At 61.2% G+C, this 57,671-nt stretch carries 49 protein-coding genes (1 of these 49 only partly in view); 17 read left to right on the forward strand and 32 right to left on the reverse strand.

Annotated features, from left to right (window positions below):
* Window positions 1-292 precede the first annotated feature (292 nt).
* The 5 genes from D886_RS0107335 to D886_RS0107355 all read right to left on the reverse strand — a co-directional run bounded on the left by D886_RS0107335 (window position 293) and on the right by D886_RS0107355 (window position 4,484).
* The gene (locus tag D886_RS0107335) at window positions 293-730 is read right to left on the reverse strand and encodes a heme-binding protein (protein ID WP_027593281.1); all 438 of its coding nucleotides are present in this window, start codon (window positions 728-730) and stop codon (window positions 293-295) included.
* Window positions 723-2,105 carry an amidohydrolase family protein gene (locus D886_RS26795; protein WP_050580730.1) on the reverse strand — a complete coding sequence of 461 codons (1,383 nt, stop codon included), beginning with the start codon at window positions 2,103-2,105 and terminating at the stop codon, window positions 723-725. Before D886_RS26795 ends, D886_RS0107335 begins: the two co-directional genes overlap by 8 nt.
* 108 nt (window positions 2,106-2,213) lie before the next feature.
* Entirely contained in the window at window positions 2,214-2,921 is a 708-nt protein-coding gene (locus tag D886_RS0107345; RefSeq protein ID WP_027593282.1) for a LysR family transcriptional regulator, read from the reverse strand.
* Window positions 2,903-3,292, reverse strand: a complete 390-nt coding sequence (locus tag D886_RS0107350) for a Rieske 2Fe-2S domain-containing protein (protein WP_027593283.1) — start codon at window positions 3,290-3,292, stop codon at window positions 2,903-2,905. The genes D886_RS0107345 and D886_RS0107350 overlap by 19 nt, the downstream gene beginning before the upstream one ends.
* Before the next feature lie 64 nt (window positions 3,293-3,356).
* Window positions 3,357-4,484, reverse strand: a complete 1,128-nt coding sequence (locus D886_RS0107355; RefSeq protein WP_027593284.1) for an FAD-dependent oxidoreductase — start codon at window positions 4,482-4,484, stop codon at window positions 3,357-3,359.
* A 218-nt stretch (window positions 4,485-4,702) separates the two neighbouring features.
* Between D886_RS0107355 and D886_RS0107360 the strand changes: the two genes are divergently transcribed.
* From D886_RS0107360 to D886_RS0107370, 3 genes are all read left to right on the forward strand, one after another.
* Window positions 4,703-5,626: a LysR family transcriptional regulator gene (locus tag D886_RS0107360; protein ID WP_027593285.1), complete on the forward strand. Its 924-nt coding sequence runs from the start codon at window positions 4,703-4,705 to the stop codon at window positions 5,624-5,626.
* Window positions 5,627-5,979: 353 nt separating this feature from the next.
* On the forward strand, window positions 5,980-7,137 hold the full coding sequence (locus tag D886_RS0107365) for a S9 family peptidase (protein WP_027593286.1): 1,158 nt from the start codon (window positions 5,980-5,982) through the stop codon (window positions 7,135-7,137).
* A gap of 22 nt (window positions 7,138-7,159) precedes the next feature.
* Window positions 7,160-8,095 (forward strand): VOC family protein, encoded by a 936-nt coding sequence (locus D886_RS0107370; RefSeq protein ID WP_027593287.1) that lies wholly within the window; start codon window positions 7,160-7,162, stop codon window positions 8,093-8,095.
* Between the two features lie 124 nt (window positions 8,096-8,219).
* On the opposite strand, the gene D886_RS26800 is transcribed toward D886_RS0107370, so the two are convergent.
* The 12 genes from D886_RS26800 to D886_RS0107430 form a co-directional block, all read right to left on the reverse strand.
* Window positions 8,220-9,227: a formylglycine-generating enzyme family protein gene (locus D886_RS26800; protein WP_033694015.1), complete on the reverse strand. Its 1,008-nt coding sequence runs from the start codon at window positions 9,225-9,227 to the stop codon at window positions 8,220-8,222.
* Window positions 9,224-10,861 (reverse strand): arylsulfatase, encoded by a 1,638-nt coding sequence (locus D886_RS0107380; RefSeq protein WP_027593288.1) that lies wholly within the window; start codon window positions 10,859-10,861, stop codon window positions 9,224-9,226. Before D886_RS0107380 ends, D886_RS26800 begins: the two co-directional genes overlap by 4 nt.
* 18 nt (window positions 10,862-10,879) lie before the next feature.
* Window positions 10,880-11,668: a cyclase family protein gene (locus tag D886_RS0107385; RefSeq protein ID WP_027593289.1), complete on the reverse strand. Its 789-nt coding sequence runs from the start codon at window positions 11,666-11,668 to the stop codon at window positions 10,880-10,882.
* A gap of 11 nt (window positions 11,669-11,679) precedes the next feature.
* Window positions 11,680-12,660 (reverse strand): NAD-dependent epimerase/dehydratase family protein, encoded by a 981-nt coding sequence (locus tag D886_RS0107390; RefSeq protein ID WP_027593290.1) that lies wholly within the window; start codon window positions 12,658-12,660, stop codon window positions 11,680-11,682.
* Complete coding sequence (locus tag D886_RS0107395) at window positions 12,651-13,643, reverse strand: fumarylacetoacetate hydrolase family protein (RefSeq protein ID WP_027593291.1); 993 nt, start codon at window positions 13,641-13,643, stop codon at window positions 12,651-12,653. Before D886_RS0107395 ends, D886_RS0107390 begins: the two co-directional genes overlap by 10 nt.
* The gene (locus tag D886_RS0107400) at window positions 13,640-14,212 is read right to left on the reverse strand and encodes a cupin domain-containing protein (RefSeq protein ID WP_027593292.1); all 573 of its coding nucleotides are present in this window, start codon (window positions 14,210-14,212) and stop codon (window positions 13,640-13,642) included. Before D886_RS0107400 ends, D886_RS0107395 begins: the two co-directional genes overlap by 4 nt.
* A 46-nt stretch (window positions 14,213-14,258) precedes the next feature.
* Window positions 14,259-15,464, reverse strand: coding sequence for an MFS transporter (locus tag D886_RS0107405; RefSeq protein ID WP_027593293.1), 1,206 nt, complete (start codon window positions 15,462-15,464; stop codon window positions 14,259-14,261).
* Between the two features lie 112 nt (window positions 15,465-15,576).
* Window positions 15,577-18,042 (reverse strand): RND family transporter, encoded by a 2,466-nt coding sequence (locus D886_RS0107410; RefSeq protein ID WP_027593294.1) that lies wholly within the window; start codon window positions 18,040-18,042, stop codon window positions 15,577-15,579.
* A 4-nt stretch (window positions 18,043-18,046) separates the two neighbouring features.
* On the reverse strand, window positions 18,047-19,135 hold the full coding sequence (locus tag D886_RS0107415) for a hypothetical protein (RefSeq protein WP_027593295.1): 1,089 nt from the start codon (window positions 19,133-19,135) through the stop codon (window positions 18,047-18,049).
* Between the two features lie 58 nt (window positions 19,136-19,193).
* Window positions 19,194-20,558 (reverse strand): DUF1329 domain-containing protein, encoded by a 1,365-nt coding sequence (locus tag D886_RS0107420; RefSeq protein WP_027593296.1) that lies wholly within the window; start codon window positions 20,556-20,558, stop codon window positions 19,194-19,196.
* 12 nt (window positions 20,559-20,570) lie between these two features.
* On the reverse strand, window positions 20,571-22,250 hold the full coding sequence (locus tag D886_RS0107425; protein WP_027593297.1) for a DUF1302 domain-containing protein: 1,680 nt from the start codon (window positions 22,248-22,250) through the stop codon (window positions 20,571-20,573).
* Between the two features lie 369 nt (window positions 22,251-22,619).
* Window positions 22,620-23,090 (reverse strand): MarR family winged helix-turn-helix transcriptional regulator, encoded by a 471-nt coding sequence (locus D886_RS0107430; protein ID WP_027593298.1) that lies wholly within the window; start codon window positions 23,088-23,090, stop codon window positions 22,620-22,622.
* A gap of 285 nt (window positions 23,091-23,375) precedes the next feature.
* On the opposite strand from D886_RS0107430, the gene D886_RS26805 reads away from it, so the two are divergent.
* Together D886_RS26805 and D886_RS0107440 are read left to right on the forward strand one after the other, a co-directional pair.
* Window positions 23,376-24,329: a PDR/VanB family oxidoreductase gene (locus tag D886_RS26805; protein ID WP_033694016.1), complete on the forward strand. Its 954-nt coding sequence runs from the start codon at window positions 23,376-23,378 to the stop codon at window positions 24,327-24,329.
* A gap of 36 nt (window positions 24,330-24,365) precedes the next feature.
* Window positions 24,366-25,442 (forward strand): aromatic ring-hydroxylating dioxygenase subunit alpha, encoded by a 1,077-nt coding sequence (locus tag D886_RS0107440; protein ID WP_027593300.1) that lies wholly within the window; start codon window positions 24,366-24,368, stop codon window positions 25,440-25,442.
* A gap of 343 nt (window positions 25,443-25,785) precedes the next feature.
* Here the strand turns inward: D886_RS0107440 and arfB are convergent, their stop codons facing one another.
* Window positions 25,786-26,199, reverse strand: a complete 414-nt coding sequence (gene arfB, locus D886_RS0107445) for an alternative ribosome rescue aminoacyl-tRNA hydrolase ArfB (RefSeq protein ID WP_027593301.1) — start codon at window positions 26,197-26,199, stop codon at window positions 25,786-25,788.
* Between the two features lie 27 nt (window positions 26,200-26,226).
* Window positions 26,227-27,420 (reverse strand): MFS transporter, encoded by a 1,194-nt coding sequence (locus D886_RS0107450; RefSeq protein ID WP_027593302.1) that lies wholly within the window; start codon window positions 27,418-27,420, stop codon window positions 26,227-26,229.
* Between the two features lie 192 nt (window positions 27,421-27,612).
* Between D886_RS0107450 and D886_RS0107455 the strand changes: the two genes are divergently transcribed.
* Window positions 27,613-28,560 carry an AraC family transcriptional regulator gene (locus D886_RS0107455; protein ID WP_027593303.1) on the forward strand — a complete coding sequence of 316 codons (948 nt, stop codon included), beginning with the start codon at window positions 27,613-27,615 and terminating at the stop codon, window positions 28,558-28,560.
* A gap of 47 nt (window positions 28,561-28,607) precedes the next feature.
* On the opposite strand, the gene D886_RS0107460 is transcribed toward D886_RS0107455, so the two are convergent.
* From D886_RS0107460 to D886_RS0107485, 6 genes are all read right to left on the reverse strand, one after another.
* Window positions 28,608-30,677, reverse strand: a complete 2,070-nt coding sequence (locus D886_RS0107460; RefSeq protein WP_027593304.1) for a PAS domain-containing sensor histidine kinase — start codon at window positions 30,675-30,677, stop codon at window positions 28,608-28,610.
* 257 nt (window positions 30,678-30,934) lie between these two features.
* Window positions 30,935-32,233, reverse strand: coding sequence for a C4-dicarboxylate transporter DctA (gene dctA, locus D886_RS0107465; protein ID WP_027593305.1), 1,299 nt, complete (start codon window positions 32,231-32,233; stop codon window positions 30,935-30,937).
* Between the two features lie 37 nt (window positions 32,234-32,270).
* Window positions 32,271-33,212 carry a D-2-hydroxyacid dehydrogenase gene (locus D886_RS0107470; RefSeq protein ID WP_027593306.1) on the reverse strand — a complete coding sequence of 314 codons (942 nt, stop codon included), beginning with the start codon at window positions 33,210-33,212 and terminating at the stop codon, window positions 32,271-32,273.
* A 38-nt stretch (window positions 33,213-33,250) separates the two neighbouring features.
* A complete protein-coding gene (locus tag D886_RS0107475; protein ID WP_027593307.1) occupies window positions 33,251-33,628 on the reverse strand; it encodes a VOC family protein in 378 nt (125 codons plus the stop codon).
* Complete coding sequence (locus D886_RS0107480; RefSeq protein ID WP_027593308.1) at window positions 33,625-34,590, reverse strand: hydroxymethylglutaryl-CoA lyase; 966 nt, start codon at window positions 34,588-34,590, stop codon at window positions 33,625-33,627. The genes D886_RS0107475 and D886_RS0107480 overlap by 4 nt, the downstream gene beginning before the upstream one ends.
* A gap of 16 nt (window positions 34,591-34,606) precedes the next feature.
* Window positions 34,607-35,797 (reverse strand): CaiB/BaiF CoA-transferase family protein, encoded by a 1,191-nt coding sequence (locus D886_RS0107485; RefSeq protein WP_027593309.1) that lies wholly within the window; start codon window positions 35,795-35,797, stop codon window positions 34,607-34,609.
* 114 nt (window positions 35,798-35,911) lie between these two features.
* On the opposite strand from D886_RS0107485, the gene D886_RS0107490 reads away from it, so the two are divergent.
* The 3 genes from D886_RS0107490 to D886_RS0107500 all read left to right on the forward strand — a co-directional run bounded on the left by D886_RS0107490 (window position 35,912) and on the right by D886_RS0107500 (window position 38,409).
* Complete coding sequence (locus D886_RS0107490) at window positions 35,912-36,817, forward strand: LysR family transcriptional regulator (RefSeq protein WP_371097316.1); 906 nt, start codon at window positions 35,912-35,914, stop codon at window positions 36,815-36,817.
* 246 nt (window positions 36,818-37,063) lie between these two features.
* Complete coding sequence (locus D886_RS0107495) at window positions 37,064-37,759, forward strand: 3-oxoacid CoA-transferase subunit A (RefSeq protein ID WP_027593311.1); 696 nt, start codon at window positions 37,064-37,066, stop codon at window positions 37,757-37,759.
* Window positions 37,760-37,767: 8 nt separating this feature from the next.
* Window positions 37,768-38,409 carry a 3-oxoacid CoA-transferase subunit B gene (locus D886_RS0107500; RefSeq protein ID WP_027593312.1) on the forward strand — a complete coding sequence of 214 codons (642 nt, stop codon included), beginning with the start codon at window positions 37,768-37,770 and terminating at the stop codon, window positions 38,407-38,409.
* Between the two features lie 109 nt (window positions 38,410-38,518).
* Here the strand turns inward: D886_RS0107500 and D886_RS0107505 are convergent, their stop codons facing one another.
* From D886_RS0107505 to D886_RS0107520, 4 genes are all read right to left on the reverse strand, one after another.
* A complete protein-coding gene (locus D886_RS0107505; RefSeq protein ID WP_027593313.1) occupies window positions 38,519-41,368 on the reverse strand; it encodes an HD domain-containing phosphohydrolase in 2,850 nt (949 codons plus the stop codon).
* A 320-nt stretch (window positions 41,369-41,688) separates the two neighbouring features.
* Window positions 41,689-42,306 carry a dTMP kinase gene (locus D886_RS0107510; protein WP_027593314.1) on the reverse strand — a complete coding sequence of 206 codons (618 nt, stop codon included), beginning with the start codon at window positions 42,304-42,306 and terminating at the stop codon, window positions 41,689-41,691.
* A 14-nt stretch (window positions 42,307-42,320) separates the two neighbouring features.
* Complete coding sequence (locus D886_RS0107515; protein WP_027593315.1) at window positions 42,321-42,743, reverse strand: hypothetical protein; 423 nt, start codon at window positions 42,741-42,743, stop codon at window positions 42,321-42,323.
* Window positions 42,744-42,828: 85 nt separating this feature from the next.
* A complete protein-coding gene (locus tag D886_RS0107520) occupies window positions 42,829-44,208 on the reverse strand; it encodes a PLP-dependent aminotransferase family protein (protein WP_027593316.1) in 1,380 nt (459 codons plus the stop codon).
* A 138-nt stretch (window positions 44,209-44,346) separates the two neighbouring features.
* Between D886_RS0107520 and D886_RS0107525 the strand changes: the two genes are divergently transcribed.
* The 4 genes from D886_RS0107525 (at window position 44,347) to D886_RS0107540 (ending at window position 49,346) form a co-directional block, all read left to right on the forward strand.
* Window positions 44,347-45,633: a hydroxymethylglutaryl-CoA reductase, degradative gene (locus D886_RS0107525; protein WP_027593317.1), complete on the forward strand. Its 1,287-nt coding sequence runs from the start codon at window positions 44,347-44,349 to the stop codon at window positions 45,631-45,633.
* A 143-nt stretch (window positions 45,634-45,776) separates the two neighbouring features.
* Window positions 45,777-46,253: a hypothetical protein gene (locus tag D886_RS0107530; RefSeq protein ID WP_027593318.1), complete on the forward strand. Its 477-nt coding sequence runs from the start codon at window positions 45,777-45,779 to the stop codon at window positions 46,251-46,253.
* Entirely contained in the window at window positions 46,250-47,638 is a 1,389-nt protein-coding gene (locus D886_RS0107535; protein ID WP_027593319.1) for a tripartite tricarboxylate transporter permease, read from the forward strand. The genes D886_RS0107530 and D886_RS0107535 overlap by 4 nt, the downstream gene beginning before the upstream one ends.
* 331 nt (window positions 47,639-47,969) lie before the next feature.
* Window positions 47,970-49,346 carry an amino acid permease gene (locus tag D886_RS0107540; protein WP_027593320.1) on the forward strand — a complete coding sequence of 459 codons (1,377 nt, stop codon included), beginning with the start codon at window positions 47,970-47,972 and terminating at the stop codon, window positions 49,344-49,346.
* A 392-nt stretch (window positions 49,347-49,738) separates the two neighbouring features.
* On the opposite strand, the gene D886_RS0107545 is transcribed toward D886_RS0107540, so the two are convergent.
* Window positions 49,739-50,683: a GlxA family transcriptional regulator gene (locus D886_RS0107545; RefSeq protein WP_027593321.1), complete on the reverse strand. Its 945-nt coding sequence runs from the start codon at window positions 50,681-50,683 to the stop codon at window positions 49,739-49,741.
* Window positions 50,684-50,917: 234 nt separating this feature from the next.
* On the opposite strand from D886_RS0107545, the gene D886_RS0107550 reads away from it, so the two are divergent.
* Both D886_RS0107550 and D886_RS0107555 read left to right on the forward strand, forming a co-directional pair.
* Window positions 50,918-51,925 (forward strand): zinc-binding alcohol dehydrogenase family protein, encoded by a 1,008-nt coding sequence (locus D886_RS0107550; RefSeq protein ID WP_027593322.1) that lies wholly within the window; start codon window positions 50,918-50,920, stop codon window positions 51,923-51,925.
* Between the two features lie 186 nt (window positions 51,926-52,111).
* Window positions 52,112-54,658, forward strand: coding sequence for an HWE histidine kinase domain-containing protein (locus D886_RS0107555; protein ID WP_027593323.1), 2,547 nt, complete (start codon window positions 52,112-52,114; stop codon window positions 54,656-54,658).
* A 50-nt stretch (window positions 54,659-54,708) separates the two neighbouring features.
* Here the strand turns inward: D886_RS0107555 and D886_RS0107560 are convergent, their stop codons facing one another.
* Window positions 54,709-55,461 carry an SDR family NAD(P)-dependent oxidoreductase gene (locus D886_RS0107560; protein ID WP_027593324.1) on the reverse strand — a complete coding sequence of 251 codons (753 nt, stop codon included), beginning with the start codon at window positions 55,459-55,461 and terminating at the stop codon, window positions 54,709-54,711.
* A 102-nt stretch (window positions 55,462-55,563) separates the two neighbouring features.
* On the opposite strand from D886_RS0107560, the gene D886_RS0107565 reads away from it, so the two are divergent.
* On the forward strand, window positions 55,564-56,487 hold the full coding sequence (locus D886_RS0107565) for a LysR family transcriptional regulator (protein ID WP_027593325.1): 924 nt from the start codon (window positions 55,564-55,566) through the stop codon (window positions 56,485-56,487).
* A gap of 7 nt (window positions 56,488-56,494) precedes the next feature.
* Here D886_RS0107565 and D886_RS0107570 read toward each other — a convergent pair whose 3' ends face one another.
* Window positions 56,495-56,767 carry a PepSY domain-containing protein gene (locus D886_RS0107570; RefSeq protein ID WP_027593326.1) on the reverse strand — a complete coding sequence of 91 codons (273 nt, stop codon included), beginning with the start codon at window positions 56,765-56,767 and terminating at the stop codon, window positions 56,495-56,497.
* Window positions 56,768-56,873: 106 nt separating this feature from the next.
* Between D886_RS0107570 and D886_RS0107575 the strand changes: the two genes are divergently transcribed.
* Window positions 56,874-57,671: the 5' portion of a LysR family transcriptional regulator gene (locus tag D886_RS0107575; RefSeq protein ID WP_027593327.1), read on the forward strand. The gene runs 138 nt beyond the window's last position; only the first 798 of its 936 coding nucleotides appear in the window; the start codon lies at window positions 56,874-56,876; its stop codon lies off the right edge, out of view.

Genomic DNA, 57,671 nt, shown 5'->3' on the forward strand with positions numbered 1-57,671 from the left:
GCTATCAGAGATCTTGACTTTGGTCGCTAGGGCTTCTTGTGTGACGCGGGCGTTCATCCCATTCCCGATCTTTCCTCCCTCTTGTACGCCGACCGGTTCATCAACTGGATCGCCCACAACTGCATCCGTTGAATTCCCAACGGCAATACAACACATGCATCTAGGGCTTGGATTGGCGCGGGCAGATTTGAGACTGAAACTTTTTCAGATATCCGAGGCTGAGCGCACCCAATAAGCGTATGAAATGAGAAAAGCCACCCAAGCCGCAGTGGCAAAAATGGCTTTTTTCCTATCAACATGCACCACTGTCGGGCATCAAGTTTGCCCCCAGCACGCCGGCAATCGCACAGCGTTCGTCGTTGTCGGAGCTGTCACCGCTGATACCGATAGCGCCGATCACTTCCCCTGCCCCATTACGCACCAGCACCCCGCCGGGCACCGGAACCATATTGCCGCCGGCCAGGGCACTCAATGCATTGAAGAATGCAGGAAGCGCGGCAGCACGATGGGCAAGTTCGCGGCCGCCAAAGCCCATGCCGAGCACTGAGGCGGCCTTGCCCGACGCGATTTGCGGTCGCAGCAGGCTGGCGCGCTCGTCGCGTTTGAGCGCCAGCAGGTGACCGCCGGCATCCAGTACCGCAACACAAAGTGGCTGCAAGGCTAACCGCCGGCCCTCTGCCAGCGCAGTGTCGACCATCTGCGACGCCAGTTCCAGGGTGAGCTTATTCATGCCGGCCTACCTCCTGCTCAGGTTCAGGTGCGCTGCGCTTGCCCATGTCCACGGCCCGTTGCCGGGTGTGAAGTTCGGCCCATTTCACCGTGTTGAAGTCACTGACCTTGTAGGGATCGTAGCCCGGTACCTGGGCCTCCACGCGATGCCCGCCTAGGTACACGTCACGTATGCGCTCGCGCTCCTGAAGAATCGAGACGTTCTGCAGGGGGGAGCCATCAACACAGATGAAGTCGGCGCGACGGCCAACCTCGATGGCGCCCACCTGCTGCGCCACGGGCATCATCCGCGCGGCAACCGAGGTTGCCGCGCGCAATGCCTGGGCAGGGCTGAAACCCAACCAGTCGACAAAAATCTCGATTTCACGGGCGTGCCATTCACCGTAGGGAGTGATGGCGAAACCGCTGTCACTGCCGGTCATGAACGGCACACCGGCTTCCCGGGCGCGGCGCAAGTTGCGACAACCCACCTCGATCACACGGCGCTGCATCGCAGCGTAACCACAGCGGGTCGAAGGCTCGTAATCCTCGGCAAATTCGACGTTGTTGGCGAGCATGGTGAAGGTCGGAGCGAGGTGACTACCCGATTCGAGTATTGCCTCGATACAGGCATCGTCTAGGAAAAACCCGTGGAAGATCACGTCCACCCCCGCCTTCGCCGCATACAGCACCGCTTCGCGGCCATAGGCATGCACGGCGACCTTTTTTCCAAGGCGGTGGATCTCCTCGACCATGGCGCGGGTCTCGTCCTGGGTGAACGCAGCGATATGTTCACCGTTGGGACGCATGTGCGGGCCGTCCATAGCGATCTTGATCAGGTCCACGCCGTCCTTGGCCTGACGACGGATTTCCGCAATCTGCTCGTCGCGGGTAGCGCACAGGCGGCCAGAGAAATACTCAGGCGTACCGACCCAACTGGGGAACCAATCGTTCAGGCTCTGCCGGTTGGCGATTACATTGCTGCTGGCGGCAATGCGTGGGCCAGTGAACATACCGGCATTGATAGCGTTGCGTACGGCAATGCTGCAATGCCCGGCGTCACCCGGCACTACCACCGAGGTGTAGCCGGCGGCCAGTACATGCTGGGTAAAAAACAGACCGCGCAGGGCGCGAAATTCCGGCGAGACGTGCAGGTCGATGTCTTCCTCGCTTTTGGCGTTGCCGAACACCAGATGGGTGTGGACATCCACCAGGCCGGGCATGACGAAGTGTCCGCCAGTGTCAATCACGCGTTCGCCAGGCAATGGCTGAGGAGCGGTCTGGCGAGGGCCGACATGGGTGAACACACCCTTTTCGATGATCAGCACCTGGTCGTGGCGAGCCTGGTCCTCAAGGCCAGTAAAGAGGGTTTGGCAGTGAACGTGGCGTCTGGGCATGGCGGTCTGTCCTGTTGTTGTCGTACCGACACGGTATTGGGCAGCCAATGCCTGAGGAAGTGAAGATTCCTGCTAGCCGGCCATGACAGAAATTGATAGCCGTCGTGGTCAGCCCGCCACCTCCGCCAACAACTGGCGCAGCCAGACCAGCGCCGGGTCACTGTCCTGGTAGGCGTGCCATTGCATCACCTGCAGAGTGGCGGGAATGGCGAGTGGTGGTGGCAGCAGGCGCAGAGGAAAGCGCTGCGCGTAGAGGTGCGCCAGGCGACTGTGCAGGGTCGATAGGCAGGGGCCGCCAACGATGAATTGCGGATGACGCGCCGAGCCATGGGCAAGCGGCAGGATCACCAGGTCGCAGTGCCGGTGCTCCAGGGCCTCATCCACCAGGCTGCCCGGCTCGGCACCGCGCAGCGGCACCAGCGTGAGAAGTTGCAAGTCGACCTGGGGCGCAAGGCTGGCCAACCGTCGCATCAGCGCCGGCATGAGCACCGCGATCACATAATCCGACGCAATGATGCGGAACTTGCGGCGCGCCGCTCCCGGGTCGAAGCGTGCATTGGCGAAGGCAATGCCCCGCGCGTTTTCCAGTACCTGGTCGATACGTGGGTGCAGCGACTGCATCAGCGCCGTGGGCAGCATGGCGCCGCCCACGAGGACGAACAGCGGATCGTTAAAGTGCTCCCGCAGGCGACCCAGGGCCACGCTGACCGCTGACTGGGTCAGGTGCAGGCGCACCGCGGCGCGCGTGACGTGCTGCTCGACAAACAAAGCGTCCAGCACCACCAGCAGGTTCAGGTCTAGTCCATGGAAGCGCACGCAATAGCCTCATCGTTTGCCCGAGGGCCACCCTCCTCCAGCCAAACATTTCCCGAAACGTCGACCTTTACCATCAGTGCTTGCAGCGACTGGCCCTGACAGGGGCCAAGCACGCAGAAGCCGTTGTCGGGCTGAAACAGCGCACCGTGAGCAAAGCAGACGATGTGCCGGCCATCGCCAGACATGAAGCGGTCCTTGCGGTACTGCATGGCCACGTCCAGGTGCGGGCACAGGTTTCGATAGACACGCACCTGGCCACGCCAGCGCAACGCAAGCACGGTGTCACGCCCCTGGGCCCAGGGGTCGAACCCACGTGCAAGGCCTTCCTGCAACTGGTCGTCGCGGCAGAGTAATGTCAAATCCTGGGACACAGAGACCTCGATAACTCAGGGGGTGAGCGCGTAATCACCGGAATAGCCGCCACGGCTAGCAGTTTCAGATCGGTTCGGCGGTCAGCTTGAGCATCGCCTTGGTCAGTCCGATGCGATCGAACGTCGCGTCACGGGCCATTTCCCTCTCCCCGGCCATGATCGAGTTCTCGCTGATGTACTTGCAGCGCTCAAAGCGGCGCGTCATGAAACGCTCAAGCCGCCGCTCCACCGAACCGCTGCCGCACAGCTCCAGGCTCAGAACCAGCGCGTCTTCGATTGCCATCCCTGCGCCCTGCCCCAAATGCGGCGTGGTTGCATGAGCCGCGTCGCCAATCAGCAGCACACGGCCTTTGAACCAAGGTTCGTTGACGAACACCACTTCCATGGGTTTGTAGACCACCTGGCTGCTGTCAGTAATCTGCTCGCGCAACTCGCCCACTAGGCCTGCGATCTTACTGATGCGGTCACGCATCAGTTCGGCCAACTGTGCCGGCTCATAGCGGGGGTTACCCGGTTCGTGGGAGGTGGAGAACATGTACATCAGGTCGTCGGACAGCGGTACCAGGCCGGCGTTGCCCTCAGCACCGACATAGCTCGCCAGATGATCAATGGAAGGATGTCGAGGAAAGTTGTAGCGCCACACGGCCTGCCCGGTGAAACGCGGCTTGTAGGTGTCGCCAAAGAGCATGCCGCGAATCTTCGAGTAAACGCCGTCGGCCCCCACAACCAAGTCGTAGCGAGCAGCGCTGCCATCGGTGAAGCTCACATCCACGCCGGCCGCGTCTTGTTGGAAGGATTCTACCGACAAGCCAAGGCGTACCTGGGTGCCAAGGTCGATCGCAGTGGTGCTCAGCACCTGGTGCAGAGACAGGCGCGAGATACCGACGTTGGCGGGATACTCCGGGCCGGCCAGGCGCTGGCCTGGGATACGTACCAGGGCATTGCCCTGCAGATCGTAGATGCCAACATCCTCGAAGGCATAAGCCGCTTCGAGGTAGCCTTCGAGCACGCCGAGGCGGGCCATCTCTCGCACCACGTTGCTCTGCTGAATGATACCGACACCATAGACGGTCCACTCGGACTTGATTTCCACCAGGTCCACCGCGATGCCCTGGCGGCGCAATGCGATGGCCGCGCAGAGGCCACCAATCCCGCCGCCGACTACGAGTACCTTGCTGATATCGCTGCTCATGGATGAATCCTTGTTCTTGTTGTGGGAGCGCAGGGTCGATCGCGAGCGTGACAACCCGAGCATTAACAGTGTTTTGACCGGGACCACGCCATCGCGGCTGGATAGCACGACATCAGAGAGGCCCTAGGAGCACAGGCTAGGAAGGCAGGAACAATTTGACTAATCGTTAGTCGGGATGCAGGGTATCGCGAAAATAAATACAACAAGAGATGCCCGTGATGCGCTTTAAACACCTGGATTTGAACCTCCTGGTGGCGCTGGATGTACTGCTGGAAGAGCAGAACATCACCCGTGCCGCCGCCCGCCTGCACATGACCCAATCGGCCACCAGCGGTGTGCTCGGACGCCTGCGGACCTACTTCGAAGATGACCTGCTAGTGCAGGTGGGCCGCAAGATGATGCCCACCCCACTGGCAAAGGAACTGGCATTACCGGTTCGCGACGTACTGCTGAAAATCCAGACCTCCATCACCGCCAAACCAGTGCACGACATCTCCGAGAGTAAACGTCACTTCCGCATCATGGCCTCGGACTACCTGATCAGCGTGCTGTTCGCCGAGGCGATTCGCGAGATCAACCATGAAGCCCCGAACATCACCTTCGAACTCATCAGCCCCGGCCAGACCGCGATGGAAATGCTCATGCGCGGCGAAGTGGACCTGATGATCGCGCCAGAGCACTTCATCGTTAAGGAGCACCCCTCACAGCTCTTGTTCGACGAACAGCACGTCTGCGTGGTGTGCGCCGAGAACCACAGCATCGGCGAGCGCCTGACACTGGAACGCTACCTTGAGCTGGGCCATGTCGGCGTCGCCTTCGGGCGCAGCCGTACGCCCGGCATAGAGGAGTGGTTCATGAGCCAATACGGTTGCAAACGCCGCGTGGAAGTCATCACCCACGACTTCAATACCTTGGCGCAACTGGTCATTGGGACCCAACGCATCGCCACCATGCACAGCCGCCTGGCACGGCTTTATGCACGCAACCTGCCGCTGCGCATCTTGCCGCCGCCGGTGGAGCTGCCGGCCATGCAGGAATACATGAGTTGGCACCGCAGCCTGGACCGTGACCCCATGCTGCGCTGGCTGCGCGAAAAGCTGACAGAGATGGTCAGCCGCCCAGAGTCTGCCGTTACCGCTTGAGCCCCTCGGCATTCGGGGTCCCGCTACGGCCCCATCCCGGATGCGCCAACCAATCGATACTGGCGATGCGTGCCCTCAGCGTTCGCCATGCCTGCCGTCACGGCGGCACGCCAGGTATCTCGCAATCCGATAGCTGGCATCCGAACAAGCGATTTGTCCAATCCTTTGGCCCATGCGAGCTTGCGCAAGCTGCCCCAAGGGGCGGCCGACGCCCGCGCCACTGCCTGATGCGGGAGCGTTCACACCGGGTTGCCCGACTTGAGCCCTGCCGATCTGCGAACAGCGCCTCGGGCGATAGCCCTCGCTATGCAGGGTCGATGGCGGCCAGGACCAGAAGAAGGAAAAACAACAATATGTTCCGCTATTTCCCCACCAACTACGTTTGGAACCTCTCGGTAAACCTCGCTATCGAGATGGGCGCGCGCATCGGTGAAATCGTCGAAATGTGCGAACCGCTTCAGGAAGCCGCCAAGCAACCTGACGCCGACGGAACCCGCGCCTTTCGAGAAGCCTGGTCGAAGACGGCCGACAAACTCTGCGACCTGGCCCGCGAGGACGAAGAGAAAGGCCGCCTGCTTTCGGCCGGCGAAAAGTACAACCGTGCCGCAACCTACTACCTCACAGGTGAACGCCTGCAAGCTCACGGCGCCCCAGGTCGCATGGAGCTTTACCAACGCTTCCTCGACACCTTCGCCCGCGGCATCGCGCTCTCCGGCGAGAACTGCGAGCGGGTCGAGATCCCCTATGAGGGCAAAGTCATTTCCGGGCTATTCATCCGTGCCGAAGGCGTACAGGGGCCGGCGCCTCTACTGCTGCAACTCAACGGCCTGGATTCCACGAAAGAAATGAAATACCGAGTTGGCCTGCCGGCCTGGCTCGCCAAGCGGGGCGTGTCATCGCTGGTGATCGACCAGCCGGGCACCGGCGAAGCGCTGCGCCTGCACGACCTGAAAGCCCGTTATGACGCCGAGCATTGGGGCAGCCGCGTGTTCGACTGGCTGGAAACCCGTGCGGATGTGGACCCCAAGCGCATCGGCTGCGAAGGCGTGTCGCTGGGCGGCTACTACTGCCCGCGTGTGGTGGCTTTCGAGCCGCGCTTTGCCTGTGGCGTGGTGTGGGGCGCCAACCACGACTGGCGCGACGTGCAAAAGCGCCGCCTGGAACGCGAAGGCAGCTTCCCGGTGCCGCATTACTGGGAGCATGTGCGCTGGGTCTGGGGCGGTAAGAACATCGACGAATTCATGACCATCGCCGAAAACGTCCACCTGGACGGCGTCGTGGAGCGGATCAAGGTGCCGTTCCTGGTCACCCATGGCGAGCAGGACTCACAGATCCCGCTCAAATGGGCCCACCGCACCTACGAACAACTGGTCAATAGCCCCAAGCGCGAACTGAAGATCTTCACCCCGCGCGAAGGCGGTGTGCAGCACTCCAGCTTCGATAACTCCATTAACGCCGGCCAGTACATCGCCGACTGGGTCGCCGAAAACCTCGGTGGTCGTACCGCCTGATAGACAAGAAGAGAAACCGACCATGAAGATCATCGGACCTGATTACCTTGTGTTCGGCGTCGACAACGTCGACGCCTGCGTGCAATACCTCACCGACTACGGTTTGAAGCCGGGCAAGCTGGACGAAGCCGGCGGCTACCTTGAGGCCCTGGACGGCACAGGCATTGAAATTCGCCACCGCGACGACCCACGCCTGCCCAAGGCCATGGAGACTGCGAACACCCTGCGCGAAACCGTTTACGGCGTAGCCGACGAAGCCACCCTGCAGGCCATCGAGGCCGAACTTTCCAAGGACCGCACCGTTGTGCGTGGGGAGGACGGCGTTTTGCGCGTCGTGGACGACATGGGTTTCGCCCTGGGTTTTCGCATCACCCTGCGCCGCCCGTTGGTGATGCCCGGCGAAATAAGCAACGCCCCCGGCGCACAGCTGGGCCGCGCCATCAACTCGCTGGGCGCCAGCGACGACATGCCGGCTTTGCCACGCAGCCTGTCGCATGTGGTCTATTTCGTGCCTGACCAGGCCAAGGCTGAAGCGTTCTACACCCGCCTGGGCTTTGTCTGCACCGACCGCTTCGTCGACACCGGCCCCTTCCTGCGCCCGGCTGGCACCCAGGACCACCACACCCTGTTCCTGATCCAGACGCCGCCGTTCATGAAAGGTATCGAACACTTTACCTTCCACATGGGTGGCCCAACCGAGGTAATGATTGCCGGTACCCGCTTCGTCGAGAAAGGCTATGAGTCGTTCTGGGGGCCAGGGCGTCACCAGCTGGGGTCCAACTGGTTCTGGTACTTCAACAGCCCCATGGGCTGCCACGTGGAATACGACGCCGACATGGACCTGCATGACGAGCGCTGGACCGCGCGGGTTGCAGCGCCCGGTGCCGATAACTCGCAGTACTTCCTCTTCCATTACCAGGAAAAATGGGCCCCTGGCGGCCCGCCACCCAAACATTGAGGGTGGGTGGCTCCACGAACGCTGACACGCCGTGAGCGGGTCGCCCCCTATACCCTGGGGCGACCCGCTCTTCGTTTCCCGGCAAACCGGTTGGCCAGGGGTCATTCAGACTGCTTGTACTACCCTACCACTCCGAGTGGGTCAAGGTTGTTGGCGGGATACGGCGAATGGTGCGAAAGCCCACATGAGAGGTCGCCAGGTCCGCATCCTGGCGCTCACGTGCCGCCGTGCGGTAGCGGGCGCAATAGGACGCGGCGCAAAGGTAGGAGCCACCCTTGATGACCTGAGGACGCGACGGTGCAAGCGCGCTACGCAATTGGCTCGGATCGCCATTGGCGTGACTGATCAGCGGCCCCCATTGGGCATCTGCCGTCCATTCCCAAACGTTGCCGATCATGTCGAACAGCCCAGCGGCGTTGGCGGCAAAACAGCCCACTGGGGCAACGCCAGCGAAACCGTCCTCGGCTGCGTCATGCACGGGGAACACGCCCTGCCAGTAATTTGCGGCGGGCTGGCCGTTGCTGTCGCGTGGTTCCTCGCCGAGACGTTGCGAGGGGTCAACGCCGCGCGCTGCATATTCCCATTCGGCCTCGCTGGGAAGGTCGTTGCCGCGCCACTGTGCGTAGGCCTGGGCGTCCGCCAGGGTGACCAAGGTCACTGGGTACTGGTCCAGGTTGGCCAACGGCCCGTCCGGGCCCGATGGGTGGCGCCAGTCAGCACCCCTTACGTAACGCCACCAAGGCAACGCCGACCCGTCGCTGGCCGTGTCCAGCGGTACGTGGAACAACGCGGCGCCACCGGAGCGCTCAGCCTCGGTGATGTAATGGGTAGCCTCGACAAAGGCGCCGAACTGCGCGCGGGTAACTTCGGTGCGATCGATCCAGAAGTCGCCCACGTGCACTGGGGCGAACGGTCGCTCATCCGGGTAACCCCCATCAGTGCCGGGGGTGAAGCGCCCGCCGCTGACGCGGACCATCCCGGCCAGCGGGTCGTTGCCCCAACCCGCCGGCAAGCCACCGTAGGCCTCGCAACCGGCGACATTGCCCAAGGGCAGGCTGGTGGGCGGCCGCGCAGCTACCGTCGCCAGGGCCAGCACACTCAAGCAACCGACAACGATCAGCTGGCGCCTCATGGGGCCTTGGCCAGAGGCGGTGCGACCACTCCGACACGGCGGGCGTAGTCCTGCCAGGCCTGCTGCAAGCGTTGCGTCGTTTCCGGCTGGCTGGCGGAGAGGTCGTGCTGCTCGCCGCGATCGTGCGACAAGTCGAACAACTGCCAACGCAACGGTGGCTGGGGCTGGCCCGGCATGCTCCAGGGCACCAGGCCAAGGAGTTTCAGGTTACCTTCACGGTAATAGCGGCTGCCAAACAGCTCACCGGCCATTACCGGCTCAGCCCGGCCTTTGCCTTCGAGCATCGGCAGCATGGAGCTGCCGGTGATGGGATGCTTGGGCTGGCCTTGGTACTGGTCACCCGGGTCCGGCAGACCCGCCAGAGCGAGGAAGGTCGGCGCTAGGTCATCCACCCGTGCCACGCCACGCTCCAGCCCCTGGCGACGCAGGCTGGCCGGCAATTGTACGATGGCCGGCACGCTGATACCGCCTTCGGCGGTGCTGCCTTTGAACAGCCGCAGTGGCGCCGCGCTCACCTCTGCCCAGCGCAGCCCGTAGTCGATCTGCGACCCGCGTCGGCCGAGATTCTCCAGGCGGTTGTCGGTATTCGGACCGGCGGGGTAGTACTGCTCGTGGCGTTCGCCAGCGGGGCCGTTGTCGGACATGAAAACGATCAAGGTGTTGTCCATCTGGCCGCTGGTCTGCAGGTATTCCAGCAGGCGACCGACGTTGTGGTCGAGGTTGTCCACCATCGCGGCGTAGATCTCCATCTTGCGCGCCTCGATGCGCTTGCGCTGGGGGTCCAGTTGGTCCCAGCCAGGCAACTGCGGGGTGACCGGGAGCGGCGCGGCGCTCTGGAAGTCGGCAGGCAGCAGGCCTTTTTCTTTCATGCGCTCGATTCGCGCCTGGCGAACCGCGTCGTAGCCGCCGTCGTAGCGACCGCGGTATTTATCCAGGTAAGCCTGCGGTGCTTGCAACGGCCAGTGTGGCGAGGTGTAAGCCGCATACGCGAAGAAGGGTTTGCCACTGCCCTGCCCCGCCTTCAGGTACGCCAGCAACTTGTCGGTATAGAAGTCCGTGGAATAGAAGTCATCCGGAAGCTCCACTGGCTTGCCATTCTCGCGGTAAGAGAGTTGTTCGATCTTCGCGGTCGAGCCAGGGGCGGGCTTGAAGTGCACCCCACCCCCTTCGAGCAGGGTGAAAGACTGCTCGAAGCCACGACGGTCCGGGCCCTGCTCCGGGGCCAGGCCCAAGTGCCACTTGCCGACCATGGCGGTACGGTAACCACCATCGCGCAACAGGCCGGCGATGGAGTGCGCCTGTTGGTTGAGGTAGCCCTCATAGCCTGGCTTGCCTCGCTGGAATGGCTGCATCCCTTCGGCCATGGTACCCAGCCCGGCCAGGTGGTTGTCGGTGCCGGACATCAGCATGGATCGGGTCGGCGAACAGGTCGGCGCAGCGTACATGCTGGTCAGCTGCAGACCACTGGCCGCCAGGTGATCGAGGCTCGGTGTGGCAATTTCACCACCGAAGGCGCCGAGGTCGGAGTAGCCCAGGTCATCGGCCACGATCAGCAGTATATTGGGGCGCTCGGCCGCATCGGCGAGCACTGGCGCAAGGCACGCTAAGGCCGCCAACAGTACGCGTAATCGCATGGGGAGTTGCTCCTGTTCTTATTCTTCGAAGATGGCCACGGCGCGGACGAAGCCGGCCGAGGCATGCTTGATCTTGTAAGGGAAGCAAGACACCAAAAAGCCGCTGGCCGGCAGGCTATCAAGGTTGGCCAGTTTCTCCATCTGGCCGTAGCCGATGTCGCGCCCAGCCTTGTGGCCTTCCCAGATGATCGACGCATCGCCACTCTCGGCGAAGCGTTCGCGGGTGTACTTGAAGGGTGCGTCCCAGCTCCAAGCGTCGGTACCCACGACCCGCACGCCGCGCTCCAGCAGGTAGAGGGTGGCTTCACGGCCCATGCCGACACCTGCTTCCAGATACCCCGGCTCGCCGAACAGGCTGCCGGCACGGGTGTTCACCAGCACGATGTCCAGCGGCTGCAACTCATGGCCGATACGCGAAAGCTCAGCGTGCACCTCGGCGCCAGTCACCACATGGCCATCGGGCAGGTGGCGAAAGTCCAGCTTCACTCCCGCTTGCAGGCACCACTCCAGCGGCAGCTCATCGATACCGAACGCCGGCTTGCCGCCGTCGGTGGTAGAGGCGTAGTGCCAAGGCGCATCCATGTGAGTGCCGCTGTGGGTGGTGATCGACAGGCGCTCTGCTGCCCACGACTCGTGCCCCGGCATCTGGTCCAGGGACAGGCCAGGGAACATCGCGGCCATTTCTGGCCAACCCTGCTGGTGGTCCATGTAGTCGATCTTGGGCAGCAGCGGCGGCGGGTCGGTGTAGGGGTTGTTGTCCAGCGTTACCGAGAGATCGACGAGGCGGCGTTTACGGGCAAGGGTCATGGCAGCAGGTCTCAAAGGGTTTGTAATGACGCGCGCGCATGGCGCGGGCGTTGGCTCAGGCTAAGGGCGTTACGCACCAGGGTTTGGGCAGAGCCATCGTGATGAAATCCCAGGGCTCGCGATTGCGGGGTACGCAAAGGCGGATAGCGGCCGAACAGGGCCTCCAGGTCCACGTTCGGCTGGTAGCTCACCAAGGCCCGACGGTCGTCGCCGAAGGCCTCGACCAGAGCCTCGACCACTTGGTCCATGGCCAGGTGCAGCACTGGCAACTGCCACACCCGCTGAGGGCCGGGGTTTTGCAGTTCGGCGGCATGCAGCAGGTTGTCGACGCAGCAACGCGCCGACATCCACCAGGCGGTGGCCTGCGGCGATACCGGGCAGCAATAGTTTTCTCCCGCGGCAAGGGCGTGCATCAGGTCGCTCATGAAGGCCGAACGCAAGCCATTCGGCTCGCGGGGCCTTGCGACGATGCCCGGTAGCCGCAATGCGCGGCCATCTACCTCGCCACGGCGGGCGAGGTCATTGAGCTGGGTTTCCACCATGACCTTGTGCGCGCCATAAGACAGCGCCGGACGCGGCATCCACTGCTCGTCCATGCGTGCCGGTAGTTGCGCGCCGTACACGGCCACGCTGCTGGCGTAGACCAGCACCGGTGGCCGCGCAGCGTTGCGCAACTGATCGAGCAGTTCCAGGGTCGCCAGCAGATTCACCTGCCGGCCCAATGCATAGTGCTCCTCGGCTGCGCCGCCGGGGACGCTCACCAGATGGAACACGACATCCACGCCATCGGCCAGGGCGCGGCGTAACAGGGTCGGTTCTGCGATACTGCCGGCGAGCAAGCGCAGGCGCGGGTCGGAAGGAAAACCCTCCAGTTGCCGATCCAGTAACACCAGCGCTTCCAACGGCTGGCCGCGCAGTTGGCCCTTGTCCAGCAGTCGTTGCACCAGCAAGCGTCCAAGGAAACCGGCAGCTCCGGTAATCATCACGCGCATGGCGGGGCTGCCTGGACTACCTGCTGGTCGATGGCACCGAACAACGGTGAACCATCCGTGTTGCGCGCCTCCATGCGAATGCGGTGACCGAATTGCAGAAAGCCGGTGCGCGGCGCACCGTGTTCAATCATTTCAATGGCGCGGCGCTCGGAAATACACGCCGACCCCACGCTGCGGTCGGCATTGGAAACGGTGCCAGAGCCAATCACGCTGCCGGCGCCAAGGCGACGGGTCAGTGCGGCATGGGCGATCAACTGATGGAAGCCGAAGTGCATGGCGCCGCCATGCGGGTGGCCAAACCACTGGCCGTTCCACTCCACGTTCAGCGGCAGGTGCACGCGACCGTCGCGCCAGGCACCTCCCAACTCGTCAGGGGTAACGGCCACCGGGGCGAAGCTGGAGGAGGATTTGGCCTGGACGAAGCCGAAGCCGGTCTTCATCTCCCGTGGTGCCAACGCCCGCAGGCTGACGTCGTTGACCTGCAGTACCAGGCGAATATGCTTCAGTGCCTGTTCGGCCGTGCAGCCCATGGGCACCTCGTCCACCAACACAGCGAACTCGCCTTCGAAGTCGATGCCGTGGGCCTCGCTGGGCAGTGCAATGTCTTGCTGCGGGCCAAGGAAGTCGTCGCCAGCGCCCTGGTACATCAGCGGCGTGGACTCTACGCCTTCGATGGGCGCAAGGTTGAACGCTCGCTGCATCAGTTCGCCATGGCTGAGGAAGCAAGAGCCGTCCAGCCATTGCCAGGCACGCGGCAGCGGCGCCATCACGCGGTTGGGGTCGAAGTCGAAGGCGCCGGCGAGTTCACCTTTGTTAAGGGCATCGTAGCGGCCGCGCAAGTCGGCCTCCACGTTCGGCCAGTCATCCACGGCCGCTTGCAACGTGGGGGCGATATCGGCGGCGTCCACCGCACGGCTCAAGTCACAGGAAACCAGTAGCAGGCGGCCGTCGCGGCTGCCGTCGTCGAGTGTGGCAAGCTTCATTGCAGCATCTCCTTGAGTTCGGGGGCGTAGCGGCCGTCAAGCAGGATGAAGACCATCCGCGCCATGTTCTCGGTGCGGTTGCTCCAGGCATGGTTGGTGCCGCGCTGGACCACGATGTCGCCGCGCTTGAGGTGGACTTCTTCGCCGTCGAGCACCAGCCATACCTCACCCTCGGTGACGAGGCCGTAGTCGAGGGTTTCGGTGCGGTGCATGAGCTTGTGCCTGGAGTCAGCCTTGCCAGTGCCTGCATGGGCTTGGCCGATCTCGGCGAAGGCCGCAGCGGCATCCTCGGCGCTGACCTGGTTCTGCACGCTGTCCGGCGGGATATCCACCACACGGATCACGCTGCCCTGGGCGCCGGGGGAAAGCTGCAGGGGCTTGTCGGTTGGGTCGGCGCCATTGTCCAGCAGCGCCGGGCTGACGCTGCTGTTCCAGACCTCATAGAACAGGGTGCCGGGCACCGCCTTGAGCGGGAAGTTGTTGGGCGTAGGGCCTGCCAGGGTGACCACGGCGCGGCCCTCGTTGTCGTGGCCGGTGACCACGCGCTGGAATGGGGGAAGTGCTTGCATGAAAACTCCTTTCAATCAATTGCCGTCACGAGGGGCATGGCTACCTCTAGATGTGATCAGGCGTGCTGGTAGCACCAGCGCCGCGCGAACGGAAACACTTCGCCAGCACCACGCAGGCGAGCGCCAGCAGCAACTGGGCGACAGCCACCACGGTCAGGGCGCCAGGCAATTGGGCGACCACGCCGCCATTAAGGCCCAGCACCACCAGAGGGCTGATGAACTCGCCGGCGAATAGGGCCGCGGTGAAGCCTCCGGTGGCGCGGCCGCGCTGGGTGAAATCGACCTGCCTCATCACCCCGGTGATCAGGGTCGGCAGCATCAATCCGATGCCCAGGCCATTGATCAGCACCGCAACCACCACCAGCGCTGGGTTGTCGGTGGTGGCCATCAGCAGCCCACCGCCCCCGGCTGTTGCGAAAGCCAGCAGCAGCAGGTGTTGCCGGCGCTGGGCGTTGAGCAGGCGGAAGCTCAGTGCACCGGCCAGCACGCCGAGCTGGTTGGCGCCCATGGTCATGCCGATCTGCTGGGGCGAATCGACGTGCAGCAAGGTGAGCAGGAAGCCGGCTTGCACCGGCACGATGAATAGGCTGACGCCCGCCAGTACGGTGAGCAGGTACAACGGCAAGAGCCTGCGCCACGGGAAGTCTTCAGCCTTGCCAGACAACGCCGCGGCTTCAGCGACCTTCGGCTCCCAGAGCAGCATTGCCATCAGCGGCAGGAGCAACAGGCCGGCGCCGTACAGCACGAAAGGCAGACGCCAGTCGTTTTGCCCAAGTGCGCCGCCCAAGGCGATGAACACTGCCGCCGAAAGCGAAGTGGCGACCATCTGCAGGGCGAACAGGCGCTCGCGCCGCCCGCCCTGGTAGTAGTCACCCATCAGCGTCGTGCAGCAGGTCATGATGCCAGCCTCCGCCAGGCCCAGGCCTGCACGGCTGATGACGATACCCAGCAGCGACTCAAGCCACAGCGGCAGCAGCCCGCAGAGGCTGTAAAGCATCATCGAGGCCAGCAACAACGGCTTGCGCCCCAGGCGGTCGGCGATGACACCGGCAAACGGCGCCAGCAGCGCGATCACTAACGCCGGAATGGTCAGGCTGATAGGCACCAGCACTTCGGCGCCGGGTGTATCGGCAAAATGCGCCTGCATGCGCGGCAGTACCGGTGCCAGCAGCACCGCGCCCAGCACCGGCAAACAGCTGCCGAACAGTAGCAACAGGGATTGCGGCAAACCCGCCTGGCGCTCAGTGCTCATTGCAGTGCGCCTCCATGGCCGTCCGTAGGCCGCGTGGGAGTGCGAGCCAGAGGATTTGCAAGGTCTCGATCAGTGGTGTCATACCCATGTGCTCTTGTTGTTGGGGCGAAGGTCAGCGGGTGGCGGTATCCAGCAACAACGGGCGACCAGTGGCGGCTGCCTTGCCGGGCTGCCTATCGGCGACTGGCTCGGCGCCGACGACTGCATCGCTGCGGCGGGTCGCTGGTAGCAGGAAATAGGCGAGCGCTGGCAACAGCAGCAGTGCGCCGACCATGTTCCAGACGAACATGAAGGCCAATAGCACGCCCATGTCGGCCTGGAACTTGATGGGCGAGAAGATCCAGGTGCCGACGCCGATGGCCAGGGTCACGCCAGTGAGCATCACCACCTTGCCGGTGGAGACCAGCGCGCGGTAATAGGCTTCGGAAAGGCTGGCGCCCTGGCGCAGGTGGCCAAGCATGATGCTCATCACATACAGCGCGTAGTCGACGCCAATGCCCACGCCCAAGGCGATCACCGGCAAGGTGGCGACCTTGACGCCGATGCCCAGCCAGACCATCAACGCCTCGCAGAGAATGGAGGTAAGCATCAGCGGGATCACCGCACAGAGGGTGGCGCGCCAGGAGCGGAAGGTGATCAGACACAGCAAGATCACCGCGCCGTAGACCCAGAACAGCATCTCGCGATTGGCTTCCTTGACCACGATGTTGGTAGCGGCCTCGATCCCGGCGTTACCGGCAGCCAACTGGAATTTGACTTCGTCGGTGTCGTTGGCAGCGGCGAAGGCTTCGACGTGCTCCACCAGCCGGGTCAGCGTTTGCGCCTTGTGGTCGGAGAGGTAGACATAGAGCGTGAGCAAGTTGCACGACTCGTTGTACAGGCCGCGCGGCGCGCTGGCGGTGATCATGTTGAGCATCGCCTGGTTGTTCTGCAGTTCGTACCACTTTGGGCTGCCTTCGGAGAGACCCACCAGCATCCGACGGTTGAGCAGCGCCAGCGAGTTGGTCGAGTCCACGCCCGGCAGGCTGCGCAGTTGCCAGTCCAGCTCATCGACCTTGCGCAGGATGTCGTAGCGTGCGCAGGCGCTGTTTGGTGTACGCACCATGATCGCGAAAAGATCGCTGCTGGCCCCGTAACTGCGGGTCATGAAGGCATCGTCCAGGTTGTAGCGCGAGTCGGCGCGCAACTCCGGGGCCCCGGCGTCAAGGTCGCCGATGGCCAAGTTCAGGCTGACCAGGAAGCCGAGCACTGCCATCACCAGGCTGACAACCACGCAGACGGCGGCCCAGGGCTTGCGGGTGAACAGGTCAAGGAAGCGCCAGAATGCATGACGCACTTGGCCCCCCTCCTCGGCCCGCTCGCTTCTAAGGCTCAACGCAGCAGCGTCAGGGCTGACGCCGACATAGGAGAGCAGTACCGGAAGCAGGATCAGGTTGGTGAAGATCAGCACGGCCACACCGATGCTGGCGATGATCGCCAGGTCCTGGATCACCTGGATCTGGATAAGCATCAAAACGGCAAAGCCCACGGCGTCGCACAGCAGCGCAGTGAGGCCTGCGAGGAACAGTCGGCGGAAGGTGAAACGCGCAGCCACCACGCGGTGCATGCCGCGACCGATGTCCTGCATGATGCCGTTCATTTTCTGCGCGCCGTGGCTCATGCCAATGGCGAACACCAGGAACGGCACCAGCACCGAATAGGGGTCCAGCTCGTAGCCCAGCAGGGGCAGCAGGCCAAGCTGCCAGACCACCGCCACCAGCGAGCAGAACACCACCAGCAAGGTACTGCGCACACAACGCGTGTAGCCGTAGAGCACCACCGTGGTGATCAGGATGGCAACAGCGAAGAACAGCAGGATCTGCTCCAGGCCTTCGATCAGGTCACCGACTTTCTTGGCGAAACCGGTGATGTGGATATCGACGCTGTCGCTCTGGTACTTCGCCCGCAGGGTCTCCAACTGATCGGACAACACCCGGTAGTCCAACGGCTTGCCATCGGGCGTGCGCGCCATCAGCGGCACGTAGATGATGCTGGAGCGCTGGTCGAAGGCTACCAATTGACCGATCTCGTTGGACAATTGCACGTTGCGCCGCAGTTCGCCCAGCGATGACGGGCTGCCATCGTATTCATCAGGAATCACCGGGCCGCCGTCCAGGCCCTCTTCGGTCACCGAAACCCAACGGGTGGCAGGCGTCCACAGCGACTTCATGTAGGCGCGGTCAACACCCGGCAACAGGTAGATCTGGTCGCTCAGCGCCTGCAGGGTACGCAGGTAATCGGCGTCGTAGATATCACCGTGGCGGTTGGTGACGGCGATACGCACCGCATTGCCGATGCCGGACAACTCCTTCTGGTTGTCCAGGTAGTTGGCGATGTAGGGGTGCCCGGTGGGGATCATCTTCTCGAAGCTGGCATTGAGCTCCAGGCGGCCCGACTGCCAGCCGAGCAGCACGGTGGTCAGCAGGCACAGCAACAGCACCCAATGGCGGTGATTGAACAGTGCGCGTTCGATCAGCGATCCAGAGCGAGGATCGAAGTTATCGGACGCGGATGACAGGGTTTGGCGAGCGGAATTCATTGACTCACTCCGGAGCGGAAACGGTGGGCTGTGGCAGGCGCGAAAGCCCGGAGAACCCCGCGGCAACGAGGCTGCCATCGGCGGCCTGGACGATGCCTGAGACCGGTTTGCGCAATGATTCGGAGACCGGGGTGAATCCCGAGGGAGCGCTTGCAAACAATCCGCCCGCTTGATTGGCCAGCAGCACGCGACCATCGTTTAAAACACGGGCATCACTGAAGGACACCGGCGCCAGGGTCGGCAACGCTTCGGCGCGCTCGGTCCCGGGCGCCAGGACAAACGCGTGGCCTTTGAGCCCGCCAATGAGCAGTGCACCGTCGCCGCGCGCTGCCAAGGTGAACAGCGTGCCGGCATAGGGGCTGCTTATCTGTTGGAAGTGTTCTCCGTCCAGCGCCCGCGCTAAGTAGCCCTGCTCGCCGGCCAGCACCAAGTCATTACCTTGGTACGCCACGGCATACAGGTGCAGGCCCATTGGGTTATCGATCTGGCCCATCGCTGAATGCCAGCTAGCGCCGCCGTCATCGCTGCGCAAAGCCAGGCCGTAGGCACCGACCACCAGCACATGCTTGGTGTCACGGGCTGATAGCGCCAGGAGTGGTTTGTCGGGCCCTTCAGCAAGCAGGCGTTCGGCGGTTTGTACGCGTACTTGCGCCACTTCGTCATCCGCCTGGTTCGACAGCACGCTTTGCGCTGCCTGCAATTCAAGCTGCGCTGCACGCAGTCCATCGAGCTGAAGTCGCCAGCTTTCGCCACCGTCGCCCGTCCCCAGTACCACACCGCCATGGCCCACGGCCCAGCCGACATTGGCATCGGCAAACTGCACTGCGGTGAGCCCCACCGATACCGGCACGCTGGCTTGACGCCAATGCTCGCCGTTGTCATCGGATAGCAGGATCAGACCGCGTTCACCTACCGCCACCAGGCGCTGGCCCGCCAAGGCCAGGGCAGTGAAAACCCCGCGCTGAGGGTTGGCAACCTTGGCCGCCGGGCTCTGTAGTACGTCGCCGACCACCAGCCCTTGAGCCAGGCAATAAGGCGCAAAAGGCATAAGGAGGGCCAACAACAGGCCACTCAACTGACGCAGTGTGTTCATATCTACCTCGATTCTGTCGCAGGAGGGGAAGGCGCTGTGCACCCTCCCCTGAACATCGTCAGCGCACGCCGCGCCCGGCCATTGCGGCAGGTGAGAATTCAGCAGGTTTGTAACGTTCAACCAAGGCGTACTGCTGAGCTTTGCCGGTGTAAACGTTCTGGATGAACCAGGCACCGGACACCAGGTCGTAGAAACCCGAAGACAACTGGGCCACCGCCGGCAGGTCTGGCATCACCGCAGGCAGCGACCACAGGGTCTTGGCCAACTGGCCATTGGCGTCCCAGCGATCACCGAGCATGGCTTGCCATGTGTCCTCGTCGAGGTAGTACCGCCCTTTGGGCAACTGGTGACGCTTGCCGGGTGCAAGTTCGGCGTCTACCACCCACACGCGATGGAGCTCCCAGCGCACTTGGTCGGGGTTCAGATGATGTTTGTCGAACAGGTCTTCAGGCTTGCCGGCAGCCTGGACCTTATTGGTGTTGTAGGGGATGTACATCTCTTGCTTGCCCACCAACTTCCAGTTGAAGCGGTCCAGCCGACCTTGGAACACACTCAGCTCATCGAACGACATCACCCCTGCAGTCGCCGGCGTAGGGGTGTCGCAGCAGGCGTTGGGCAGCTTGCGCACTCGTCGCTGACCGGTCAGGTAGACGTGGGCCTCTGACTTGTCGCCATTGAGGTTGGTACGTCCCATGATTTGTTCGCCTGCCCGCAATGGCGGGCCAACGTTGAGCAGGCGGAACAGCCAATAGTCACCGTCGAAGCTGGCGGCGTTACCATCCTTGTAGTAATACGGCATCTCCTGCACCGCTTTGCCGTCAGTAGTCAGTACTTGGGCGCCATCGGCGGTGATCAGGTAATGCCGGAAATCCATCGCCAGTGACGTGCCGCGCCAGTTGAGGATGTGGTTCCACATCGCCTCTGTGCCGTCTTTCGGGATCGGGAACGGAATACCGCCGTAGGCACCTTCAGGCACAAGGCCTGCACTGCTTTGCACCAGCTTGGCGTGCTTGGCATTGTTCAGGGTGTTGTCGTACACCCATTGCGGAGCTGCAGCGCTGCGCCGGGTTGGATAAACGTCGATGCGATAGGTGTCCGGGTAACGCTTGAACATGGCTTTGGTGCCATCGCTGAGTTTGGCCGCGTACTGGTCCATGTTCTTGCTAGTGATGCTGAACAGCGGTTTGTCAGCGGCAAACGGATCGCCGCGCTTGCCACCCTCTTTGAACGCGGGGTCCACCTTGGTGTAGCCGCCGTCCCAGGCCGGAATGCTGCCGTCGGCGTTACCGGCGCGCTCAGCGCCCAGCGGCGTCAGTTGCTTGCCCAGATCATCCGGGCCAGCGGCTTGCACGGGTTGCAAACTGAGCGCGGCAGCGCCGAGCAGGGCCACACAAAAGTGCTTGAGTGAGAAAGGAATGTTCATGCACGCGTCCCCTCAGAATGTTGTTTTGACCGAGAAGGCCAGGTAGTCCCGGTCTTTCAGTGATTGTTTGAACGTAAACTGGCTGGCGGCGTTGAGGTTGGTGTCCTCTGGGCCGTAGTAGTGGGTGTAGGTCAGGCCGAAGGTGACTCGGTCCAGGTAGGTGGCATTCAGGCCGATGTTGAATTCGCCACCGCGGTCCGGGCCGAAGCTGCTGATCACCGCCGATTTGCCCATGGGGAAGTAACTGACGCCCACTGGCACACTGAGGTCGATGCCAGGGAAAATCTGCCGATATGTCGGGCTATACACCAGCTTGATGCCAACGCCGTCGTCGGTAGCGCTCGGGTCAAGCGCAGCACGGTTCTTGGTGACACTGAGCAAGCGGTTCCAAGCGATTTCGCCGACCAGGCTTGCCTCATTGGCGATGAACGAGGGGCCCAGCGACGCCAGCATGTTGAGGTTCAGGTGCGCCGTGCGGCCCACGGCATAAAGCGGATGGTCGTCATTGTCGGCAACCATGCCCGGCGTAACGGTCTGGCCGTTGGAAACCAGCGGCATATTCCAGCGCATGGAGGCTTCACCGGCGAAGCTGTATTCATTCAGCGTGGTGGCAAAGCTTGCGCCCAGTGCACGGATCTCTTCGGGATAGACCCAGTAGTATTCGCCGATCTGGCCAGTGGCGAAGTTCGGTCCGGTAGCGCTTGGTTTCAAGTACAGCTTGGGGGATTTGTCGTGGTACTGGATGGCGTAAAGGCCGTACTCAACGGTGTCGGCGGTGTAGCGCAACTGCAGGCCGCCCTGCCCCGAGCTCTTGGCTTCTTTGTCGTTGCCGTGGAAAAAGGCTGCCGGGCTGCCGGGGTTGCCGCCCAGAAATGGCGGGAACGGTGCGCCGACAATAAGTCGCTCGTTACCTTCGCCAATGGTGTCGCTCACCGAAAAATAGCTGCCTGCCCCCGGCAAACGGGTTTCTTCCCATTCGAACTGGTAGTAAGCGCCGACTGACAATGCATCGGTCAGTTGATAGGTGGTCGACAGCTGGCTGACCGGCCGGGTGATTTCCTTGAACTGGGTGTTGGGTACCGACACTGCCTTGACCACGTCTACCGGTGCCATGCCGCCAGCGATACCGTTGGCGCCGAAGAACAGGCTTTCACCCCAGATCAGCCCGTGGCGGCCCAGACGTACCGAGAGCGCGCGGTCGGCCAGATCACCGTTCCAGTAGACAAAGGCATCCAGTAGCTCGCCGTCGCCGCCGTGCAAGTGGCGGGTATCGTCGGTGAATTCGTCGTAGGCAACCGAACGCTGGTTGGCCCGCGTCGGGTCATTGTTGTCGTTGTCTTTCTGGTATTCGGTATCGAACCAGCCCGCGCCACTGATCCGCGCGCCGTATTCGCGGTAGCCAATGTCCAGTTCAGAAAGTACATCCAGGCGGTTGGAGATCAGGCCCTTGTCAAAGTTGCGGTCGCCATCGTCCTGGTTCAACGCCACCGAGCCGCTGCTGAGCTTGCTGCTTTGGTCCTTCAGGCGCCAGGCAGAGCTGTACTTGAGCGTGTTGTCCCACCGCAGACTGAGGTCAGGGTTGTCGGTCTGCACTTCAAACGCCTGGGCACATGGAAGACCGCAGACCAAGGCAGTGGCGAGCGTCAGAGTGAAAGGCGCACGCCGCGCTGCGGCGATGGAGCGAATAGCCATCGAACGAACCCTCTTTTATTGTTTTTGTTGGCAATTTTCTTTGCCACCACGGCCGGACGAGGCGAACGGGATCGATGCGATCGACCTGCCGAAGTGAAGTCAGCTGGCGGGATAGACCAGACGACGGGAACAGGTTGACCTCAGTGCAGGGCTCTGACTAATCGCTTGTTGGGATGTGACCTATCGGCAATCGCGATACTTGTGGCCAAGCATTGAATCGTGCGGTTGCGATGGTCGGAGGGGGGTATGCCCGCGCAAAGGTGCGAAGGCAGACTGGAAGGTTGATACCGGAAGGGGCCGCCGGTAGCCGGTAGTGTTATCTCAGGTTCAGCTTGGTCGTCGAACGGATGAAGATCATGGTCACCACGCTCAGGGGTTCTCTGGATCGTAGTCGTTGACGTGAGAGACCTGGCTGTTCAAGCGTCCAAGCAAGTTGATCAAGGTATCGACTTCGGCTGACGAGAGGCCGCTCAGCAAGCGACGCTCTCGTTCAAGCGCAACCATCAAGACCCGGTTGTACAACTGCACACCGCTCTCGGTAAGCGAAACGGTGTAGCGCCTTCCGTCAGCAGGATCTACTTCCGTACGAACTCGCCCTGCCACCTCCAGCGCCTGTAGAGAGCGGCTAACAGCACTTTTGTCGAGGCCGATCACCTGGCAGATACGATTCGCCGTTATCCCGCTTTCCACTGCCAGCATGGACAGCATCCTCCACTCCACAACGCCAATCCCGAAGTGTTTTCGATAGCACTGCGAAGCCCCTGAGGAGAGTTTGTTCGACAGAAAATTCAGCAGCGCGGGCACATAGCGGGCGAGGTCTAGCTGGGGGGCCGTGGACATAGAGAGCACACCTTCAATTGGCCTTGGAGAAAATTAGTTGACACCGCAACCAATTGATCCGAGGATTTACTCAACCGATAGCTGGGGCCAGCCCAGCATGATATGCCGTCACAGCACCTCACAAAAATAATTATCAGGTAATGCCATGAACACCCGTCACCTAGTCACTTCCCGCGTGCCTGGCTGCAAGCCAGAGCTGCCGCCCTTCGCGCCAGGCTGACCTCCTCCCGGTCGATCTTTTACCTGTGAATTTTCCGTAGCCGCTTGAATGTGGAGGGATGAGTCATGTTTGAAGTCAACGTCAGCCGCAAGGCAATCGAAGCAGAAGGTGTTTGCAGCTTTGAATTGAGCCCCTTGGATGGCGGATCACTCCCGCCCTTTGAAGCCGGTGCCCACATCGACGTTCATGTACCAGGCGGGTTCATTCGCCAGTACTCGCTGTGCAATGACCCACGAGAGCGTAATCGCTATCTCATCAGTGTTCTGAGGGAGCCTAGCTCCCGCGGCGGCTCGCAGGCAATGCACTCAGCTGTAGAGCAAGGTCAAACGCTGACGATCAGTGCGCCACGCAATCTGTTCCAGCTCGACCACCGCGCAAAGCGCCACCTGCTGTTTGCCGGGGGCATTGGTATTACCCCAATCCTGGCCATGGCTTATGAGCTTTCGCATCGCAGCCTGGAGTTCGAGCTTCATTACTGCTTCCGCTCCAGCGACCGTGCAGCATTCGTCAACGCACTTGCTCATGCGCCGTTCGCGGACCGCATCGCTTTCCATGATGACAGCGGCGTGCAGCAGCAAAAACTGAATGCCGCCGCCATTCTCGATAGGGTCGATCAAGGTTGCCATCTGTATGTGTGCGGCCCCACCGGCTTCATGAACCACATTCTGGAAACCGGCGAGGCGGCCGGCTGGCCGCAAGCGCGCATGCATCGGGAGTTCTTTACGGGCCAGGTCAGTGACCAGGGTTCGAACACGCCCTTCGAGGTAGTGCTCGCCAGGAGCGGTAGAACCTTTGAAATTCCAGTCGACCGCAGCGTATTCGAGGTGTTGGACGACGCGGGAATTGAAGTTCAAACATCCTGCGAACAAGGCGTGTGTGGGACATGCGTGACACGCGTGCTGGAGGGTATCCCGGATCACAGGGATCAATTCATGACCGCCGATGAACACGCCAGAAATGATTGCTTCACGCCGTGCTGCTCCCGGGCAAAGTCACCTCGACTCGTACTTGACCTCTGATCTCTAACCAACACATTCACTGCAACGGAGACTCCTATGACTGCCTCTCCCCTTCAGTCACTCGCCCAGGATATTGCACCCGCCAAGCCTTCCACATTCCCGCTCAATCAATGGTATGTGGCTGCGTTGGGCTGGGAACTCAAGGATCGTCCCGTGGGCCGAACCTTGCTGAACACATCAGTCGTGATGTTCCGCACAGCGGATGGCAAGGTGGCGGCACTCGAAGACCGATGCTGTCACAGGGCACTACCACTGTCTGATGGAACACTTGAAGCCAGCGGCCTTCGCTGCGGCTATCACGGTCTCTTGTTCAATGAAGCCGGTAAATGCATTGAGATCCCCGGCCAGGAAAAAATACCTAGCAAAGCAAAAGTGGCAGCCTTTCACGTGGTTGAAAAAGACCAGATCGTTTGGATCTGGTTTGGCAGCCCCGAACACCCAGAGCCTATCGATGAACCTCCTGCCTACGATGTTCACACGAATGAGCATTATCTTTTTGAGGGTGACGTGTATCACTACGACGCGCCCTATCAGCTCATACACGACAACTTGATGGATCTGAGCCATTTGGGCTATGTCCACCTACGCACCATTGGCGGCAACGCCAGCGTTCACATGAATGCCCAAATGACGGTAGAAAGTGACGACCATTCGGTTCGCGTTGTTCGACACATGCCTGACTCCGTCCCACCTCCGACCTATGTCGCCGCCTACCCATTCAAGGGCACTGTCGATCGCTGGCAGGAAATTGAGTTTCATATCAGCCACTTGCGTATTTGGACCGGCGCTGTAGATGCCGGAACCGAGCCCCTGGACAATCCGCAGCGGGGCGGCTTCCACATGCGCGGCTTCCATGGCGTGACCCCGGAAACCGAAACCACTAGCCATTACTTCTGGACCATCGCCACCAACCCGGAAAGCAATCACGAAGAAGTTAAAGCGAAAGTAGTTGAGCAAACCATAATGACATTTGATGAGGACAAAGTTGTTATCGAATCTCAATACAAGAACCTGTGTCGATTCGGTGAACGGCAGATGATTGATATTCATGTTGACGTCGGTGCCAACAGGGCCCGCCGCATCATAGAAAGGCTTTGTCACGCCACCCGCTGAATGCCCAGTGCATTTATATCGTGCGGTTATCAGGCTACGGGGGCGAGCGGGATCGCCCCCATCACCACCTGCTGCAGGTCAGTCGATATTGAGGCCCATCCAGTCACTCAGTTTTGGGGTTGCACTTGAGCACACCATTGCCGGTTTCTCACCCAGTCTGTGCTACGCACTCATGTCCAACGGTAGCGATTGGGTCCCGGTCGCGTGCTTCATTGGTGGCCTCGCCTTGATAGCAGCAATCGCAGCCCTGTCATCCAGGCCTGCCGCCCTTGCCGCTTCGGCTCCAACTCACAACCTGCAGGCGCAATCACAGCATTGACCCTGAGGTGCTGGCCTACCCGCACTAGAAGTCCACCCTACCCCGACCCGCCTTGACCGTACTCCGCCTGGCTTTTCCTTCGAGGCGGCGGGTCTTCGAGCCGAGGGTCGGCTTGGTGGGGCGGCGTTTCTTCTCGGTCTTGCCGGCACTGATGATCAACTCGGCAAGACGCGCCAGTGCGTCAGCACGGTTCTGCTCCTGGGTGCGATACTGCTGGCCCTTGATGATCAACACGCCGTCACCGGTGATGCGGCTGTCACGCAGCGCCAGCAGTCGCTCCTTGTAGAACTCGGGCAACGATGAGGCACGGATGTCGAAGCGCAGGTGCACGGCGCTGGACACCTTGTTGACATTCTGCCCACCCCCGCCGTGCGCGCGGATGTATGTCAGTTCGATTTCGGCATCCGGCAGATGCACGTTATTGGAGATGGTTAGCATGACTGGCCCTTGTAGTTGCCCCCATTATCACCGCCTGCGCCGATCTCCCATAGCGTTTGTGATAACACTCAGCGTGGCTGCGATGAGCAAGAATACGCCACTGGCCATAAAGGTAGCCCGGTAACCGGCCCCGTCGTACAGCAAGCCGCCCACTGTGGCACCAGCTGTGATCGCCAACTGAATCACCGCAACCATCAAGCCACCACCGGCTTCTGCATTGTGCGGCAGCGCCTTGGCCAACCAGGTGAACCACCCCACGGGCGCACACGTGGCGATCAGTCCCCAAAGGCCGAGCAAAACCGCAACTGGAACCACCCAGGTACCCACTGCGATCACGGCGAATGCGATAGCGCTCATGATCAGCGGTATTCCCACCAAAATCCTGTTCAGGTTTCGGTTAACAAGCGCGCCCACCAACAGGGTGCCTAGCAAACCTGCGGCACCAATGACCAACAGCAGGAGCGAGAGCGTGGGCAGGTCGACAAGCGTGACCTTCTCCAGGAAAGGCCGCAGATACGTGAAGAGTGTGAACTGTCCCATGAAGAGGAATGCTACTGCACTCATGCCAAGTGCGATCTTCCAGTCCCCCAGCAAGCGCAGGGGGCCGAAGGCCGATACCTGAGTGCGCTGGCTCGGCATAGCCGGCAGCGTGAAGGCCTGCCAGATCAACGCCAATGCAGCCAACGGCACGACGCAAAAGAACGCCCCTCTCCAGCCAATCAAGCCGCCCAGGTAGCTCCCAACGGGCGCCGCGATGGCCGTGGCCAACGCAGTACCGCCCTGCATCACGGCAATAGCCCGCGCAATAAGTGCCTCTGGCGCGATGCGCATCATCACTGCAGTGGACATCGACCAGTAACCACCAATGGCAATCCCAAGCACGGCGCGCCCTACCATCAATGTCAGGTAGTTCGGGGCAAACGCCACCATCGCGCCGGAAACCAGCATGAGCGCAGTAGTGGCCAACAGCACCGGTTTGCGGTCGATCCCCTGGGTCACGGCTGCCAGCAACAGGCTGGTGATGACAGCAAAGAAACCCGAGATGGAAATGGCCTGCCCGGCTTGGCCTTCAGTCAGTGACAACTCGGACGCGATCGGCGTGAGCAAGCTCACCGGCAGGAACTCTGAAGCCACCAGGGCAAAAGCACATAGTGACATCGCCAGGACAGCGCCCCAGACGTGACGGCTTGAGTGTTGAAGGGGTATTACTGGGCTGTTCATAGCGGTTCTCGTTGTATCAATCTCAAAGTGCACGGGCCTCAACTGCCGCCAATATTCCTCGCATAAACCAGCACACCAGTAGAGCAAACGGGTAGTTTTCTTGCCTAAATGTCCAGCCCCTGGTCACCGGACATGGACAGGTGAAGTGACATGAAAGTAATGTTTTGCCATACGATGATCGGAACCCACGCCATGGCCACCCACGCATTAACGCCTTCAAGCACGAACCCAATGGCCACGCTGTGCAGGGTCATCGGCGCCCACGCGCCCAGTGCGGGCGATTTCGCGACAAGCATTGCAGACCTGAGCGTCTACCGACGTAACACCCCAGCCCCCCCGATCACCTGCATCGTCGAGCCGAGCATCGTGCTGGTCGTGCAGGGCGCCAAGGAAATGGTCATCGGCAGCGACGTGTTCCCCTACGATACGACTCGCTTCCTGGTCACCTCGCTGAACATACCCGCCAACTCAGCGGTGACGATGGCCAGCGATGCAGCGCCCTGTCTCGGCCTGGTATTCAAGCTCGACCTGCGCACGCTGGCGGAGCTGATCGCGCACGATGGTCGTCTTCCTGTGAACGGTCAGTCCTTCCATACCAGCGCTGGCGTGGGTGAACTGAGCCCGAAATTGTTGGAGAGCTTCGCCCGTCTGATTCAGCTGCTAGAGGAGCCGGATGCGATACCGGTGCTCTGGCCCCTAATTCAACGAGAGATCCACTATCGTTTGCTGTTGAGTAACCAGGCCCCTCTACTGCGCTATATCGCTTCCGTAGGCAGCAAGGGCCATCGAATTGCCAAAGCCATCGACTGGATGAAGCTGAACTACGCCGCGCCTTTGCGAGTGGACGAGCTGGCCTCCCAGGTGCAGATGGGGCTCTCCACCTTCCATCAGCATTTCCGTCAGCTCACTGCCATGAGCCCGCTGCAGTACCAGAAATGGCTGAGGTTGAACGAGGCGAAACGGTTGATGCTCAACGAAGACCTGGATGCTGCCACCGCTGCCTTCAAGGTCGGCTACGAGAGCCCCTCGCAGTTCAGCCGCGAGTACGGGCGCCAGTTCGGCATGCCGCCCAAACGTGATATCGCAGAGCTGCGCCTAAGCGCGGAGAGAACAGCTATCTCCACGCCTATCGTGGCGTGAACCCCGACGCGGGATAACCGCCCAAGCTGCGATACTACAAGTACCGATTAGCTACGCTTGAGCAAAGCATTAACGTTCAACGTCAACGCTTCAAGCGTGAACGGTTTCGTCAGCACAGCCGTGTTGGGCTCTAGCTGGGCATTGTCCAAAACGTGCGGCTGCGCATACCCCGTCATGAACAAGACCGGAAGCCCCGACCGAGTGCAGCGGCCGGCATCGGCCATCTGCCTGCCGTCAATGCCTCCTGGGAGGCCAATGTCGGTCACCAGCAAATCGATGCGGGTATCCGAACGCAGTAATTGAAGGCCCGCTAGACTGTCGGCGGCCTCAATGACGATATAGCCGCAGTTACCCAGCGCTTCACTCACAAACATGCGGACGGAGGGCTCATCATCGACGACCAGTACCGTCTCGCCTGGCAAGGCCATTGGCGATTCAGGCAAGGACTCTGCGCGAGGTGCAGCTTCGACGCTGGCTGCAAGGCTGGGTAATTGAAGGAATACCCGGGTTCCTCGCCCCTCTTCCGACTCGATCCTGACTTGCCCGCCCGATTGTTTGGCAAAGCCATAAATCATGGACAGCCCAAGCCCGGTGCCCGCCCCTACGGGTTTGGTCGTGAAGAACGGCTCAAATACTCGAGTGAGCGTTTCGGTACTCATGCCGAGACCGTCGTCGGCGACACAGATTGTGAAGTAGGTGCCAGGCTCCAATTCCGGATCCAGCTCGGCCCCTTGCACCAGTTCCTCGTTGTAGGTATTGATGGCGATTGAGCCTCCGCCTTTCAACGCGTCACGCGCGTTGATGCACAAGTTCAGCAGCGCGTTCTCCACTTGGGCCGGGTCGACCAGGCAGGTACTCGATGTCGCGCGGAGCTCCACCTTGAGTTGAATGGCTGGCCCTACTGTCCGACTTATTAGCTCCTCCATATCGCTGATGAGCGTGTTCACATTGGTATGAACAGGCATCAGTGTCTGGCGGCGAGAGAACGCTAGCAGCCGGTGAGTGAGTGAGGCCGCCCTATGCGCCGCACCGTGGGCCACCGTCAGGTAGCGCTCTACATCAGCTATGCGTCCCTGCTTCAAGCGGAGCTTGATCAAATCAAGGCTCCCCGTGATGCCCGCCAGCAGATTGTTGAAGTCGTGTGCGATGCCTCCGGTCAATTGACCGACCGCTTCCATTTTTTGCGATTGACGCAGCGCTGCTTGCGCCGCTTCTCGCTCGGCCACGGCTTCTGCAACCCTCGCTTCCAAGGTGCGGTTGAGTTCAAGCAGTTCCGCCTCAGCATTTCTTCGCGCGGTTACATCGATTGACGAGCCGATCAGCCCGATGACCTCGCCTGCTTCGTCGCACAGTGGCGCTTTGACCGAAAGCCAGTAGGTGGCTGTGCCATCCGGCATGTCGACACGCTCTTCGATCTGAACGGCCTGCCCGCCCTGCATGATGTGCCGATCGGTTTCCATTATCTGGCGTGCTTGGGCTTTGTCTTCCAAAAACTCCAAGTCGGTTTTGCCCAGGTAGAGCTCCGGTGGCTTGCCAACCAGTTGGGTGACACCATCGTTGGCAACGATCAGCCGCCCCGCTAGATCTTTTGCGTAGACAACACCCGGAACGGCAGCAGTGAAGGTACGAAGCAACGCTGACATCCTGTCGCGCTCAGCCTCTGCTGAGCGGCGTGACTCAATGTCCATGAGAACGCCAGGGAACCGAACAGCGCGACCTTCATCGTCAAGCTCAGCTCTACCATTAGCCTCAATCCAACGGTAGTTGCCATCATGCTGTCTGACGCGGTATTCACACCGGTAGGCCCCACCGCGGGTCATCGCCTCTTCGATGTCGGCAGAGACACGTTCACGATCGTCAGGGTGAATAGAGGCGAAGGCTTCCTCAATCGGGATACCTGCCATGCATTTATCTGCTGGAAGTCCAAAAGATCGCGAGAATCGCTCATCCGCAGTCACTTGGTTGTCGAGGATGTTCCACACCCACGTTCCAACGATCGCGCCAGCATCGAGCGCCAACTGCAGGCGCTCCAAAACGCTCGTCGGAAACGCGGACTCCTGATGGGGTGATGCGGGAGCATCCAAGTCTCCTGAAGAGCCGGCGCCTTCGCGATCCATAAATTGCCTCTTTCTTACGCTTATGAGCGACTTGCCACTGGAGGCGATTCTAAAGCGTGATGCCGAGCGATAGCGAGCACAGCGCTTCGCCTTTTGGAAGCGCACTCGCGCGGAGTACATTTGTACCCCACGCGCAATATCTCATTTAGCGCTTATACCGGAACGGCTGAGGCATGCTTGCCTCATACCTGAAAAGTCACGCGCCAGCCCGCCTGCTACCTGTGCGTGGCAGGCATCAGGAAGGCCAGCACGTAAACCTAGCCCAGCTCGCGTTTGAGTTGTTCTTGATCGAGAACACCTTCCCAGCGAGCCACAAACAGTGCGGCGACACCGTTACCAATCACATTGATCAGTGCACCGCCTTCAGAGATGAACCGGTAGACGCCCAGCACCAACACCAGGCCGGCAGCGGGAATGACGTCGATGGAGCCAAGCGTCGCAGCCAGCGTGATAAACGCGCCCCCGGTCACGCTCGCTGCCCCCTTGGAAGTCAGCAGCAGGATGAGCAGCAGCGTTATCTGGTGATAGAGCGATACATCGATATCCAGGGCTTGGGCGATAAAGATGGCCAGCACCGTCATGTTGATGCAGCTACCGTCCAGGTTGAAGCAATAGCCTGACGGCACCACCAGGCCCACCGTGGACTTCTCGCAGCCAAGCTTCTCAAGCTTGGTCATGAGTCGCGGCAGCGCGGACTCAGAGGACGATGTGCCGAGCACCAGAAACAGCTCTTCCCTGATGTACTTCAAAAACTTCCAGAGGCTGAAACCAGCCAGCCGAGCGGCAAGGTTCAAGATCACGAACACGAACACAAGGCCGGTCACGTAGTAGCAGATCAGCAGGTTTCCATAGGCCGCGAGCGATCCGATACCGTACTTGCCCACCGTGAATGCCATGCCACCGAAAGCGCCCAGCGGTGCCACGTACATGACGATTTTGAGCATCCGGAAGAACGCTTGAGCAACCAGATCAATCGTCGCCAACAGCGGTTTGCCGATAGGCCCTAGCAGCTGGAGCCCAAAGGCGAACAACACAGAGATAAACAGTACCTGAAGGATCTCGCCGTCAGCGAAGGCGCCAAACACGGTGGTGGGAATGATGTGTGTCAGGAAGCCAACAACGCTTTGATCGTGTGCCGCCTTGGTGTAGCCAGCAATAGCGGATGCATCCAGCGTAGCGGGATCAATGTGCATCCCTACCCCAGGCTTGAACAGGTTTACACCTATCAAGCCAACAATCAGTGCCAAGGTAGTCAAGACTTCGAAATACACGAGAGACTTGAAGCCAATACGACCGATCTTCTTAAGGTTCTGCATGCTGGCGATGCCGCTCACGACGGTGCAGAAGATGATCGGCGCGATCAGCATCTTGATCATCTTGATGAACGTATCACCTAGCGGCTTCATCTGCTCACCCAGACCTGGGCTTATGTGCCCCAGCAGGATACCCAGCAAGATGGCCGCTAAAACCTGCACGTAGAGGTGGTGATAAAACGGCTTGCGTTTGATCACCGGGGCGTCAGGAATATCGGATGAAGAGCTGATTGTTTTTGTCATGGCGCTCTACCTGTTCAAGTTGTAAGTGCTAGTGCGGTCAGCAGACCACGTTGATCGGCTTCCCTGCGGCGAAGGCTTGGATGTTCGAAAGCAAGATGTCCTTGAGGCGGGATACGCTGCTCTGGCTTGCCCAGCCGACGTGAGGGGTCATGATGAGATTTTGAAGTTGGCAGTTCAGTAATGGGTGATCAGCGCGCGGTGGCTCTCCATCCAGCACATCAAGCGCAACGCCACCGAGGTGACCGGACTGCAAGGCTTCGAGCAGTGCGTGTTCGTCAATGAGCGGCCCTCGAGCAGTGTTGATCAACAGGGCTCCGGGCTTCATCTGAGCAAGCTGCGGTGCGCCGATCAGATGCTGGGTTTGCGCGGTCAGCGGGCAGTGCAGCGTAATGGCGTCCGACTGCTGCAGCATGCCTTCGAACGAGACATAACCGTCACGGACAGTGGCCGCGCCGCGATGCTCGGCGAAGATCACCTTCATCTCGAGCGCTGAAGCCAACCGGGCCACCCTACTCCCGATATCACCGCGCCCCACAATACCCAGGGTGGCGCCCCGGATGTCGAGGATCGGCGTACCGTGCACGCAGAAGTGATTGGAGGTGGGCCAGTGACGTGACGCGGCCTCACGGTATTCGAAGAGGCGCCTGCGGAGTGCGAACAGGGAGGCGACAACTGCTTCAGCAACGCTTACCGCTGAGTAAGCCGGTGCATTGCAAACGGTAACGCCCAAATCCCTGCACGCTGCGATGTCGATGCAATCATAACCGGTCGCTGCGACGCAGATCAGCTTCAACCCAGGGAGTTGTTCAAGCTGCACCCGCCCCAATTTCACCTTGTTGGTAATGGCAACCTGGGCATCTGCAAGCGCAGCGACCACCTCGTCAGGGCCAGTGCGCTCGCGGACAGTCCAGCTGTTAGCAAATGCGGGGCGCGGCATGGCAGACGGCAGGCTGGCGCCGTCCAGGAATACGATATTCATGAAGTACCTCTTGTTATTTTGTCAGGTCGCGAGCGCGTTCACAGCGGCTCGGAAATCTCGATCAGGTTGAGATCTGGGTCGCGCACGTAGACTGAACGGATAGGCCCAGTGGCGCCCGTTCGCTGAATGGGCCCTTCAACGATCGGCCAAGCCTGGGCCTGCAGATGTGCAATCACCTGTTCTAGACCGACGCTGGCGATGAAGCACAAGTCCAATGCGCCGGGAACGGGCAGATGGGCCTTCGGCTCAAACTCTTGGCCGCGGACGTGGACATTGATCTTCTGATTGCCAAAACAGAACGCCAGGCGCCCTGCCCCGAAGGTCTCGAGGCGCATGCCCATGACGCGGACATAAAAGTCTTTGCACGCCTCGACATCAATGGTGGTAAGTACCAGATGGTCCAGGTGGTCAATCATTTCGCCACCTCCGGTATCGCCGACACGACTTGCTTGGTCATGTTGTGGACGTGATCAGGGATGGGATGCAGGTTCAGGCGCTTACCCGCCTTGAGGATCTGGCTGGGCGTTGAGTGCCCGATCAACCCCGGTAGGCGTGCTGAGGCCAGGAGGATTTTGTCCAAGTCGACGCCGGTGTCGTATCCGATCAGGTCGAGCATATGAACGAGGTCTTCAGTACACACATTGCCACTCGCGCCCGGTGCGTAGGGACAGCCGCCCAGCCCACCGAGTGAAGCGTCAAACCGATCGACCCCGGCCTCGAGTGCGGCCAACGTGTTGGCCAGGGCCATGCCGCGGGTGTTGTGGAAATGCAGCGTCACCTGCAGTTCAGGGAAGCGTTTGAGCACCTCAGTTGACAAGGCCTGCACCTGCGAAGGGAACGCCATGCCTGTGGTGTCACACAGCGTAACCCCACGCACACCCAAATCTGCGAAGCGGGCAACCCAGCTCATTACCTCTGAAAACGCCACATCGCCCTGCATCGGACAACCGAATACCGTAGAGAGCGACACGTTCACGGCAACGGGGCCTTGGCCAATAACCGAGACTACTTCCTTCAATTGAGCAAAGGAGTCTTCACGGGTCATGCGCAGATTGGACCTGTTGTGGGGTTCGCTCACCGACATGACCAGGTTGGCCTCGTCGATTCCGCAACCCAAAGCGCGCTCGGCACCCCGGACATTGGGAACGAGCACCGTATACTCGACCCCGGGCTGGCGTTTGATGCCATGCATCACGGCTTCTGCGTCACGCAGCGCCGGAATCGCCTTGGGCGAGGTAAACGAGGTCACCTCAATTTTGGCGAAGCCGCACTGGCTAAGCGTGTCGATCATCGAAATCTTGTCAGCCGTCTCGATGAAGGTTGCTTCGTTCTGGAAGCCGTCACGGGTTGCGACTTCTTGCATAAATAGGCGTTTCATCAGGTTACTCCGTACTTCAAATAATGCCGCGTGCGCGCCACTGTTCACGGGTTTGCGCATCGATGCCGTACGCATTCAAGACATGGTCGGTGTGCTCGCCGAGGGTCGGTGCCCTTGATCGCAACTGCCCTGGCGTGGAAAGGAGCTTGGGCACGATGCCTGGCAGAGTGACCGGTGTTCCATCGTCCAGCGTGCTCGCCAGCAACATGTCTCGAGCCTGGTAATGGGGGTCGGCTGCGATATCGGCGGCGTCGTAGATCTTACCGGCAGGAATGCGCGCATCGTTCAGCGCATCCAGGACTTCTTCAAGCGAGCGCTCGGCCGTCCAGGTCGAGATCGCAGCGTCGATGCGGGCCACGTGTCGAACGCGGCCATCGTTCTGCTCAAGCTCAGGATCATTGGCGAGATCGAGGCGATCAATCTTCTCCATCAGACGGCGATAGATGCTGTCCCCATTACCCGCGATCAGCGCATACTTTCCATCCTTGCAACGGTATGCGTTTGTGGGTGCGATCCCAGGCAGGCTGCTGCCAGCCGGTTGGCGAATGGACTCGAATACCGAGTACTCAGGGATCAGGCTTTCCATCATGTTGAACACAGACTCGTACAGCGCGACATCAACCTGCTGCCCCTCGCCGTTGTTCTGCTCTCTATGGCGCAAAGCCAGAAGAACGCCAATCACCCCATGAAGCGCAGAAAGAGAGTCACCGATCGACACCCCAACCCGCACAGGCGTACGCCCTGGCTCACCGGAAAGATGGCGTAAGCCACCCATGGCCTCCCCAATGACACCAAAGCCCGGCAAGTCACGGTACGGGCCGCTCTGCCCATAGCCAGACACGCGCAGCATGACCAAGCGTGGGTTGATTTCGCGCAGGACGTCCCACCCCAGGCCCCACTTTTCAAGCGTGCCGGGGCGGAAGTTTTCGATGAGGATATCAACGTCTGCAACCAGCCGTTTGACCACATCATGGGCTTCGGCCTGACGCAGATCCAGCGTAATAGAGCGCTTGTTGCGCGATTGAGACGCCCACCATACGGACGTTCCGTTGTGGAGCATGCGCCATTTGCGCAGAGGGTCGCCGGTCACTGGTGGTTCGATCTTGATAACGTCGGCACCGAACTCGGCGAGCATCTTGGCAGCAAACGGGCCAGCAATCAGCTGCCCCATTTCGATGACCTTGATGCCTTGTAATGGGAGGGTCATGGCGTCATCCGCTCTTGTGGGTTGTTATGGCAGGATGATCCCTCTCATTGTGCATGATGAAAATTGCGAAATTATCCAGTACCCTTTCCAAAATCGAAAGGCTAGGAGCCGTTGATGAGCCTTCTACATGTGGATTTGGTATCCCTACGCCTCCTGGTCTTCGCGGCAGAAACGCTCAATCTGACCCAAGCGGCCCATCGCGCAAACATGACGCTCTCTACCGCGAGCAAGCGCCTGTCTGAGCTAGAGCGAATTACCGACTGCGCACTGTTCGTCCGCTTGCCACGCGGGGTGGAATTGACTGCAGCGGGTCGAGGCATCGCTGATCACGCTCGGCATATACTCGAGAGCGTCAACCGCATGGCTTGCGATGCAAATGACTTTGCCATGGGCGTGCGCGGTCACGTTCGGCTGACCGCCAACACGTCTGCTGTCGTGCAATTTCTACCCCAGGATCTGGCGAGCTACCTTGCCGATAACCCGCATGTCCGCATAGGGATGGACGAAGCGCTCAGCGACGACATTGTGGACGCTGTTTTCAATGGCCGAGCTGACATCGGGATTTTTGCTGACAACGTCGCGTCTGAGGGGCTGTTGAAGAGGGTCTACCGGCGTGATCAACTGGTGCTGCTGGTGCCCACTGATCACCCACTGACTGCATCGAGCGAGATAGCGCTGGCGGACGCGCTAGACTACGATTTCGTGGCACTCAACCAAGGCAGTTCGCTGCTGCGGCGCTTGACTGACGCAGCAGTAGCGAACGGAAAGATGCTGAAGGTTCGCATTCAGGTCAGCAGCTTCGATGGGATCTGCAGGATGATCGAGGCCGGCCTTGGCGTGGGCGTTCTGCCACTGGCATCAGTGAGGAAAGAGCTGCTAGGGACGCAGATCCAAGCCATCAGGCTCACCGATGACTGGGCCATGCGAACGCTGTATGTAGGGGTTGCAGGTGAGACCCAGCTATCGCCTGAGGCGGCCAAGCTGTTCGAGTATCTCGCGGGTAGAGAAAACGACCTGTAATTTGCGCAATGACGCCCGCACGATTCAAAGAAAAACCTGGGGTGAGATGCCCATCAACAATACTCGCGAACCGCACAATAGTTCGATAATCGCACAAAATCCGCTCCCCTCTCTCTACTTGTGCCCAATCTTGCGGCACGCTATCGGCAGTCAGCAAACATTTCCTAGGCGCTGACTGGCCCAGTCGCTTCGAAGCGCGCCGGCCAGGTCGACAATCCCTACTCCAGGAAAAACCAGGAGCTCGCTTTGATCAATAAAACGTTTGAGTCCATCGCCAGCGCGGTGGAAGGCATCACCGACGGTTCGACCATCATGGTCGGTGGCTTCGGCACTGCTGGTATGCCGTCTGAGCTGATTGATGCTCTGATCGCCACCGGTACCCGCGACCTGACCATCATCAGCAACAACGCCGGCAACGGTGAGGTCGGCCTGGCCGCGCTGCTCAAGGCGGGCAGTGTGCGCAAGGTGGTCTGCTCGTTCCCGCGCCAGTCCGACTCCTATGTCTTCGACGAACTGTTCCGGGCCGGCAAGATCGAACTCGAAGTGGTACCACAAGGCAACCTGGCCGAGCGTATCCGCGCTGCGGGCTCGGGCATCGGTGCGTTCTTCTCGCCGACCGGCTACGGCACCCTGCTGGCCGAAGGTAAAGAAACCCGTGAGATCGACGGCCGCCAATACGTCCTGGAAATGCCGCTGCACGCTGACTTCGCGCTGATCAAGGCGCACAAGGGTGACCGTTGGGGCAACCTGGTTTATCGCAAGGCCGCTCGCAACTTCGGCCCGATCATGGCCATGGCCGCCAAGACCGCCATTGCCCAGGTCGACCAGATTGTCGAACTCGGTGAACTGGACCCGGAACACATCATCACCCCGGGTATCTTCGTCCAGCGCGTGGTCGCCGTCACCGGCGCTGCCGCTTCTTCGATCGCCAACGCTGTCTGAGGCCTGCCATGACCATCACCAAAAAGCTCTCCCGCACCGAGATGGCCCAGCGCGTGGCCGCAGACATTCAGGAAGGCGCCTACGTCAACCTGGGCATCGGCGCACCGACCATGGTGGCCAACTACCTGGGCGACAAGGAAGTGTTCCTGCACAGCGAGAACGGCCTGCTGGGCATGGGCCCAAGCCCCGCGCCGGGCGAAGAAGACGATGACCTGATCAACGCCGGCAAGCAGCACGTGACCCTGCTCACCGGGGGTGCCTTCTTCCACCACGCCGACTCCTTCTCGATGATGCGTGGCGGCCACCTGGACATCGCCGTACTGGGCGCCTTCCAAGTGTCGGCCAAAGGTGACCTGGCCAACTGGCACACCGGCGCCGAAGGCTCGATCCCGGCCGTAGGCGGCGCGATGGACCTCGCCACCGGCGCCCGCCAGGTGTTCGTGATGATGGACCACCTGACCAAGTCCGGCGAAAGCAAGATCGTGCCCGAGTGCACTTATCCGCTGACTGGCATTGGGTGCGTCAGCCGCATCTACACCGACCTGGCCGTGCTGGACGTGACGTCCGACGGGCTGAAAGTGGTCGAGATCTGCGCCGACATCGACTTCGACGAGTTGCAGAAGCTCAGTGGCGTACCGCTGATCAAGTAATCCGCGCAAAGCGTAGGTATCCGCCTGCCGGCGAATGGACCTGAAACGGTCGCATCGCCGCCAAGGCGGATTCTACAGTGCGCGTTCGCAATTTCGAGCTACGGCTCCCCTAGATCTGCTGTAACCAATACCCCACATCCACCTCATCCATCTGCTCGGCCCACAAGAACCGCTCGCCATATTCCCGATACACGCCACTGCTCAGGAACAAGCGCAGCAGTTCACCATCCACATGGTTGTCCCGTGCCATGAACACCATAATCTTCACCGATTCGGACAGGGTCTTCGGCGCCTTGTACGGCCGATCCGCCGCCGTCAGTGCCTCGAAGATATCGGCGATCGCCATCACCCGTTCGGCGATACCCAGGTCTGCCTTGCCCAACCGCCGCGGGTAGCCAGTGCCGTCCATTTTTTCATGATGGTTACCGGCGATATCGGGCACACGCCGCATCTGACGCGGAAACGGCAGCGAACTGAGCATGATGATGGTCTGCACGATGTGTTCGTTGATCTTGAAGCGCTCCTCGTCGTTCAGCGTGCCGCGGCGGATTGATAGGTTGTACAACTCGCCGTAATCGCTGGCATTGGCCGGCAGGCGCATGTCGAACCCCCAGACATTGCGCGGGTCGCCTTTGGCCACCGGTGGTTTGCGCGGCCCCCAGGGCACCCGGTGTTCGCTGCGGTCGGCCAATAGCGGTTCGTCCACCGGCAGTTGCACAGGCGGCGCACCGGCAAAGCGCGCCGCTTCGTCGCGGGAGATGCCCAGGCGGTTGTCGAAATGGCGCTGCCAGCGCCGCTCGCCGATGCGGCGCAAACGCTCGACGTCTTCGTCCTGCATGCACTCGCCGCCAATATTGGCCTTGGCGACGAAGGCGAACGCCTCCTGTAGTTCAACCTTGTTCTGTTCAAGCGTACGTTGCAGCACCTGCCGATCCGCGCCGCTGGCCACGCCTTGCCAGTAAACCAGTTCGGCGTCGCGCCAGAGCACCTCGAAGCGCATGCGCACCTCATGGATGCGGTTGTACAGGGTCTCCAGCTTGGTGGCCTTGTCCACCACATATTCGGGGCTGGTGACCTTGCCGCAATCATGCAACCAGGCCGCTACCCGAAACTCATAACGCTCGGCCTCGCTCATGGTGAAACCGGCGTAGGGGCCACTGTCGGCCGCCACAGCCTTGTCCAACAGCATCTGCGCCAGTTGCGGCACACGTTCGCAGTGGCCTCCGGTGTAGGCACTCTTGGCATCGATGGCATCGGCCAGCAGCTTGATCATGGCATCGAGCAGGCGCTGCTGGTCCTCGACCAGCTGGCGGGTCTCGATTGCCACGGCAGCAGCGCCGGACAGTTCCTCGACAAAGCGTTGGAACGGTTCGCCCATTCCATCAAGCGCCTGCTCACTTGCCAGCTGCAGCACCAGGATGCCGAGCAACGCATGACCACGATCATTGAGCACCACCGCGTGACCGCGGCCCTGTAGTGCCAGGGCCTGTGTCACGGCGTTCGTCAGCTTATCAGGGGCGTGCTCGCCAATCGGCAACGCCTCTGGGTAGCCCTCGCCTCGGCAGGCGGCGGCCAGGCGCAGCTCGTCGCGCTCGGCATCGAACAGGTACACCGCGCCAGCACTGGCCCCGGCGGCGTCCACCAGAGGGGTGAGCACCCCTTCGAGCATGTGTTCCAACTGGCTTTCTCGGCTGAGCGTCAGGGTGATCGCCTGGAAGTTGCGAATAGTCGCGGACATGCGACCAAGCACCCGGCTCAACTCCCGCACCTCGGTCACCTGCGACTCAACCCCCACCTCACGGCTGAAATCGAAGCTGGCCAGGCCACGCACCTGATCGGCCAGAAGGCGCAGCGGGCGGCCGATTCGCCGGCCCAGCAAGCCACCGAGCGGCAGCAACACCCCCATCAGCACTGCGGCCCAGAGCAACTGCTCGACCAGCACCTTGCGTGCGTCGGCCAGCAGTTCGTGGGACGGCACGGCAATCAGCACCTGCAAGTCTTGCCCGGCCAGGGTCGTCAGTTGCTCGAGCATGCCGTACCACGTTTCACCGTCCACCTGGAACGCTTCAGGCTGGCTGCCCTGGGGCAAGTGCGCGTAGAGCTGTGCCAGGCTCGGGATGCCCAGCTCAGTGATACGGGACAGGCGCACGGCCTCCCCTTCATGCACGATGACCCGCGCCAGGTCCGGGTACGCCACCACACTGCCCTTCCCGTCTACCACGGCGATCTCGGTGCCTGCGGTCATGCGCATGTCGCGGGTTTCGCTGGCCAGGTCGTCGACCGAGACGTCCATGCCGACCACCGAGCCCCCGTCGACGCTGCGCTGGGCCATGGTCATGCCGATCTCGCGGGTGGTGAAGAACACGTAGGGATGGGTAAAGACAGTAGTAGATTGCCCGGATGCTTCGACGAACCAGGGGCGTACGCGGGGATCATAGCGGTAGTTCGGCTTGGCCTCGGACTGGAGTAGCGTCAGCGCCGTGTCGTAGAACCGCCACTCCCCCAACAGCGTGCCGTCGTCGCCCTTGCTGACGCTCTGCACCAGAAACGCGGTTGCCGCCGGTGCGGCGTAACGCTGGAGCAGTTGCGGGTCTTTGAGCCTGCGCACCAGCAAGAACTCGCCAGTGGGGTACCCCATATAAGCGGCGCTCAGCATCTTGTTGGCGTTGAGGCTTTCGACCAGTTGCGGCAACCGCTCCAGGCGCTGCGCGAGGGTGCTGGCCGTCGGGTTGAAGGCCAGCAGGCGGATGCTGCTTTGCACGGGGTCAATCATGCGACGGGCGCGTTCATCGATGGTCTTGCCGAACTGCCGGGCAGTGTCGCCGGCGGCAGCCACCAGCGTCTGCTGGACACCACGATAGCCCTGCCAGGCAAGCCCCGCGCCCAGCAGCGACATGCCCAGCACAATGGCCAACGCCACCAGCCATTGCAAGGAATAGCCGCGCCCTGGATTGCTCATGGCTGCGGCCCTCTGCCGCCTGAAGGCGCTGTAGCAATAAGCACACGCCATAGGCCACCTGGCTTCAGAGCAGCACGAGCGATCAACATGCAGCCCATCCCGGGTACTCCATGTGTGGCGATGCGAACAGTGTAATCAGCCAGGACGAACAGGCTGGCTGTAGAAGGGCAATGCGTGATTCACGGTTCGAGCATAGACCGTACCCGGCCGGGTAGCAGCATGGCCCTTAATACTGACATCTAGGTTTGAAACCGGCAGCAGAGAGTACACTTGTACTCCGCCCAAGGATCTCTTCACCCTCCTCGTGGATCAAGCAGCATTCACGGGCATCCCAGCACCCTGTAAATCTGCGAAACCACCTGCATCGTCGCCTCTTCCACCGTCCCTTCATTCCGGCACAACACCCACCCCTGCTCCGCCACCGCCCGCTCGAATGCCTCGGTACTGGCCACCTGTTCCCCCAAGTTGAACATCACCGTGCTCCCCAACCCACGCGAGCGCGCCGCGGCCCTCGCCCATGAAACCTCAGGGTCGGTGACCACGCCGACATGCAGGTCTGGCACGCGCACGTTTCGCTCGATGTTCAACTGCAGAATCTCCGCAAACGGCACTGTCCGCCGAAACGCGGCATCGGAGGGGTACCAGCGATCGATCAGGATGATGCTGCCAGGCGGCTGCTTGGGCAGCACATGCTGTGAGATCCAGCTTCGGCTATCAGCCAAGCGCTCACAAACCCCCAATTCCAGTTCCCGGCAGGGGGTTCTGGCGAGTTGGTTGACCAAGGCCATGGTTTCGCCCCGGTTGGGGTCGTTATTGCGCTCGCAAAGCCGGATTACCTTGTTGTTGCCTGCCCTCAATACTTTGGTAATGGCCTCCAGCAAGGTGGTCTTGCCGGTGCCTTTGGGCCCATCCAGAGAAACGAACAGCGGACGATTCATACGGCAGGTATCACTCACATAAGACAATAGAACTCGCTCACCTCTGCAACCTTCTGCCCCTGGGCATCGTACAACCGCGCCTCCGGCGTCAAGGCCATCGAGCGCGCCTCCAGCACGTAGCGCTGGCCCGCCTTGAAGTGCGGGTAGTTGAGGGTCAGGTAGCATTCGCGAACGGTGCTGCCCCCCATCATGCTCATGCCTGAGCCACCGCTGGCCTCGAAGTCGAAACGAACAATCAGCTCATGGCTGCCAGGGCTGACCTGGAAAAAGCGACCGTCGCGCAGGCGCTGATTGTCGAGACGTTCGGCCATCAGCACCCTGTCGTTGGGAAACGGCACCGAGAAATCGACCCAGGCCATCTGCGGGTTGGCGGCCGGCATGGGCGCCTGGCAACCTGCGATTGCTGTGATAGCGAGCAACAGCATGAATCTGCGCATGACGAAGGCCTCCTGCACAGGTAAACCCTTGATAACCAGTTTACGGCAATACGCGCTACGCCGTTGGCTGCGCTGACAGGGCACCCTAGCCTGCCTCACGCCCCAACACCGCCTTGAGCAACGCATCATTCAAATAGGCCACGTTCAAGCGCGTCCAAGGGTTAACCCGCGCCTGCTCCGGCGCAAAGATATGCCCTGGGGCAATCATGAAGCCCTTGGGCAGTAATTGCCGGGTCAGCTCCCTGGCGTCGTCGACATCGGCAAATCTGGCCCACAGGTACAGGCTTTGCTCGGGCCGCGCGAATACCTCGGCGCCGATCCCGTCGAGCATCTGCAAGCCCGCGCTGGTAGCGGCTTTCAAGCGCTCTTGAAGGCGGATCACGTGGCGCAGGAAGTGCCCTTCGGTGAGGATGACGTCGACCGTGCGCTCGCACAGCTCTGAGGTGCTGGTGTGCAGCAGCATCTTCAGGTCGCCCAGTTCATCGATCACCTCTTTGCTGCCCGCGATAAAGCCCACTCTCAAGGCCGCAGACACCGACTTGGAGAAGCTGCCGACATACAGTGAGCGCTGCAATTGGTCCAGTGCCGACACCTTGATCGCCGCAGCCGGTTTGAAATCGGCCATCGCATCATCGTCCACCAGCAGGAAGTTGTGTTCTTCAGCCAGTTGCACCAACCGATGCGCCTTGCTGGGGGAAATATCAGACCCCGTCGGGTTGTGGCCGACAGACTGGATGAAGAAAAGCTTGGGTTTATGCAGGCGCAGGTGCTGCTCCAGCACCTCGATATCCGGCCCATCTGCCAGCCGAGGTACCGAGAGCATGCGTGCGCCTTGCAACTGCAGCTTGCCAAACAGCGGGTAGTAGCCAGGGTCTTCCACCAACACGCTGTCGCCGGGGGCGATGAAGCGGCGAATGATCAGGTCCAGCGCATGGTTGGCGCCGTGGGTGGTGACGATTTGCCTGGGGCTGGCGGTGATTGCATAGCTGGCGAGCTTTTGCACCAGGTGTTGACGCAAGCTGGCGTTGCCCAGGCGGTTGCCATATCGAAACAGCGTGGTGACGCCGGTGCGCATGATTTGCCGGGTGAACTTGTCCAGGCGCATGTCCATCAACCACTCCACCGGCGGAAAGCCCTCGCCCAACGGCGAATGGCCAGGCTCGCGGACGAACTGCTGACGCATTAGCCAAATGGTGTCCATCGCCCGGGTGTAGGGCAGTGGCTCCTCTGGCTCGTGGCTGCGTGGCGCGCCCTGCTTGACGAAAAAACCTTGCCCGTGGCGCGCTTCGACCAGGCCTTGCGAGGCCAGCGACTCATAGGCATTGATCACGGTGTTTTTCGAATGGCCGAACAAACGCATGCACTCGCGCAGGGACGGCAGGCGTTCGCCAATGCGGTACGTGCCGTTGCCGATCTGCACTGCCAAGGATGCTGCCAGTTGCTCTGCGAGTGTCTGCCGCGCCATCGCCAGGTGTCCCGAATACCTTGTCTGAACAAAGGGTACAGCTTAGGTACTGTCTGGCCAAACTGTACCTTCTTTCACCAGACAGATCGGACTACGGTGGCGCCAACTCACAACAATAACTGCAAGGTACCCCTCCCCATGAGCATCGACTCCCGCCTGCCCATGTTCCGCGCCATGTCACCCGCTGAGCGCCTAAGCCACTTGCAGGACGCACTCGAACTGCCCCAGGCAGACGTCGCCCTGCTGCGAGACGCCGGCGCCTTGCCGTTGGACATCGCCGACGGCATGATCGAGAACGTGATCGGCACCTTCGAGCTGCCCTACGCGGTGGCCAGCAACTTCCAGATCAACGGCCGCGACGTGATCGTGCCGTTGGTGGTGGAAGAGCCCTCGGTGGTCGCCGCGGCCTCGTTCATGGCCAAGCTGGCACGCGAGGCCGGCGGCTTCAAGACGTCGAGTTCGCTGCCATTGATGCGCGCCCAGGTACAGATCGTCGAGGTCGCCGACCCCTTCAATGCACGCTTGAGCCTGTTGCGCCACAAAGACGAAATCATCGAACTGGCCAACCGCAAGGACCAGCTGCTCAACAGCTTAGGGGGCGGTTGCCGTGACATTGAGGTGCATACCTTCGCCCAGAGCCCGCGCGGGCCTATGCTGGTGGCCCACCTGATCGTCGACGTACGCGATGCCATGGGCGCCAACACGGTCAACACCATGGCAGAGGCAGTGGCACCCTTGCTCGAAGAAATTACCGGCGGCAAAGTCCGCCTGCGTATCCTCTCCAACCTGGCCGACCTGCGCCTGGCCCGCGCGCAGGTGCGTATTGCCCCAGAGCTGCTAAGTACCGGCGCCTACACAGGTGAAGAGGTCATCGAAGGCATCCTCGATGCCTACAACTTTGCCGTGGTCGACCCGTACCGCGCCGCCACCCACAACAAGGGCATCATGAATGGCATCGACCCGTTGATCGTCGCCACCGGAAATGACTGGCGTGCGGTCGAGGCCGGCGCCCATGCCTATGCATGCCGCAATGGACACTACGGTTCGCTGACCACCTGGGAGAAGGACAGCCAGGGCCATCTGGTCGGCACCCTGGAGATGCCCATGCCGGTCGGCCTGGTCGGCGGCGCCACCAAGACGCACCCCCTGGCGCAGCTGTCACTGCGCATCCTGGGGGTTAAAACCGCCCAGGAGCTGGCCGAAATCGCGGTTGCCGTCGGCCTTGCACAGAACCTCGGCGCGCTACGGGCACTGTCGACCGAAGGCATCCAGCGCGGCCATATGGCCTTGCACGCGCGCAACATTGCGCTGTCGGCGGGGGCACGCGGCGACGAGCTGAACTGGCTGGTCAAGCAGATGGTTGAGGCCCGCGACGTGCGTGCTGACAAAGCGGCAGAACTGCTCAAGCACAAGCGGGCGCCGTAATGGAGGCGGTACGGCTGGTCGAGGTGGGTGCGCGGGACGGCCTGGGGTAGCGCGCGCCCTGCTCGCCCAGCGCACAATGGCTTAAACGTCCTCTCTTCACGTTCATAACAATAAAAGCCCGCAAGGGCAGTGGGAGATTCTTCATGAAGTCTGAACTGTACGAAGTCTGGGGCGACACCGTAGACGGTCGCCACCTGGTCTACGCCATCGCCCTTGGCGCCGTGGTCAGCCTCGGCGCGTTCTTTACCGCGCAACAGCTGCTGGTGGGTTGGGTGGCGTCGGCGCAAATGGCACGGGCCTACGCAATGCTGATCGGCATTATCGGCTGCCTGGTCGGTGGCGGCATCAGTGCCGCGCTGTTCAAGCCCAAGCGCAATGTCGTCGAGCACCTGGCCGACCCTGCCTGGCGGGCCAAGATCCTGGTCGAATTGCAGAACGAGTTCGGCCCGCTGGGCAGCCTCGCCGACCTGCCTGCGGCGACCCTTGCAGAGCTGAAGGAAATGGACCTGTACGAGCTGTTCGCCGAGTACGAAAAAGGCCTGCCTGCGCTGCAGAACGACCCGAGCGCCCCCGCTACCGTGCCTGTACAGGCCGCCCCTGCCCACGGAGGCCGGCCATGATCGCCTTGGTGATGGATCAGTTCCTCATAGCCCTGGGCATGGGCATCCTCGGTGCGGTGATCTTTGCCGGCATCGGCCTGATTTCCGGCAGCGACGAAACCACTACCCTCGCCCCCTTGACCCTGCTGGTGGTGCTGCTGGGCGTGCCGGCGGCCGGTGTGCTGACGTTCTTCCTGGCCGGTGCCGTGGCCAAGCACATGACCCACGCGGTACCGACCGCGCTGTTGGGTATCCCCGGCGATACCATGGCAACGCCACTGATGCGCGAAGCCAACTTCCTGCGCAACCTGGGCGTGCCGCACATTGCCCTGCGCAAGATGATTTCCGGGGCTGTGATCGCAGCGTTGATCGCGGTACCGATGGCAGTGCTGTTCGCCGTGATGCTGGCGCCGTTCGGCGACATGATCAAACAGGCCGCGCCCTGGGTCTTCCTGCTGGCGGCAGTGGCCATCGCCTGGTTCTCCAAGGGCCGCCTGGCAGCGGTGCTGACCTTGATCCCGTTCGTCATGGTGATTGTCGGCCTGCAAAGCCTGACCGCGCAGTACGGCGTCAAGCTCAGCGTCAGTTACTTCCTTGGCATCGCTATCGGCCCGTTGATTGCGGCGCTGTTCTGCCTGCTCGCGCCCGCCGAACGCGCCAGCATGCGCCGCCAGCAGGTGCGCACGTTCTCGTTGTCGCCCGATGTGAAGCGCTGGGGTGGGTTCTTCCCCAACCCGCTGCGCGTACTGGACAGCAAGCAAACCCTGTGGACGGCGATCACTGCCGTTGTCTCCAGCGCCACATTCGTGTTCAGCCCGGTAGCGATGACCGTAATCATGGGCGAGGCCGTCGGTTCACGGATCAAGCACGTCTACCATCGCCTGACCACGGTCATCACCGCGCGCAACGGCGTCACCGAATCGACTTACCTGGCCGAAGCCTTGATTCCGCTGATCGCCTTCGGCCTGCCGCTGAGCCCGGTCGCTGCCGGCCCCGCCGCACCGCTGTTCAACGCCCCGCCACGCTTCAGCGTCGATGCTGCAAGCGGTGAGGTGAATAACCTGCATTCGTTGCTCAGTACCTGGGAGTTTCTGGGCTACGGCATGTTGGCGGTGGTGGTCGCGATCCTGATCGCCTACCCCTTCACCATGAATTACGCGCACCGAGCTGCTGCCTATGTGTCGCGCAACATCAGCCATGAAGCGGTGATCGCGACCTTTGTCGGCCTGATCCTGGTGATTGGCATCTGGGAAGGCGGCCTGTTGGGTTTGCTGGTGATTGTCACCATTGGCCTGCTGGGTGGTTTTCTCTCACGCTTTCTCGGTTTCAACATCGGCGTGCAGTTCATGGGGTACTACACCGCGGTGTTGACCGTGCCGGCGATGATTGCCCTGTTGGGGGTATAAGATCGAGCGCCGCCCGCGCGGCGCTCGATCTACGCACCATTTCCCCAACCCATTTCACCCAATTCCCCAGCCAGCAAATCACAGCCAATCCTGCCCATCATTGCGCCCATAGGAAAAAAACGCAGGATGTTGTGCGCAGAATTCGCTTGAGATGCACGGCCGCTTTGCCCATGGTGGCCAGCCTGACAGCTATTGCCTGAATAAAAGGCTGCAGGGCGTGGACGCAGGCGCACGACGATGCCTGTGGGTGGGGCGACAATGCCTGCAGTGGCAAACCTTGCACTGCAGCATCATTGCCGACGCCTCCCAGATAATAAGAGAGGACAAGGAAATGCAATCCAACAGTCTGAAGCAAAGCCTGAAACAACGGCACATCACCATGATTGCGCTGGGCGGGGTGATCGGCGCGGGGCTGTTCATGGGGTCGGGCAAGTTGATTGCCTCGGCAGGGCCTGCCGCGATCCTGTCGTATTTCATCGGCGGCATTGTGGTCACCCTGGTGATGTTCATGCTCGGCGAGATGGCCTGCCGCAACCCGGATGCAGGCTCGTTTTCAACCTATGCCAACAGCTACCTCGGCGAATGGGCAGGGTTTACCGTCGGCTGGCTGTACTGGCTAAAGTCGATGCTGACCATCACCTTGGAGGCGGTACTGCTGGGCGCCATCCTCAACGATTTTCTGCCTTGGCTGCCCATCTGGGCGGGCGCGTTCATCATGCTGGTGACGTTGATGGCGAGCAACGCCTACTCGGTCAAATCCTTCGCTGAAGTGGAGTACTGGCTGGCCGCAATGAAGGTCGCCACCATTCTGATCTTCATGGTGCTGGGGCTTTCGATTCTGCTCGGCCTGCACAGCAACATTCCTTCCCCTGGCTGGGTCAACCTGACCGCGCACGATGGTTTCATGCCCAATGGCCTGTCGCCGGTCATGGCGGGTGTGGTGGTGGTGATCTTCTCGCTGGGCGGGAGTGAAATCGCTGCCGTTGCCGCCGGTGAATCAGAGAACCCTCGCAAGAACGTCATTCGGGCCATCAAAAGCGTCATTCTGCGAGTGATGTTGTTCTATGTCGGTTCGGTGTCGATCCTGATCCTCTGCCTGCCGTGGACAGACACGGAGAACCTGGCGTCCCCGTATGTGTCGTTGTTCAGCCTGGCTGGGTTCAGTGGCGCCGCAGTGGCCATGAAGATCGTGTTGTTCATCTCGTTCATGTCGGTGATGAACTCCTTCATGTTCTCCAACTCGCGCATGCTGTTCTCGCTGAGCCAGCGTGGGCATGCGCCGAAGCTGTTCTCTCGCACCACGTCCAAAGGGGTACCGCTCAATGCGCTGCTGCTGAGCCTGAGCATCTGCCTGTTGATCCTGACCGTGCACTTTGTCAGCGGCGGCGACCTGTTCATGACCCTGGCCAAGAGCAGCGGCACGTTCGTGATGATCGTGTGGATCTTCATCATCGTCGCCCACTTCGCCATGCGCTGGAAAACCCGGCATGAAGCGGTCGACCCTACGGCGTTCCGTGCATGGTTCTTCCCTTACGCCAATATTGTTGCGCTGTTCGCACTGCTGGCGGTGATTGTCACCCAGGCATTCGACCCGGCCTCGCGGTTCCAGTTCTGGTTCACCTCGGTGACCTCACTGGTTGTGCTGGGGGCGTACTGGGTGATGCGTAATCGGCTGGCGGGGAAGACAATTGGCTATGTAGGTAGCTGATTGGCTAGGCCTGAAAGTACATCTCAGGCTCCAGGTGCAACATGACCGCTGTGGGAGCAACTGTCTTGTGGTGCTTGTTCCGGCCTCATCGCTGGCAAGCCAGCTCCCACAGGGTCAGCAACTCGCTTACGAACTTTGTTCTCTGCTCGACAACGCGGTCCAAAGGGCTGGGTGATTTCCCAGAGGATGGAATGCCCCCAAAAATTTGAACAAGAGAGTTGCTCACACAGGTGCGGCGCTAGCCTTGGAGGCTACACAGCTCGGGTGGGAGCCGGCTTGCCGGCGATGCAAGCGCCGCGGTGCATGGCACCGGCTTGCCGGTGATCGCCGGCAAGCCAGCTCCCACAGCCCTTGCTAAATCAATGAGCTATGTGTTGTTCTCTGGAGAGTCACTACACAACCCGCCGTGCATCCCTGCGCACGGCCTGCGGCGGCACGCCAAAGCCGCGCATGAACACCTCACGCATATGGCGGCGATCCCTGAACCCCGTTTCCCTCGCCACCGTATCCAGGCTGTGGCGGCTTTGCTCGATCATCAACCGGGCGGCCTCCAGGCGCAGGCTTTCCACCGCCTTGGCCGGTGATTGCCCCGTCTCCGCAGTAAACACACGGGTGAATTGCCGGGGGCTCAGGTGCACCACATCCGCCAGTTCCTCAACACTGAGCGGGCGGTTAAGGTGCTTGCGCGCGTAGTCCAGCGCGCTCTGGATGCGGTCTGACTTGGGCGCCAGCGACAACAATTCCGAATGCTGCGACTGGCCGCCAGAGCGGCGTTGATGCATCACCAGCTTGTGCGCAATAGAACGGGCAAGCTCAGCCCCCAAGTCCTTTTCCACCATCGCCAGCGCCATGTCCAGCGCGGCGGTCATCCCGGCCGAGGTCCACACAGGGCCGTCAACGATGAAGATACGGTCGTCCTCGACCGTGATTCGCGGGTGCATGCGCTGCAAGGCTTTGGCGTAGGCCCAGTGTGTGGTGGCGCGACGGCCCTCCAGTACACCCGCTTGGGCGAGCACGAATGTACCGGTGCACAGCCCTGCAGTGCGACGCGCCCCGTCGACAAACCCCCGCACGCTTTTCAGCACGTCGTCGGAAGGCGGCGTCAACGGGGTGAGTGTTCCGGTGACCATCCAGCTATCAGCAAGGCCCGGCGCCCCCAAGGGCAGCGTATCGATGTGCATCCCTAAAGAAGAGCGCACAGTCCCCCCGCCGATTGAGTAGTTCTGAATCCTGTAGACCTCTTCGCCCGCCACAAGGTTGGCGAACTCGAACACGGTCTGCGTTGCCAGGGACATGACCTGGAAGCCCTCCGTGATCAGATAGCCGACTCGATGCATTGCTGTGCTCCTTAACGCCATGTCCTGAATCAGTACTTTATGCGTCATTTAAGCCGCAGGCAAACTTGAGCATCATGGCGCCAGTCCCTACCCGCGGAGCTGCACCATGAGCCAAAGCGTTCGCTCCGCCATTTTCACCCCCAGCGTGAAAGTCTTACTTCATTCAGCGGGTTTCTGGACTAAACCCAAGCGGATAGCCTGCGCCCAACTTCCCATTCCACTGAGGTAATGCCAATGAAGGCCGTCGTATACACCCAAGCCGGTTTGCCGATTCAAGACCCACATTCGCTGTTCGACACAGACCTGCCCAAGCCAACACCCGGCGCCCGAGACCTGCTGGTCGAGGTCAAGGCCATTGCCGTCAACCCGGTCGATACCAAAGTGCGCGCCTCACGCCAGACCGGCCAGCCGCAGGTATTGGGGTGGGACGCGGTGGGGATCGTGCGTGAGGTAGGCGCCGAGGTCACGTTGTTCCAGCCAGGCGACGAGGTTTTCTATGCCGGCGCCATCGATCGCCCGGGCAGCTACAGCGAATATCACCTGGTCGACGAACGCATTGTCGGGCACAAACCGCGTAGCCTCGACGATGCCAGTGCCGCCGCGTTGCCATTGACCTCCATCACTGCCTGGGAACTGTTGTTTGATCGACTGGGTATCGCACCGAACGGTGGCGTGGGGCAAAGCCTGTTGGTGATCGGGGCTGGCGGCGGCGTCGGCTCAATCCTGGTGCAACTGGCCCGGCAGCTCACGCAACTCACGGTCATCGGCACCGCCTCCCGGCCCGAAACCCAGCAATGGGTCAGCGAACTGGGTGCCCACCATGTCATCGACCATTCGGCTTCGATCGCCTTGCAACTGGAAGCACTTGGGGGCAATCCCGTTGATTATGTGATCAGCCTGACGCATACCGATACCTACCTGCCGCAGCTTGTGGAGGTGCTTCGCCCACAAGGCAAACTCGCACTCATCGATGACCCCGCGCAGTTGGACGTCATGCCACTCAAGCGCAAATCGCTGTCGCTGCACTGGGAACTCATGTTCACGCGCTCGCTTTACCACACCGAAGACATGATCAAACAACACCAGCTACTCGAGAAGGTATCAGCGCTTATCGACGAAGGTGTACTCAAGACCACCGTCGGCGAGCACTTCGGCACCATCAACGCGGAAAACCTCAAGCGTGCCCATGCCCTCATAGAGCGTGGCCAGGCCCGGGGCAAGATTGTTTTGGAAGGTTTCTGATCCCGGCACACTGTTGCAACTTCCAAGAGGGCCAACTTTGCGCTGGCCCTCTTGCGCCCCTGATGACGAAGCGTAACGCGCCCGCTAGAATCAAACGCTGAATGTGACCGTAAACACTTCGTTTGCCTGAAACTGTTCGGCGGTCATGCAGGCAGCCGGTGTCTGGTAAACCGGCAGGGGCCGCCTATGACTTTGCAACCTCCCGTCAATCTGACCAACTGCGATCGCGAACCCATCCAGATTCCGGGCAGCATCCAACCGCATGGTTGCCTGTTGGCCTGCAATGCGTCAGCAAGCGTGGTCCTGCGTCACTCGGCCAATACCCCAGGCATGCTGGGCGTTGCCGGGGACATCAACGGTCAACGCCTCGAAGCAATTATCGGCACCGAGGCTGCGCATACCCTTCGCAACGCACTGGCACGGGTCAAAGAGGGCACTCGCCCAGCACTGTCGTTTGCCGTGAGCCTGCCGTCCGGTCAGGCGTTCGATATTGCCGCGCATATTTACAAAGGCACCGCCATCCTCGAGTTCGAGCCCTGCGGTGCAAGCATCGCCGAGCCGATTGAGCTGGTCCGCACCGTCATCGCCCAACTGCGCGAGATCGACCGCTCCGAGAAGCTATTCGCCGACACTGCCCGACGTGTGCGAGCACTGCTGGGCTACGACCGGGTGATGATCTACCAGCTTGGCGTTGACGGCGCTGGCAAGGTGATTGCCGAGGCCAAGCGCAGCGGCCTGGAAAGCTTTTTGGGGCAGTACTTCCCCGCGTCCGACATTCCGCAGCAGGCGCGCGCCCTGTACCTGCGCAATCCGGTCCGCATCATTTCCGATGCCCAGTTCAAGACCGTGCCCATCACCCCTGTGCTGGACCTGAATGGTGAACCGCTCGACCTGTCCTACGCGCACCTGCGCAGCGTCTCGCCCATTCACTGCGAATACCTGAGCAATATGGGCGTAGGCGCGTCCATGTCCATTTCGATCATCGTCGACGGCGCGCTCTGGGGGCTGATTGCCTGCCACCATTACGCACCCCGCACGTTGTCCATGGGCCAACGCGTCGCGGCAGAAATGTTCGGCGAATTTTTCTCGCTGCATATCCAGACCCTACGCGCCAAGCAAAGCCTGGAGGCGGCCGCCTACGCACGCGAAGTGCTCGACAACCTGCTGCGTGATGCACACCGCACCGCCGACTTCGGGGAACTGCTGCGTGCTCGCATGACGGACTTCAAGGCGCTCATCCCCTGCGACGGCATCGGCATGTCGCTGCAAGGCCGCTGGACCGCTGAGGCACTGACACCGCCAAACGTGGCGTTGCCCAGCTTGTTGAGATTCGCCGAAGGTGTCGCCGAGGGCCGTACCTGGGCTTCGAACTGCCTCTCGATGGCGCACCCACCTGCCCAGGATTACGCCGTCGACGTTTCGGGCGTGTTGGTCATTCCGATGTCTCAGCAGCCCCGGGATTACCTGATGCTGTTTCGCAAAGAGGTGATCGAGACCCTGGATTGGGCCGGCGACCCTAACAAGACCTACGACAGCGGCCCGTTAGGTGAACGCCTGACGCCACGCAAGAGCTTCGCGGTGTGGAAACAGACCGTTCACCACCACTCACAGCCTTGGTCCGAGCAAGACCGCCAGTTTGGCGAGGCCATCCGCGCCGCGATAGTCGAGGTGGTGCTTCATAACAGTGAGCTCATGGCCGACGAGCGCTCCAAGGCGGACGTCCGCCAACGGATGCTCAACGAAGAGCTCAACCACCGGGTGAAGAACATTCTTTCGCTGATCGGTGCCCTGGTGGCCCACCCCACCGCCGAAAACCAGACCCTCAACAGCTACGTGGCAACGCTCAAAGGCCGCATTCAGGCGCTTTCCCTGGCGCATGACCAGGTCGTGCGAGGGGATGGCGGTGGGCGCTTCTCCACGCTTCTGGAAGCCGAACTGTCGCCCTACCGCACCTCGGCCGATGTCATCGAGCTGAAAGGCCCCAGCCTGCTGCTTGATGCCCGCGCCTACTCGGTGCTGGCCTTGGTGCTCCACGAACTGGCGACCAACGCCGCCAAGTACGGCGCGCTGTCTCGGGCAGGTGGCAAGCTGGCCGTGAGTTGGCAGGTCGATGTGAGTGGGGCGTGCGACATCACGTGGCGCGAAAGCGGTGGGCCAACGGTTCGCCCACCCAGCCGAAGTGGTTTCGGTTCGGTGCTGATCGAACGCAGCATCCCCTTCGACCTCGGCGGCACCAGCACGCTCGAATACAGGCCAGAAGGGCTGCAGGGGTATTTCAAGATCCCTGCCAAACACCTGACCCAGGTCGAAACGGTCGATGCCGTTGCGCCAATGGCGCCACCGGCTGCGCCTCATGTCAGCGGCTCGGGCCTGGTCAAATCCTGCGTGCTGATTCTCGAGGACCAACTGGTTATTGCAGTAGGCCTCGAACAGATTCTGGCCGATGCGCTGGTCGAAGACGTGATCACCGCAAGCTCCGAAGCCGAGACGATGAAGCTGCTCGCCAGCCGCAGGCCAGATGTCGCGGTGCTGGATATCAACCTGGGGACGGGCACGTCGATTGCCGTCGCCGAAGAACTCACGCGCAAAAACATTCCCTTCCTGTTCGCCACCGGCTATGGCGACAGCATCAGCATTCCTGCGCATTTGAAGCACGTCCCTGTTGTGCGCAAGCCCTACGATGCCCTGACGATTCTGACGAATCTGGAAAGCCTGATCGACAGTGGGCAGTAGGCTGCGGGAGCAAACGATCGCCCGCTGCCTACCCTGCCCAGGCTCACGCTCTAGATCTGAGCCTGACCGCCATCGACAAACAGCTCGGCGCCATTGACGAAACTTGAGTCATCGCTCGCCAGGAAGACGGCGGCATTGGCAATTTCCACAGGCTCACCCACACGTCCCAGCGGCACCTGGGCGGCCAGGTAGTCGAGCAACCCCTGCTGTTGCTCTGCATCGGGGCCCGCCAGGTCAACCAGGCCTGGGGTTCGCGTGGCACCTGGGCTGAGGGTGTTGACCCTGACCCCGCGGTCCTTCAAGTCGAGGATCCAGCTGCGTGCGAATGCCCGAACGGCGGCCTTGGACGCCGAGTACACGCTGAATGCCGCAGTCCCGGAGCTACCGGCGGTAGAGCCCGTAAGAATGATGGAGGCGTTCGGCGCCAGCAACGGCAACGCTTTCTGCACTGTGAACAGCACACCTTTGACGTTGCGGTCGAACGTATCGTCGTAGTGGGCTTCGGTGATGTCTCCCAAAGGGAGCATCGAGCCGCCACCCGCGTTGGCGAACAGCACATCCAGACGCCCCTGTTGCTGGCCGATTTGGGCATACAGCGCGTCCAACTGGTCAAGCCGGGTCGAATCGACGGCGATGCCGGTGGCGTTACCGACCAGCGCTACGGCCTTGTCCAGCTCGCTCTGGCGGCGGCCGGTGATGTACACATGGGCGCCCTCCTCTGCAAAACGTTTGGCGGTGGCCAGGCCGATACCGGTGGTGCCGCCGGTTACCAGTGCGATCTTGCCTTCAAGTTTGTTGCTCATGGTGTTTCTCCCGTGGGGTAGTGATTGGCTGTGGGAGAAGCTTATCGACGCACCGTTATTTTCAAAATAGAATCATTTGAAACTCATCATTGCAGAATTGAAATGGCAAGAATCCCCGATTTCGAAGGGCTGGCAATGTTCGCCAAAGTGGCGGAAGAAGGTTCCTACGCAGCGGCGGCGCGCGCCATGGGCGTGTCGGTACCGACGGTATCGCGTGCGGTGGCGCGTCTGGAGGCACGCTTGGGCGGTCGTCTGTTCAATCGCACGTCACGCCAGCTTTGCGTCACCGAGTTCGGCCAGCGCATGGTCGAACAGGCCAGCGCGTTGTACCGCCAGGCAGAAGAGATGGAAAGCGCCGCCCAGGAGATGTCGGTGCAGCCACGGGGCTTGGTGCGCCTGGCGGTGCCTATGTCATTCGGCTTGCGCTGGGTAGCGCCGCTGCTGCCCGCGTTGATGGCCAGGTACCCCCAGTTGGAACTCGACCTTCACTTGTCAGATTCGACAGTCGATCTGGTTGCCGAGGGGTTCGATGCAGCACTGCGCATTGCAGCACTGCCGGATTCGTCCTTGGTGGCGAGACGTATCTGCGCGGTCACCCAATACCTGGTAGCCGCGCCGTCATACCTTGCGCGTCATGGGCGCCCTGAGCACCCGCGCGACCTGGTTGACCATGCCTGCATGAGCTACGCCTACCGCGCCCGCAGCCAGGTTTGGCGGTTCACCCACAGTGACGGCACCGAACAAGACGTCGTGCCGCGGGGGCCCCTGCGTGTGACCAATTCGGATGCGTTGGTGGCGCCCTTGCTTGAGGGCTTGGCGATCGCCGAATTACCGGATTTCATCGCCTCCGAATACTTGGCGGACGGCCGCCTTGAGCACCTGCTACCAACGTGGCGCATGACCCAAGGCGGCTTGTATTTCGTCACACCTTCAGCCCGAAGCCGGCCGAGAAAGGTCCAGGCCTTGGCTGATTTTTTCATTGAGCGGCTGGCCGGGTCACAATGGCTGATGCCAAACGTGACCTGACGGTGGCTCAATTATCCAGTTCATCCTTGGTGATGTTGCCGGAGTGTGGGTCAACGTGGAATTCGTACTGCTTGCCATCGGCCTTGATGCCCTCGCCTTCCCAATGGCCGTCATCCGCTTCGATCTTGGTGATCTGGGTGTAGCCGGCGCCTTTAAGCACCGTCTCGGCCTGGTCTTTGTTCACCTTCCAGTCGGCACCTGGTTGGTCAGCCCACGCGGCACTAGCGCCCAGTGCGCCAACCAGTGCCAACCCCGTCAATACGCGCGTCATGGTTTTCATCGTCAACATCCTTTTTGCCTGAGTTAAAGGATGCGACCTGGGCGCTGTCGTTTCGGTTCAATCATCGTTACGCTTGCAGCCACGTTCATTACACAAAGGGTTGACGGTGCACTCCTCCGAACGTTTGAAGGGCATTGACGTTTTTGTCTGCGTGGCAGACCTCGGCAGTTTTGCCGCGGCGGCGCAGCGCCTGAACCTGACCAGCTCGGCTGTCAGCAAAGGTGTCGCGCGGCTGGAAGCTCGCCTGGGCTTACGCCTGTTCGAGCGCACGACGCGTCGGCTTGCCCTGACCGATGCGGGGCAAACGTTCTACAAAACCTGCTCACGCGTGCTGGCCGACCTCGAAGCATCGGAATTGGCCCTGCATGAAGACTACTTCGAGCCACGGGGCCGGGTGCGCATCGACCTGCCCGCAGCGTATGGGCGGCTGCACGTCTTGCCGGTCATTCTCGACTACCTCAAACGCCACCCCCAGTTGCAGCCACACGTGTCCTTTACCGACAGCTTCGTCAACCCGACCGAGCAGGGTATCGATATCGTGGTACGTATCGGCGGCCCGGACGTTTGGCCGGAGGACCTGGGGCACCAGTTCATCGGTGCTCAACGGTTCATCTTCTGTGCCTCACCGGGCTACTTGCAAGCCCGTGGCACACCGCTCGATGAGGCGGACCTGCAAGCCCATGACTGTGTGGTTTACGGGCAGCCCGACGGGGTGGGCAGCCCCTGGCACATGACCGGTATGCAACCGGGTGAAATGGAGCGGCGCTTCATGCCGGCGCGGCTTGCCATCGGCGATGGCGAAGGGGTGGTACAGGCAGTCGTACAGGGTTTGGGGGTCACTCAGGTGCCCACCTGGCTGGTCAATCAACAGCTGGAAAGTGGCGCGTTGATTGAAGTGTTGCCG

The sequence above is a fragment of the Pseudomonas sp. LAIL14HWK12:I7 genome (genome assembly GCF_000483465.1).
Classification (GTDB): Bacteria; Pseudomonadota; Gammaproteobacteria; order Pseudomonadales; family Pseudomonadaceae; genus Aquipseudomonas; species Aquipseudomonas kermanshahensis.

Coding starts and splice junctions, on each gene's coding strand:
- D886_RS0107545 (WP_027593321.1), bottom strand. CDS start 50,683: ATGCATCGAGTCGGCTATCTGATCACGGAGGGCTTCCAGGTCATGTCC.
- D886_RS0107525 (WP_027593317.1), top strand. CDS start 44,347: ATGAGCATCGACTCCCGCCTGCCCATGTTCCGCGCCATGTCACCCGCT.
- D886_RS0107530 (WP_027593318.1), top strand. CDS start 45,777: ATGAAGTCTGAACTGTACGAAGTCTGGGGCGACACCGTAGACGGTCGC.
- D886_RS0107450 (WP_027593302.1), bottom strand. CDS start 27,420: ATGAACAGCCCAGTAATACCCCTTCAACACTCAAGCCGTCACGTCTGG.
- D886_RS0107390 (WP_027593290.1), bottom strand. CDS start 12,660: ATGCGCGTGATGATTACCGGAGCTGCCGGTTTCCTTGGACGCTTGCTG.
- D886_RS26800 (WP_033694015.1), bottom strand. CDS start 9,227: ATGAGGCGCCAGCTGATCGTTGTCGGTTGCTTGAGTGTGCTGGCCCTG.
- D886_RS0107370 (WP_027593287.1), top strand. CDS start 7,160: ATGAAGATCATCGGACCTGATTACCTTGTGTTCGGCGTCGACAACGTC.
- D886_RS0107430 (WP_027593298.1), bottom strand. CDS start 23,090: ATGTCCACGGCCCCCCAGCTAGACCTCGCCCGCTATGTGCCCGCGCTG.
- D886_RS0107490 (WP_371097316.1), top strand. CDS start 35,912: ATGAGCCTTCTACATGTGGATTTGGTATCCCTACGCCTCCTGGTCTTC.
- D886_RS0107405 (WP_027593293.1), bottom strand. CDS start 15,464: ATGAGCACTGAGCGCCAGGCGGGTTTGCCGCAATCCCTGTTGCTACTG.
- D886_RS0107360 (WP_027593285.1), top strand. CDS start 4,703: ATGCGCTTTAAACACCTGGATTTGAACCTCCTGGTGGCGCTGGATGTA.
- D886_RS0107550 (WP_027593322.1), top strand. CDS start 50,918: ATGAAGGCCGTCGTATACACCCAAGCCGGTTTGCCGATTCAAGACCCA.
- D886_RS26805 (WP_033694016.1), top strand. CDS start 23,376: ATGTTTGAAGTCAACGTCAGCCGCAAGGCAATCGAAGCAGAAGGTGTT.
- D886_RS0107410 (WP_027593294.1), bottom strand. CDS start 18,042: ATGAATTCCGCTCGCCAAACCCTGTCATCCGCGTCCGATAACTTCGAT.
- D886_RS0107380 (WP_027593288.1), bottom strand. CDS start 10,861: ATGCGATTACGCGTACTGTTGGCGGCCTTAGCGTGCCTTGCGCCAGTG.
- D886_RS0107540 (WP_027593320.1), top strand. CDS start 47,970: ATGCAATCCAACAGTCTGAAGCAAAGCCTGAAACAACGGCACATCACC.
- D886_RS0107425 (WP_027593297.1), bottom strand. CDS start 22,250: ATGGCTATTCGCTCCATCGCCGCAGCGCGGCGTGCGCCTTTCACTCTG.
- D886_RS26795 (WP_050580730.1), bottom strand. CDS start 2,105: ATGCCCAGACGCCACGTTCACTGCCAAACCCTCTTTACTGGCCTTGAG.
- D886_RS0107520 (WP_027593316.1), bottom strand. CDS start 44,208: ATGGCGCGGCAGACACTCGCAGAGCAACTGGCAGCATCCTTGGCAGTG.
- arfB (WP_027593301.1), bottom strand. CDS start 26,199: ATGCTAACCATCTCCAATAACGTGCATCTGCCGGATGCCGAAATCGAA.
- D886_RS0107400 (WP_027593292.1), bottom strand. CDS start 14,212: ATGCAAGCACTTCCCCCATTCCAGCGCGTGGTCACCGGCCACGACAAC.
- D886_RS0107480 (WP_027593308.1), bottom strand. CDS start 34,590: ATGAAACGCCTATTTATGCAAGAAGTCGCAACCCGTGACGGCTTCCAG.
- D886_RS0107415 (WP_027593295.1), bottom strand. CDS start 19,135: ATGAACACACTGCGTCAGTTGAGTGGCCTGTTGTTGGCCCTCCTTATG.
- D886_RS0107455 (WP_027593303.1), top strand. CDS start 27,613: ATGGCCACCCACGCATTAACGCCTTCAAGCACGAACCCAATGGCCACG.
- D886_RS0107560 (WP_027593324.1), bottom strand. CDS start 55,461: ATGAGCAACAAACTTGAAGGCAAGATCGCACTGGTAACCGGCGGCACC.
- D886_RS0107365 (WP_027593286.1), top strand. CDS start 5,980: ATGTTCCGCTATTTCCCCACCAACTACGTTTGGAACCTCTCGGTAAAC.
- D886_RS0107470 (WP_027593306.1), bottom strand. CDS start 33,212: ATGAATATCGTATTCCTGGACGGCGCCAGCCTGCCGTCTGCCATGCCG.
- D886_RS0107535 (WP_027593319.1), top strand. CDS start 46,250: ATGATCGCCTTGGTGATGGATCAGTTCCTCATAGCCCTGGGCATGGGC.
- D886_RS0107500 (WP_027593312.1), top strand. CDS start 37,768: ATGACCATCACCAAAAAGCTCTCCCGCACCGAGATGGCCCAGCGCGTG.
- dctA (WP_027593305.1), bottom strand. CDS start 32,233: ATGACAAAAACAATCAGCTCTTCATCCGATATTCCTGACGCCCCGGTG.
- D886_RS0107515 (WP_027593315.1), bottom strand. CDS start 42,743: ATGCGCAGATTCATGCTGTTGCTCGCTATCACAGCAATCGCAGGTTGC.
- D886_RS0107420 (WP_027593296.1), bottom strand. CDS start 20,558: ATGAACATTCCTTTCTCACTCAAGCACTTTTGTGTGGCCCTGCTCGGC.
- D886_RS0107385 (WP_027593289.1), bottom strand. CDS start 11,668: ATGACCCTTGCCCGTAAACGCCGCCTCGTCGATCTCTCGGTAACGCTG.
- D886_RS0107460 (WP_027593304.1), bottom strand. CDS start 30,677: ATGGATCGCGAAGGCGCCGGCTCTTCAGGAGACTTGGATGCTCCCGCA.
- D886_RS0107510 (WP_027593314.1), bottom strand. CDS start 42,306: ATGAATCGTCCGCTGTTCGTTTCTCTGGATGGGCCCAAAGGCACCGGC.
- D886_RS0107565 (WP_027593325.1), top strand. CDS start 55,564: ATGGCAAGAATCCCCGATTTCGAAGGGCTGGCAATGTTCGCCAAAGTG.
- D886_RS0107395 (WP_027593291.1), bottom strand. CDS start 13,643: ATGAAGCTTGCCACACTCGACGACGGCAGCCGCGACGGCCGCCTGCTA.
- D886_RS0107355 (WP_027593284.1), bottom strand. CDS start 4,484: ATGAGCAGCGATATCAGCAAGGTACTCGTAGTCGGCGGCGGGATTGGT.
- D886_RS0107570 (WP_027593326.1), bottom strand. CDS start 56,767: ATGAAAACCATGACGCGCGTATTGACGGGGTTGGCACTGGTTGGCGCA.
- D886_RS0107335 (WP_027593281.1), bottom strand. CDS start 730: ATGAATAAGCTCACCCTGGAACTGGCGTCGCAGATGGTCGACACTGCG.
- D886_RS0107555 (WP_027593323.1), top strand. CDS start 52,112: ATGACTTTGCAACCTCCCGTCAATCTGACCAACTGCGATCGCGAACCC.
- D886_RS0107440 (WP_027593300.1), top strand. CDS start 24,366: ATGACTGCCTCTCCCCTTCAGTCACTCGCCCAGGATATTGCACCCGCC.
- D886_RS0107505 (WP_027593313.1), bottom strand. CDS start 41,368: ATGAGCAATCCAGGGCGCGGCTATTCCTTGCAATGGCTGGTGGCGTTG.
- D886_RS0107475 (WP_027593307.1), bottom strand. CDS start 33,628: ATGATTGACCACCTGGACCATCTGGTACTTACCACCATTGATGTCGAG.
- D886_RS0107485 (WP_027593309.1), bottom strand. CDS start 35,797: ATGACCCTCCCATTACAAGGCATCAAGGTCATCGAAATGGGGCAGCTG.